This window comes from Azorhizobium sp. AG788, from assembly GCF_004364705.1.
In the GTDB taxonomy this organism is placed as follows: Bacteria; Pseudomonadota; Alphaproteobacteria; order Rhizobiales; family Xanthobacteraceae; genus Azorhizobium; species Azorhizobium caulinodans.
On the sequence record NZ_SOBM01000006.1, the window covers coordinates 396,150 to 450,592 of the forward strand.

Below are 54,443 nucleotides of genomic sequence, written 5' to 3' on the forward strand. Positions count from 1 at the left end.
CTGCACGAGGGCGGAATCGACGTCCGCCGTCTCATAGAGCGACTTCAGCTCGCCCTCGTTGCAGAAGACGAGATCGACGGTGCCGTTGCGCATGAGGTCCAGGAATTCCGCCCGGTAGCGATCGACGCAGAAGGCGTCGGAAAGGGTCAGCGCCACCTGACGGCCGGCCGTGTGGGCGATCTTCGCGGCAGCGAGGAAAGCCTCCTTGGCCGCCGGCGGGTCCCACAGATAGCCTTCGAGATAGGTCACGGCTGCGCTTTCGACGCTGGCAGCATCGATATCGGCAGTGGTGAGGTTCTGCGCCGCACCGAGATAGGTGTTCATGGTGCGCTCGCCGTCCGGCGTCACCAGGATGAGGCAGCGGGCGGTGGCGGGACCGTCGTTCGCGGCGGGCGTGCCGTAAGCGACGCCGGCAGCGCGGATGTCATGGGCGAAGGTCTTGCCGAGGCCGTCCTCCCGCACCTTGCCGATGAAGCCGGCGCGGGCGCCGAGCGAAGCCGCACCCGCCGCCGTGTTGGCCGCCGAGCCGCCGGAAATCTCGATGCCGGGCCCCATGGCGCCATAGAGCTGCTCGGCCCGTGCCTCGTCGATGAGGCTCATGGAGCCCTTGGGCATGCCGTGATCGGCGAGGAAGGCCTCGTCCGCACGGGCGATGACATCGACGATGGCGTTGCCGATGGCGAGAACGTCGAGAGTATGGGACGACACGGCCGGGAAGCTCCAGAAAATGCGTGGCTGCGGGGTTAGCATCATGGCGTTGCCTGCGCAAACGTCATGACCAAGCGGGGAGCGGCGCACCAACGGTCATATGGTAGCGACCAAAGCCGCAGATTGTCGGTTAATCTCGCTCACAAAACGTGACTGCGGGCAGCACGTGTCGATGCTAAACGCATCAGGCTGCAATGAATGGGGAAGGACCGGTCGGACATGGCGCGCAAGTATTTCGGAACGGACGGGGTGCGGGGCCGGGCGAATGCGACCTTGACCGCCGATCTCGCCCTGCGCGTCGGCATGGCGGCCGGCCTCGCCTTCCGGCGGGGCGAACACCGCCACCGGGTGGTGATCGGCAAGGACACCCGCCTCTCGGGCTACATGATCGAGAATGCGCTCGTGGCTGGCTTCACCTCGGTGGGCATGGACGTGCTGCTGCTCGGCCCGATGCCGACGCCGGCCGTGGGCATGCTCACCCGCTCCATGCGCGCCGATCTCGGCGTGATGATCTCCGCCTCGCACAATCCCTTCGACGACAACGGCATCAAGCTGTTTGGCCCCGACGGCTTCAAGCTCTCCGACCAGATCGAGCATGAGATCGAGGAGCTGATCGACGAGGATCTCTCCAAGAAGCTCGCCCAGCCCATGGACATCGGCCGCGCCCGGCGCGTCGAGGGCGTCCATGCCCGCTATATCGAATATGCCAAGCGCACCCTGCCCCGCGACCAGTCCTTCGAGGGCCTGCGGGTGGTGGTGGACTGCGCCAATGGCGCCGCCTACCGCGTCGCGCCCGATGCGCTCTGGGAACTGGGCGCCGAAGTCATCAGCATGGGCGTCGAGCCCGATGGCCTGAACATCAATCGCGACGTGGGCTCCACCTCCCCCGCTGCTCTCTCGGCCAAGGTGCGGGAAGTGCGCGCGGACGTGGGCATCGCGCTCGACGGCGACGCTGACCGCGTCATCATCGTGGACGAGAAGGGACACGTTGTGGACGGCGACCAGATCATGGCCGTGGTCGCCCACTCCTTCAAGGAAGACGGCCGACTGTCGCGCGATGGCATCGTCGCGACCGTCATGTCCAACCTTGGGCTCGAGCGCTATCTGAAGGACGAGGGCCTGACGCTGGCCCGCACCTCGGTGGGCGATCGCTACGTTCTGGAGCGCATGCGCTCGGATGGCTACAACGTGGGCGGCGAGCAGTCCGGCCACATCATCCTCTCCGACTATTCGACCACGGGTGATGGCCTGCTGGCTGCCCTTCAGGTGCTGGCAGTCGTGGCGCGCAGCGAGCGTCCGGTGTCGGAGGTCTGCCACCGCTTCGACCCGTTGCCCCAGGTGCTCAAGAACGTGCGCTATTCCTCCGGCAAGCCGCTGGAGCACGAGAACGTCCAGAGCGCCATTGCCGATGCCGAGCGGCGGCTCGCCAATCACGGCCGCCTGCTGATCCGTCCCTCCGGCACCGAACCCGTCATCCGCGTGATGGGCGAGGGCGATGATTTCGAACTGGTCGAAGGCGTGGTGGACGAAGTGATCGAGGCGCTGCGCAAGGTCGCGGCCTGACGAGCGCGGAGGAGTGCGCGCGATGCGGTTTGGACGGCGGGCGCTCCTTCTGATCTCGATGCTGGCGGCAGCCTGCCCTGCCGCCGCCTCCCCCGATGAGGATGTGCTGGGAAAGGCGCAGGGCTATCCCGTCGCCCCCAGCCTGGGGCAGACGCGGCAGGAGCCCTATATCGTCGGCTCCTTCAGCGGCATGGAGAAGATTGCCGAGACCTGCCGGATGGCCCCGGCGGCAGTTCCCCGCCCCTTGCCGGCCGCCCCGGCCGGCGCGCCGCTGACCTATCGCTACAAGGGCGCCGACTACTCCCTCGACGATTATATGGCGCACCAGCGCATCACCGGCCTCATCGTCCTGCACGACGGGGCGATCGTCGCCGAGCGCTACGGCTATGACCGCACGCCGGACATGCGCTTCCTCTCCAATTCCATGGCCAAGACGGTGACGGCGCTGGCCCTTCTGAAGGCGCAGGAGGAAGGCCGCATCCGCTCACTGGAGGACCGCGCGCAGGACTATGTGCCGGAACTCTCCGGCTCGCTTTATGGCGGGACGCGGCTGGTCGATCTCATGCGCATGGCATCCGGTGCCCGCTTCACCGAGACCTACACGCCGGACGACGACCGCGCCGCCTTCAACCGGATCATGTCCCGGGCGGGAACGGTGGCGGCCCTGAAGAGCGTGACCGAGCGCGCCGTCCCGGCCGAAGAAGCCTTCAATTATGCCGGCGCGCAGACGCAGGCGCTCGGCGTGGTGCTGCGCGCGGCCACCGGAGACACCCTTTGCCATTATGTGGAACGCACCCTCTGGCAGCCCATGGGCGCGGAATCCCCGGCAAGCTGGATCCTCAACCGGTCCGATCACGTGGAGATCGCACAGGGCGGGCTGAATGCGACCCTGCATGATTATGCCCGCCTCGGCCTGCTGCTGGCGGATGACGGCATGGTGGCCGGGCAGCCCGTGCTCTCGCGGGAGCACTTATTGGACATGACGGCGGCCGAGCGCCAGCCGGAGGCCTTCCGGCCGGGCCGGATGAACTGGCACGGCAGCACATATGTCGGCTACGGCCTCCAGGTGTGGCTCTGGCCCGGCAGCCACCGGCGCTTTGCCCTTCTGGGCATTCACGGTCAGTCGATCTTCGTCGATCCCGATCTCAAGCTCGTCATCGTGCAGACCGCCGTCGGCAAGGACGCCGCCGGCGACGCGAGCGGCGCGCATCTCGGTGCCGAGCGGGGCGCGCTCTTCCGCGGCATCGTTGCGCGCTACGGAAGCTGGTGAATGGCGCACAACTTGATGCTAGAGGTATAAAGGTATTTCGAGCAAAAATGCCGGTGTTCAGGCGAGGACCGCTGTACCGCGCGCCTTGCCGCGAGAAGGCAATTCGGTAGGGTTAAGCAGAAGTTAAATTCTTCTGCTTCATTCTTCGAAACGAATCGGCTCCCTGCCGCTCGAATTTGGACCTTCCGATGCGTATCGGCGTTTTGATCGGCGTTTTTACCGTGGCCTGCGGCGTTGCCCATGCGGCAGACGACGCCCTGCCCCGGCTCGGGCGCAGTGGCGATTTCTCACTGGCGCTGCCGACCCTCGATGACGATGGCCCCGCCACCGCCGGCACGACGGCGGGGCAATGGTATTTCCGCACGAACTTCGGCGTGGGCGGGGTGCAGGGGAGCGTCGCAGGCGCCACGCGGGCGACCTCCGGGACCGACACCGCCCGCACGTTCGGCGTGGGCGTCGGCTATCGTTTCCTGCCCTGGCTGCGCGGCGACATCACCGTGGACTACATGCTGGCGCTGACCGCCGACCGGCCGCTGGGCGTGAATTCCCTGCACACCGGCGCGGTGATGGCCAATCTCTATTGGGACATGTTCACCATCGCCAACATCACGCCCTATGTGGGCGGCGGCGTCGGCTTCGGCATGGCGAACGTGCGCTTCAAGCCCTTCTTCGCGCCGGCGGGCTGGGGGCAGACGGACGTCGGCTTCGCCTGGAACGCCACTGCGGGCGTCGCCTGGTCCTTCGCGCAGGACTGGTCACTTGACGTGAGCTACCGCTACGCCGCCATGGGCACGCAGGAGTTCACCACCTACACGGGTGTCCCCTACAGCATAGACGACATGGCGACGCACCAGTTGCGCATCGGCCTGCGGCGCACCTTCAACTGAAGCTCAGATGATCCGGGTGCGGGCCGCCCGTAGCCGCCTGATGTAATCAAGCGCGCTCTGCGGCTCGTAGGGGCGGGCCAGATGGGGGCCCTGGTCACACAGGTTGGCGGCCTCGTCGGCCGACTTCTCGGGCGTGCCGGAGAGGATCACGTCCACCTCCGGATGGGCCTCGCGCATCCAGCGCGCAAAGGCGAAACCACCGAGGGCACCCGGCGCCTGCGCATCCGTGATTACCGCTTCCAGAGTGAGACCCGCCTCATACATAAAGGCGGCCGCCTCATCCGTGCTGGCCGCCTCGATGACGCGATAGCCGCACGTGCGCAGATATTCCGCCAGAACGTGCCGCACGAGCACGTCGGCGTCGATGACCATGATGCTCGGTTGGCTTTCCGGAATCACGGCTTCATTCATCGGCCACCTCGCGATTCACCCGTTCGAGGATGAGCGCCACGACGGCATTGATGTCGTAGGGCTTGGCGATGAAGGCGGGAAGCGTTCCCGCAATGACCGGATCGAGGTCTCCAGAGGCCACAAAGACAGGAAGCCACGGATATTCGACGGCCAGCCTCATTGCCAAGGCGACACCATCCATCGTGCCCGGCATGCGGACATCGGTCAGCACGGCGTCCACGGCAATATCCGCGGACAGGACCGTCATCGCATCGTCTGCGGAGACGGCTTCGATCACGCGCATGCCTGCCTCGCGGAGGGCATCCGCGATCAGCATCCGCAGAAAAGGATCGTCCTCCGCAACGAGCACGGTGCGGGGTCCCCCCGACACCAGAGGACGATGGGCGGCGCTGGCCATCCGACACTCTCACTCAAACCACTCCGGCCTTAACGCGACCGAAACGGCTTGGTTCCCGCTTGAAGTACAAACCGGTCAGATTGATTGCGCTGACCCGGCGGCTCTATCGAAAGGCATAGGCCCCGATCACGGCAGCAAGGCCGATGAGCGGCAGCGGGTTCATGCGCGTGATGATGAGGATCAGGAAGACCCCCGCTGCGATCGCTGCGCTTTCCCACCCGGTAACGGCGCCCTTGCCGATGGCGATGACGCCGGCGAGCAGCAGGCCGATGGAGACCGGTCCGAGGCCCCGCTGGATGGAAGCCCGCCAGGGCCAGCCGGCGAGGCGCACCCACAGGCGGCCCACCAGAAGGGTCAGGATGCCGGTCGGCAGGAAGAAGGCTGCGGTCACGAGGATGGCCCCGAGCGGCCCGGCCACCCATTGGCCCACCGCCGCGATCATCATCATGTTCGGCCCCGGCGCCATCTGGCCGATGCTGTAGAGATGGATGAGCTGCGGGAAGGTCAGCCAGTGGTGGACATCCACCGTCAGGTATTTGAGTTCCGGAAAGGCGGCCATGCCGCCGCCCACGGTGAGCAGGGACAGATAGGAGAAGACCGCGACGAGCGGCAGCAACTGGCCCATCACACGCCTCCGTGGTGATCGAGGTCGTGATGCGGCTTCGGCTTGGGCTTGGTGAAGCGGTCGAACAGATCACCGCCATGCGGCGCGCCGCCGGGCCGGTACCAGATGATCGCCAGAGCCCCGACCACCGCCAGCACCACGAGCACCGACTGGTGCAGCAGCTCGACGCCGATGATGGTGAGAGCGACGAACACCAGATCCGCATAGCGCTTCAGCGTCTTGAGGCCGAGCTGGACGGAGACCGCCAGTACCATGCCCACCGCCGCCGCGGAGACGCCGTGCAGCATGGCGTTCACGACGCCGCCCTTGCTCTCGTTGGTGCTGTAGAGAAGCGCGGCGGCGACCATCATGATGCCGCCGGGCAGGCAGATGCCCACCAGCGCGGCGGCGGCCCCCGCCGTGCCCTTCAGCCGGTCGCCCACCAGGATCGCCATGTTGGAGGCATTGAGGCCCGGCAGGCTCTGGCAGATGGACAGGAGTTCGAGGAAGGTCTCGTCATCCACCCAGCGGTGACGTCCCACCAGTGCAGAGCGCAGATAGGCCACGACACCGCCGCCGAAGCTCGTCGCCCCGATGGAGAGGAAGACGAGAAAGATGGTGAGCACGCTCGGCTGCGGGACGATGGTCTCCTCGCAGGGTGCGCCGTCGGACAGAACGTCACTCATGGGAATGCGGGGGCGCGCCCTTCAGCCGGTACACGGCACCGGTCTTGGTCATGCCGAGGGCCACCCAGTCCTGCGCCGCATGCTGAAGGGCGTTGAAGAAGGCGTTGGAACGCTCGATGGCCTTGGCACTCACGGCGGCGCGGCGCTCCATGCGGGCCTGATAGGAGAACTCGCCTACCAGTTGGTGCTGGTCGCCGCGCGTGCGCCAGACGGCCACGTTGCAGGCGGCGAGGACGCCCTTGCCGAAATCGAGCGTGCCGAGCTGCTGGAGCACCTCTTCCACGGCCGTGTGGTTCACCAGTGAAATGCGCTCCTTGCTGCCGGCGAAGACCGGCGCCAGCGCGGGGAAGACGCGGGTGAGATAGTCGGAGGAGCTCGGATCCTCCATGAGGTTCACCGGCCGGTACTTGAACTCGACATTGTGCGAGAAGAGGGTGCGGATGCCGCCGATGCGGTCCTTCAGCGGCAGCAGCTCTTCCTTGAACTTGATGCGGTATTCGCCGGGGATCTGCGGACGCACGTCGCACAGGGTCGCCGTCTCAAGGTCGGGATGGCGGAACTTGAACACCATCTCGGGGTCGCCGACGGGGAAGCCGTCCTCGTAATTGATCCGGCGTCGCAGGATGAAGGCGTTGTTGTAGAGCTTGAAATCCTTCGTATCGAGGAAGAGCACCTCGCGGATCTGGGGGCGCATGCCCTCCACTTCCGTGCTGTCGAAATCGACTCCCTGCTCCTTGGCGACCTTGCGCACGATCTTGGCGAAGTCGAAGAAATTCTTCACGCTGGTGAAGCGGTTGCCGTTCAGGATGATCTTGGCTTCGATGTAGTGGATCTCATCCAGCGGATGGCCGTCCGCATACAGGCGCGGCGTGGTCTCGGCCTTGGCTTCCGGCCCTGTTTCCCCCATCGCCCCAACTCCTTCACAAGCCTTTGTTGCTAGGTAGATTAGTGCCACTTCACCCGACTGGAAAGCGCCCTCTCCTCCGCTATGGAGCGAACGGTGCGCGCGTGAGAATCCGGCCAGCGGCGAGACGCCCTGCTGTACCCGGCCGGCGATCGTGTCACACTCGGATCAAGGCGGTGTGCCATCACCGTGGAGCGCGCACTGCGCTGCTTGCGTGCAAGCGGGGCAGGTCCTGCGTTCTCTATCATGAGAGTTCGAGGGCGATTCTTGAGCCCGGATGGATGCCATCCGGCCGGCCGTCCTCCAGCGTCCGCAACCGGAGTGTCCCCGATGTCCGACCTCGTCGTTATTGTCTATCCCTCCGAGCAGAAGGCCGAAGAGGTCCGCCAGCACCTGATCGCGCTGCAGAAGGAGTATGTGATCGCCCTCGAGGACGCGGTCATCGCGGTCAAGAGCGAGGATGGCCACATCAAGCTGAACCAGCTCGTGAACACCACCGCCGCCGGCGCGCTGGGCGGCAGCTTCTGGGGCCTGCTCGTGGGCACCATCTTCCTGATGCCGGTGGTCGGCGCGGCGATCGGCGCCGCTTCGGGTGCGCTCGCCGGTGCCCTCTCGGACTTCGGCGTCAACGACGCCTTCATGAAGGATCTCGCCGGCTCCATCGCGCCCGGCAATGCCGCCCTCTTCGTCCTCATCAAGTCCATGACCGCGGACAAGGTGCTGGAGGACATCAAGGGCTTCGGCGGCGTGGTGCTGAAGACCTCACTCGACCACAGCAAGGAGCAGGCCCTGCGCAACGCTCTCGCCGGCTTGCCGGCCAATGCGGGCGAAGCCCCGACGCCGCCCGCCGCATGATACGAAAAGGCCCGCCGTGCGACGCACGGCGGGCCTGACCCTCGAAGGATCCTGAAGTCAGTGGCCGGCGGCCTTCGCCCGGGCCATCTGGAGCACCGTCGCGAGAAGGCCGAGCACCGCACCGAGCACGCAGACCGCGCCCCAGCCGCCGAAGGACCAGGCAAGCGTCGCGCCGGCAGAGCCCGAGGCGCCGCCGATGAAGATGCTGCCCATGTACAGCGTGTTGATGCGGCCGCGGGCTTCGGGACGCAGGGCAAAGACGATGTGCTGGTTCGAGATCATCGCCGCCTGCACGCCGAAGTCGAGCAGGATGACGCCAGCGATCAGTCCGGCCAGCGAACCCCACACGCCGAACACCACGAACGACACCAGCGTCACCACCGCGCCGGCGAGCACCATGCGGGACGGGCCGTGGCGATCCGCGATGCGCCCGGCCAGCGGCGCCGAGAGGATGCCCACCGCGCCGACGATGCCGAACAGGCCCGCCACGTCCGCGCCGAGGCCGAACGGCGGCGCCTGAAGCCGGAAGGCGAGGATGGTCCAGAAGCCGGTAAAGGTGGCGAACAGCAGCCCCTGCGTCACCGCGGCGATGCGCAGCGCCGGGAACTCCCGCCACAGATGCAGGATCGAGCGCATCAGCGCGCCATAGCCGAGGCCGCTGTCCGGCCGGCTCGCGGGCAGCGTCAGGGCCATCAGGCCGCCGGCCACCAGCGCCATGGGCGCTCCGAGGCCGAACATGTCCCGCCAGCCCCAGTTGGTGGCGACGAAACCGGCCAGCGTCCGGCTGAGCAGGATGCCGGTGAGCAGCCCGGCCATCACCGTGCCGACGGTGGCGCCACGGCGGGCGGGGGCCGCGAGATGGGCGGCGAGCGGGATGATCTGCTGCGCCACCGTGGAGGCCAGCCCCACCAGGAAGGACGCCGCCAGAACGAGCCCGGCCGTGGGTGCCAGAGCCACCATAGCCATGGCGAGCGCCAGCACGCCGAACTGGATGACGATGAGGCGCCGCCGCTCCATCAGGTCACCCAGCGGCACAAGCAGGAACAGCCCCACCGCATAGCCGAGCTGGGTGGCCGTGGGCACGGCGGCGGTCAGCGGGCCCGGCAGGGCCGCTTCCATGAGCGCCAGCATGGGCTGGTTGTAATAGATGTTGGCGACGGCGATGCCGGCTGCGGCCGCCATGGCAAAGGTGGTGCCGCGCCCAAGCCCGGCAGAGGCCGCACCATCCATCGTGGTTCCCATTGTCATGTCTTGATCTCCCGATCCGGCCGGGACGCCCGATGGTGCCCGGCGGCGGGTTCCGGCATCGCGCCGGAATCCAGTCGGAGCGGAAGCTACTCCATAACGCGTTTTGATCCAGTGACTGACTGTGTTACGCGATTATATCAAGGTTTGATACAATGGAATTCATCGCCCTTTCCGTGCTCGCCGAGACGGCCGCCGCCGGCAGCCTTGCCGCCGCGGCCCGGCGTCTGCGCATCTCGCCCATGGCGGCATCCCGCCACCTCGCGACGCTGGAGCAGGAACTGGGCGTCCGCCTCGTCCACCGCACCACGCGGGCCCTGACGCTGACGGACGAAGGGCAGGTTTTCCTGCCCCATGCGCAGACGCTGCTGGAGGAAAAGGCGGCGGCAATCGCCAGCATCTGCTCGCCCGAGGACAAAGCGACCGGCCTCCTGCGCCTCTCCTGCTCGGCCGCCTTCGCCCGGCGCATCATCAATCCCGTGGTGGCCCATTTCATGGAGGCCAACCCGCAGGTTCGCGTGGATGTGATGATCTCCGACACCGTCGTCGACGTGGTGGCGGAAGGCATCGATCTGGCCATCCGCATTGCGCAGCTCGGCGACAGCACGCTGATCGCCCGCCGCCTTGCCGACAATCCCTGCCTGCTGATCGCCTCCCCCGCCTATCTCGCCCGGCACGGACGGCCGCAGACGATGGCGGACCTCAAGACCCACGAATGCCTCACCACACCCAACCGCAGCCACTGGACCTTCGCCAGCGAGGGCCGCAGCGTGCGCGTGAAGGCGAGCGGGCGCTACAGTTCGTCCTCGATGGAATCGCTGCACCAGGCCTGCATCGCCGGCCTCGGCATCGCCAACCTCTCCCTCTGGAACGTGCGCGAGGAAATCGCGGACGGGCGTCTGGAGGCGATCCACCTGTCGGACGGAGAGCCGGAAACGCTCGCCATCTGGGCGGTCTACCCCACCCGGCGGCTCGTGCCCGCCAAGGTGCGATTGTTCATCGAGGCACTCTCGGCGCGGCTGCGGGCCTGAGCGTGGGCGGACGATGGTTGTTCGCTTCCGCCGATTGGCTTAGCCTTTGGCAAAACGAACGTGGGAGGGTCGCATGTGCCACATGTTCGCACATCAGCCCCAGGAAAATTACCAGTCGGTGACGCGCTCCATCCGGATCGGCGGGCACATCACCTCGGTCCGGCTCGAAAATACCTTCTGGACCATCCTGGAAGAGATCGCCGCCAGCGAAGGCAGCAGCGTCGCCAAGTTCATCACCACGCTGCATGACGAGGTGCTGGACTGCCGGGGCGAGGTGCAGAATCTCGCCTCCCTGCTGCGCTGCTCCTGCCTCATCTATATCTCGCGCAAGGCCGGCCAGCCGATCGGCGGACACCCGCTGATGGCCGCGGAGTAGAGGCGCAACGCCGGGGAGCCCGACACACCATCGGGACGCGGCGGCGCCGCGCCCCGCTGCGCGCGGCGTGAGCGGGGGCGCTGCGTTCAACCCCGCCGGTCTGGAGACGCGGCAGCCAGACGCCGGCCCTCGGCATCGGCCACCTTCATGGCCGCGACCACCATGGGAGGGGTGACCGCGAACGGCGTGTTGTGAATGGTCTCGCCGGCCGCGCAGGCCCGTTCCGCGACCTGCTCCAGCTGTGTATCGCTGACGCCGGCGAGGCCGATCTGTCCGAATGTCGTGGGCAAGCCCACCGAGCGACAGAAGCTGTATACCTGATCAATGACCGCGCGCGGTCGGCCGGTGAGCCAGAGCTGCGACAGCAGTCCGAACGCGACCTTTTCTCCATGATAATAGTGATGGGTCTCGTCAAGCGTGGTCAGACCATTGTGGATCGCGTGCGCGGCCGCCAGCCCGCCGCTTTCAAAGCCAAGCCCGCTGAGCAGCGTATTGGCCTCGACCACATTGTCCAGCGCCGGCACCACCACGCCCTCCCCGCACGCCGTGCAGGCCATCGCGCCTTGTTCGATCAGGCAGTCGAAGCAAAGGCGCGCCAAGCCATGGGAGGTCATCGGCCCGGGCCGTCCGGTCATGTTCGCGGCGCGGGTGGCGCGGCAGTCTTCCGCCTCGAACCATGTGGCCAGCGCGTCGCCCATGCCGGACACGAGATATCGCACCGGAGCCTTTGCGACGATGCCGCTGTCGACCAACACGAGATCAGGGTTCTTGGGGAGGACGAGATAACGTTTGAACGCGCCTTCTGGGGTATAGACCACCGATAGCGCGCTGCAGGGCGCGTCGGTCGAGGCCAGCGTCGGCACGATGGCCACCGGCAGCCGCAGATGGTGTGCAACCGCCTTTGCCGTATCCAGCGCCTTGCCGCCGCCGATGCCGACGATGACATCGGCCGTGGCATCCTGCGCAAGCTTCGACAGCCGCTCGATTTCCTCATCCGAGCATTCCGCCTGGAACGGCTCGATCTGGAACGGCCCGACCTTGGAGAATATGCGGGTCAGGTCCGCGCCGAACGCGCTGTGCGCAAAGCCATCGATAACGACATAGACGCTGGATCCCAGGCGCTGAACCTCGGTGCCGAGAAGTTCGAGCGCCCCGTCGCCCTGGACATAGCGGCTTGGAAAAATCGCTGTGCTGATCATGACTTGCATCCTGGAACTTGAGGCGCGCGACAGCATTCGAGCCCGACCGCGTGGCCGGGATCGTCCGCAAATGACGACCGGTTCGGGACGGCCGGGCTGGACCGAGCCAGCCCGGCGCTTCGACGCTCAGATGTCGCGCCGACGCATCAGTTCGGCCATGTGGTCGGCCTGCCGGATGGCGAGGGCGACGATGGTGAGCGTGGGATTACAGGCGGCGCTGGTGGTGAACTGGCTGCCATCCGACACGAACAGATTCTTGATGTCGTGCGACTGGCCGAATTTGTTCACCACGCCGTCGCGCGGCTTCTCGCTCATGCGGTTGGTGCCGAGGTTGTGCGTGCTGGGATAGGGCGTTGTGGGATAGGTCTGCACCGCCCCCACCGCCTCATAGAGCGCCGCCCCCTGCTGGTAGCCATGGTTGCGCATGGCGACATCATTGGGGTGGTCGTCATAATGCACGTTGGCCACCGGCAGGCCGAACTTGTCCTTGGCCTCCTTGTCCAGCGTGATGGCGTTCTTCTCCTGCGGCATGTCCTCGCCCACCAGCCACATGCCGGCCATGCGGGGATAATTCTCCATGGCCGAGGTGAAGCTGCGGCCCCACGCGCCGGGGTTCAGGAAGGCGGCCATGAAGGGCAGGCCGAGGGAGAGCGTCTCCATCTCGTAGCCGCCGGCAAAGCCACGGCCGGGATCGTGCCGCGCCTCATCGCGGATGATGCCGGCCATGGTGGTGCCGCGATACATGTGCACCGGCTTCTCGAAGGCGGCATAGACCGAGCCGGTGACGTGGCGCATGTAGTTGCGCCCCACCTGCCCCGAGGAATTGGCAAGGCCGTTCGGGAAGAGGCTGGACGCGCTGTTAAGAAGCAGGCGCGGGCTCTCGATGGAATTGCCAGCCACCGCCACCACGCGCGCCTTCTGCCGCTGGGTGGCGCCGGTCTCGTCGAAATAGACCACCGCCGTCACCTTGCCATTGGCGTCGTGCTCGATCTTCGCCACATGGCAGTTGGGCCGCACTTCCAGATTGCCGGTGGCCTCGCCCTTGGGGATTTCCGTATAGAGCGTGGACCATTTGGCGCCGGACTTGCAGCCCTGGAAGCAGAAGCCGATCTGCTGGCAGGAGCCACGCCCATCGCGGGGCTGGCTGTTGATGGCCATGCGCCCGGTGGAGAAGTCCTTGTAGCCGATCTTGCGGGCGCCGGCCTCCAGCACCTTCTCGTTGTTGTTGCCGGGCAGGCCGGGGATGTTGTTGGTGCGCGTCACCCCCATCTTGTCTTCGGCCTTGGCATAATACGGGTCGAGTTCCGCCTTGGTGATCGGCCAGTCAAGGAGATTGGCACCCTTGATGCCGCCATAGGCGGAGGCGGCCTTGAACTCGTGCTCCTCGAAGCGCAACGAGGCCCCCGCCCAGTGAACGGTGGAGCCGCCCACGGACTTCACGATCCACGCCGGCAGGTTCGGGAAATCCCGCGCCACACGCCACGAGCCGGAGGCAACGCGCATGTCGGTCCAGGCGAGCTGGGCGAAGCTCTCCCATTCGTCGTTCACGAAGTCCTGGATCTCGTTGCGCGCCCCGGCCTCGAGGATCACCACCTTGATGCCCTTCTGGGCGAGTTCATTGCCCAGCGTGCCGCCGCCAGCTCCTGAGCCGACGATCACTACAACGCTGTCATCGTTCCTGTCGAACTGAGCCATGGACGTTCCTCCCGGCTGTTTGGCGTTTCCCTGTCGGTCTTTTCTTTGGTGGCGGCGCCCGTTCGTGGGCGCGCCTTAGCATCAGGCCTTCGGCAGCCAGTCGATGTCGTCGAAGCCGCGATGGATGTAGCCGCCCTTGTCGGCGGAGGCGCCCTCATAGCCGAACTTGGGCCAGATCTCCTTCTGGTTGTAGAGCGACACCACGAGGTCGCCCCGCACCTTCTTGAAGAAGTCCGTGGTCTCGATGCTCTTGAGCAGCGTCACACGGTCGGCTTCCCAGCCCACCTCCACATAGGGCACGCCATGGGCGGCCTTGGCGGCGGCATCGAGTTTCGCGATGCCGTCCTCCAGCATCGCCTTCACGGCAGGATCGGCCGCCGCCTTCTCGTTCCACGGCTTTACGGCGGCGATGTAATAGATGTCCCCCAGGAAATCGTGGGGGTAGATGTCGCGCGCCGCCTTCGCCAGCGTCTTCATGCTGGCCGGCTTCAGCACGCCGCCTTCCGCCCAGGCGTCCGACAGCGTGCCGCCCGCCACCGCGGCGGCGGGCACCGAGATGGCCGCCGCCTTCAGAAGGAAGCGGCGGCTGTAGCGGGTCCGGGGATCGACTTCTCTCATGGCGTTCCTCCCTATCCTGCGGCGGCGCCATCTTGTGCGGCGTCCGCCTTGCACTTGCTTTTGGAACTCAGATGTAGCGCCCGCCCCGCTCGATCACCTCGGTCTTGTAGCCATCGGGATCGGTGATGAAGAAGAAGCGGGCGAGGGTCTTGTCTTCATGCTTGAAATCGCGGATCGGCCCCGGCGCGAGGCCGGCAGCCTCCAGCCGGGCGTGCTCGGCCTCCACGGAAGAGACGGTCACCGCCACATGGCCGTAGCCATCGCCCAGCGCATAAGGCTCGGTGCGGTCGTAATTGACGGTGAGCTCCACCTCGAAGGGGCTCTCTTCGCCGCGCAGATAGAGCAGCGCGAATGTTCCGAAATCGAATCGGTCCGCGACCTTCAGGCCGAACGCGGTCTCGTAGAAGGCGACCGCGCGCGCTTCATCGAGGACGCGCAGCATGACATGAACGGGCTTGGCCATCACTTCAACTCCTTCAGATAGCCGATCAAAGCGGCCCTCAGGTCCGGCTTGGGCTGGCGGTAGGGCATGATCGCGCCGGGAATCACCGCCTGCGGATTGGTGAGCCAGGCATCGAGATGCGCCTCGTCCCAGCTGAAATCCGCCTTGGCGAAGCCCGGCGAATAACGGAACCCCTCCACCGATCCCGCCTTGCGGTCGAACACCCCGGCCAACGTGGGCCCCTGTCGGGGCGGGTCCGCCGCGTTGGTGGTGTGGCAGGTGCCACACTGGCGTTTGAAGAGCTCCGCCCCGGTGAGGGGCGCCTGCGTCGGCAGCACCATCTGCGCCAGCGCCGCAGGGGCGCCGAGACCGGCCATCACCACCGCCACCACGGCTCCGGCATGCCGTCCACGCCAACCGGACCGCCTTTTCCCATCCCGCATCTCACTCCCGACTCCGTTTCTGTTTTTCTGGAGCGATTATAGGGAGAGGCCGGCGGGGGCGTGGTAGTAGCGGGCTGTTAGACACCGCCGGACGGCAGGCCGCGGCTCCTGACCGGAGGCCATCAGACCGCCTTACCATCCGCCGGTTTTTCGGAAGCGCAGTCCCGCCCAAGCTGCTGACGGAACGTGACCTTGCGGAAATTTCATCAAAGGCGGTCTTGTCCGGGAAACGGGCTCCGACCATATTGAAGGCGCGTCGGATAGGTTTGGGCTGTGCCCATGCCGCCGATGGAATGAGGAAAGGAACCGACGATGTCCGACTATGATCGCAACGTCGCCGCGCGTTACGGCTCGGTGACGCGCTCGGAGGCCGCGATCGACCAGGGCCTGCGGGCGTACATGCTGCGCGTGTACAACTATATGGCTCTTGGACTTGCCATCACTGGCGCGGCCGCCTTGGGCATTTTCATGCTCTCCGTGACGACAAATCCGGGCGCAGCTGCAGGCCAGGTGGCCGGCGGCATCATGCTGACGCAGTTCGGCTACGCGCTGTTCGTGAGCCCGCTCAAGTGGGTGGTCATGCTGGCGCCGCTCGCCGCTGTGTTCTTCCTGAGCTTCCGCATCCAGTCCATGAGCATGGGCGCGGCCCAGGCGGTGTTCTGGGGTTATGCGGCGCTGGTGGGCATTTCCCTGTCCAGCATCTTCCTCGTATACACCCACGAGAGCATCGTGCGGGTGTTCTTCATCACGGCCGCGTCCTTCGGCGCGCTGAGCCTGTGGGGCTACACCACGAAGCGTGATCTGACGGGCATGGGCTCGTTCCTGATCATGGGCCTGTTCGGCATCATCATCGCCTCGCTGGTGAACATCTTCCTCGCGAGCTCGATGCTGCAGTTCATCGTGTCCGTGGTCGGCGTGCTGGTGTTCGCGGGCCTTACCGCCTACGACACCCAGCGCATCAAGGAGATGTACTTCGAGGCGGACGACGATGTCGTCGCCGGCAAGAAGGCCATCATGGGCGCCCTGACCCTTTATCTGGACTTCATCAACCTGTTCATGATGCTGCTCCAGCTCTTCGGCAACCGGAACAATAACTGATCCGGCTTCCGAGCCCAGCACAGACGGACGGAAGGCCCCGGCATCGCCGGGGCCTTTTCTTTTGAGACGGCTTCAAATGCCGCCACCGCGGGATTAAAGGGCGTGGACCTGCCCTTCCCTCCTGCCGCGTGCCGCCATGCTTCTCCGTCCTGCCACCCTCGCCGACGTTCCCGCCATCGCCGACATCTATGACGACGCTGTGCGCACCGGCACCGCCTCCTTCGAGCTGGACCCGCCGGGGGTCGGCGAGATGACGCGCCGCTTCGATGCGCTGATGGCCGGCGACTATCCCTATCTGGTGGCGGTGGATACGGACGAGACCCTGCTCGGCTATGCCTATGCCGGCGCGTTCCGGCCGCGCATCGCCTACCGCTTCACGGTCGAGAACTCGATCTATGTGGCGCCCGGCGCCCAGCGGCGCGGCGTCGGCAAGGCGCTCCTCACGACGCTGGTGAGGGAATGCGAGGCCCGCGGCTTCCGGCAGATGGTGGCGGTGATCGGCGACAGCGCCAATGCCGGCTCCATCGGCGTCCACCGCGCCTGCGGCTTCCGCGATGTGGGCATCATCAAGGGGAGCGGCCTCAAGTTCGGGCGCTGGCTCGACACCGTGCTGATGCAGCGCGATCTCGGCCCCGGCGAAAGCACCATTCCGGAAGCTTGAGCTCCACGACATACCGCCCCCCGTTCCTTTGCCGGCGGGCGGATGAGACCATTCTTTTCCCTTTTCCTTCCCCGGCGGCTCAGCTATCCCGAAGGCGGTAGGTGCGGTTGCGTCACGCGCATACCACGGGATGCGGGGGAGGATCAGGCGGCGGCGAACCTGCGGCGGCAAGACCGCAGCGGACGCTGTCGGCGGGCGACGGCCTCTCTCCTGTCCTTGGGGCTGGGATAAGGGAGGTTTTCCGTCATGTCGTTCAAGACCCTGCGTCTCGCGGCCGCGCTGCAGCTCGGCCTTCTCGTGCTCGCCGGCGCCGCCCACGCCCAGGCTTTCGGCACCCGCCCCACGCCCAATGCCTCGATCCCCGGCGCGACCGCGCCGCGCGGAACGCCCGGCGCCACCCTCGACATCGGCGACCAGCCCGGCCTCGTGCCGCCCGAGGATGACGAGGCCCAGCTCGATCCGGCCTACCGCCGCCAGCCGGTCTATTTCCGCACCACGGAAGCCCCCGGCACCATCATCATCTCCACCTCCGACCGCTTCCTCTATCTGGTGGAAGGCAACAACCGGGCGATGCGCTACGGCATCGGCGTCGGCCGCGACGGCTTCCAGTGGCAGGGCCTCGAGAAGATCAGCCGCAAGGCCGAGTGGCCGGACTGGACCCCCCCGGCCGAGATGATCCAGCGCCAGCCCTATCTGCCGCGCTTCATGGCTGGCGGCCCCGGCAATCCCATGGGCGCCCGCGCGCTCTATCTGGGCCAGACCGTCTACCGCATCCACGGCACGAACCAGCCCGAGACCATCGGCTATGCCGTGTCCTCCGGCTGCTTCCGTCTCGTGAACAGCGACATCATCGATCTCTACAGCCGCGTGCCAGTGGGCACGAAGGTGATCATTCGTCAGGCCGTCACGCTTTGAGCGGCCTCCTCTCTCTCCGTTCCGGGAATTGCGTGATGACGCGAGGCCTTTCCATGAAGACCCTTTTCGCGCTCGTAGCCGGCGCCGCCGTGGCGTTCACCGCCCCGGCCGCCATGGCCCAGACCCTCAAGGCGGTGAAGGACCGCGGCACGCTCAACTGCGGCGTGAGCACCGGCATTCCCGGCTTCTCCCAGCAGGTGGACGGCAAGTGGTCGGGCTTCGACGTGGACTTCTGCCGCGCGGTGGCCGCCGCCGTGCTAAACGACCCGGCGAAGGTGAACTTCGTGCCGCTCAATGCCGAGGACCGCTTCACCGCGCTGTCCGGCAGCAAGGTGGACCTGCTCTCGCGCAACACCACCTGGACGCTGGAGCGTGAGGCCAAGCAGAAGTTCCTGTTCGGCGCCGTTACCTATTTCGACGGCCAGGGCTTCCTCGTCCCGGCCGCGCGCAAGATCGAATCGGCCCTCGAGCTCGACGGCTCCAAGGTCTGCGTGCAGGTGGGCACCACGGCCGCCAGCTACGCCGAGGACTATTTCAAGACCAACAACATGAAGCTGGAACTGGTCACCCTGCCGACCGTGCAGGATCTGGTGAAGGCTTATGAGAACGGCACCTGCAACACCATCTCCACGGACGTGTCGGCGCTCTATGCGCTGCGCACCGGCTTTGCCAAGCCCGCCTCCCACATCGTCCTGCCCGACGTCATCACCAAGGAGCCCCTCGGCCCCGTGGTGCGCCAGGGCGACGACGAGTGGTTCAATGTGGTGAAGTGGACGCACTACGTGATGATCAACGGCGAGGAACTGGGCGTCTCTTCCCTCAGCCTCGACGAAGCGCTGAAGTCCCAGAAGCCGGACGTGAAGCGCCTTGTCGGCACGGACGGCGACTTCGGCACCGAGCTCGGCCTCACCAAGGATTTCGCGGTGCGCATCATCCGCGCCGTCGGCAATTACGGCGAGGCCTTCGAGCGCAACATCGGCACGGGCTCCAAGCTCGCCATTCCGCGCGGCGTGAACCAGCTCTGGAGCGCCGGCGGCATCCAGTACGCCCCGCCGGTCCGCTGAGGCACGACACACGCAGGACCAAGGGCCGTTTCCTTCCGGAAGCGGCCCTTTTTGCTGGCGTCACGGCTCAGCTCACGGGTCTGTGACACCGCAATGCAACGCTTTCCCCTAAACGCCCCAGCACTGCGGCCGCTCACGACCGCATGACCCAACGGCAGCTTCTCCGCTGCCCGGATACGGAAACAGCTTCATGCGCGCCCTGCCTCCGCTTCCGCCCGCCGCCTTCCGCTACAAGGTGGGTGCCGTCACCGTGACCGCCATTCCGGACGGCACGCGGTCCTTTCCGCTCGCCGAAGGCTTCGTGCGCAACCAGCCGCTGGAGGCGGTGCAGGCCGCCCTGCGCGCGGCCTTCCTGCCGGAAGACCAGCTGACCATCTATTTCAATCCGCTGCTGCTGGAGATCGCCGGCCGCCGGGTGCTGATCGACACCGGCTTCGGCCCGCAGGCGGAGCCCTCCACGGTGGGGCGCCTGCATCACAATCTGGAAGCCATCGGTGTGGGCGCCGCCACCATCGACACGGTGGTGATCTCCCATTTCCATCTCGACCACATCAACGGCCTTGTCGCGCCCGACGGCTCGCCGGCCTTCCCGAACGCCAAGGTGCTGGTGCCCGCGCGGGAGCGCGACTTCTGGCTCAACCCGGCCAATGCCGCCGGCGCGCCGGACAATCTCAAGCCCGCCTTCGCCAATGCCCAGCGCGTGCTGGACGTCGTCGCGGCCCATGTGAGCGAGTATGCATGGGACCAGGAGATCCTTCCCGGCCTCACCACCATCGGCACGCCCGGACACACGCCGGGGCACACCTCCTTCATGCTGGATTCGGAAGGCGCGCAGCTCTTCATCCAGTCGGACCTGACGAACACGCCCTATCTGTTCGTTCGCAATCCCGGCTGGCATGCGGCCTTCGACATCGATCCGGAGCTGGCCGAGAAGAACCGCCGGCACTGGCTGGGCCGCGCCGCCGCCGAGCGCCTTCTGGTGGCCGGCTTCCACTATCCCTTCCCGAGTGCCGCCCATCTGGAAGCCCACCACGACGGCTTCCGCTTCCACCCGGTGCCGTGGGTCTCCCTCTGACGGCCGGGCGCTGACGGCGCTCCCGCGCCCTCAGAACGTCTCCGAGGCGATCCAGCCGAGAAAGGCCGTGCTGCCGTCTTCCACCGGCAGCACGAAAACCGCCGGCACCTCGTAAGGGTGGTCCGCGCGCACCGCCTCCACCACCTCGGCGGCGCGCTCCTTGGTGGTCTTTAGCAGCAGCACCACCTCCTCCGCCCGCTCCAGCTGGCCCTCCCAGCGGTAAATGGAGACCATGGTGGGGAGGATGTTGCCGCAGGCGGCCAGCCCGGCCTCGACGATACGCCGCGCGGCAGCCTCCGCCAGCGTCAGGCTCGGATAGGTGGCGTAAACGAGACGCATGCTCATACCGGCTCTCCCGTGATTGACCGTGTGTAAGGCGCCGTGCCCCGGTTGCAACAGCCCCCGTGCGAACGGCGCCACCTGGCGATGGCGGCGGCCCGCCGCCTCGACAAGGCGGCTGGTGGCGGATAGACGGAAACTCCGTCTGCCGCTGAGCGGTGTGGGAACCGGGGACGGCGCGCGACCGCGTATCCATATGCGCCGCCTCCCCCGAGTGGCAGCTGAGGCAACTGTCCGGAATGAATGACAGCCCACGGCGCTTCGAGCGCATCGCCTTCATGGCTAGCGGCACGCCCGAGGCCGAGGCCGCGCGCGCGCGGCTCATCCAGCGCTATGGCGACGTGAGCGAAGACGCGGCGGACGTGATCGTCGCCCTCGGCGGCGACGGCCTGATGCTCCAGACCCTGCATCACTTTCGCGACAAGGGCGTGCCCATCTATGGCATGCATCGCGGCTCCGTCGGCTTCCTCATGAACACGTATCGCGAGGACGACCTGCGAGCCCGCCTCGCCAATGCCACCCATGTGGTGATCCATCCGCTGATGATGGAGGCCGTGGATGCGGCCGGCGTGCGCTACAGCGCCCCGGCCATCAACGAGGTGTCGCTGCTGCGCCAGACCTATCAGGCCGCCAAGCTGCGCATCTCCATCGACGGCAAGGTGCGGCTGGAGGAACTCATCTGCGACGGCGTGCTGGTGGCGACGCCCGCCGGCTCCACCGCCTACAACCTCTCCGCACACGGCCCCATCCTGCCGCTGGGGGCGGCGCTGCTGGCGCTCACTCCCATTTCACCCTTCCGGCCCCGCCGCTGGCGCGGGGCGCTGGTGCCCGACCGGGCCACCATCCAGATCGAGATCCTGGAAGCCGACAAGCGCCCGGTGAGCGCGGTGGCTGATCACAAGGAAGTGCGCGACATCATCGAGGTCACCGCGCGCCTCGACAAGACCTCATCCATGGACATGCTGTTCGACCCCGATCATGGGCTGGACGAACGCATCCTGCGCGAACAGTTCATCTATTAGGCGTATGCCGAGTCCCTCCGAATGATCTTCTCGTCGGTCACGTTCCTCTACTATTTCCTCCCCGCCTTCCTGATCTGCTATTTCGCGGTGCCGGGCGTCCGGGCGAAGAACTTCGTCCTTCTGGCCTTCTCGCTGGTGTTCTACGGCTGGGGCGGCTTCGCCAATGTGGCGGTGCTCGCGGTTTCCATCCTCATGAACTATGCGATGGCCATGGCCATCGGCCGGGGCACGCCGCGCCACCGGCTGCGCATGCTCTCGCTCGCGGTGGCACTCAATCTCGCCGGCCTCATCGTCTTCAAATACTCCGGCTTCCTCGCCGAGAACATCAACCTGCTGCTGCCGGAAGCCTTGGCCCTGCCGGTGGTGCACCTGCCGCTGCCGCTCGGCATCTCCTTCTTCACCTTCCACGCCATCTCCTACCTCGTGGACGTCTATCGCGGCCGTGTGCGCGCGAACGGGCGGCTGGAGGAGATCGTCATCTACATCACCATGTTCCCGCAGTTGGTCGCGGGTCCGATCGTCCGCTATTCCACCATCTCCCGCCGTATCCACGACCGGCGCACCACCATCGGCCGCGTCTCCGCCGGCCTGCGCATCTTTGTGATCGGCCTGTCCTGGAAGGTGCTCATCGCCGACGAGGTGGCGCCCCTTGCCTCCGTGGTCTTCGACCAGACGAGCCAGCCCGGCTTCATCGCCGCATGGCTCGGCGTGCTCGCCTATGCGCTCCAGATCTATTTCGACTTCGGCGGCTATTCGAACATGGCCATCGGCCTCGCGCTCGCGATGGGGCTGAAGTTCCCGCGCAACTTCCGCACGCCCTATGGCTCGCAGTCGATCACCGATTTCTGGCGGCGCTGGCACATGAGCCTGTCGAGCTGGTTCCGCGACTATGTGTACATCCCGCTTGGCGGCAACCGGCGCGGCCATCTGCACACGGCGCTGAACCTCTGGACCGTCTTCCTGCTCTGCGGCCTCTGGCACGGCGCCAGTTGGACCTTCGTCATCTGGGGCGCCCACCACGGCGCCTTCCTGGTGCTGGAGCGCACCGCCTTCGGCCGCTGGCTGAAGCGGGCGCCGGTGGTGATCGCCCATGCCTATACGCTGCTGGTGGTGCTCACCGGCTGGGTGTGGTTCCGCGCCAATGATCTTGCCAATGCCGCGGACATGTTCGCGGGCCTCGCCGGGCTCAACGGCTTCGAGGCGCCGACAACCGGGCTGCTGCAGGCGCTCCAGCCGCTCACCATCGCGATGATGATCCTCGGCTGGCCGCTCGCCATGTTCGGCCTGCCGCGGCCGCCCCGTGGCCTTGCCGCCCATCCCGGCCGCCTGAAGGCCTATGCGCTCGGCGACAGCATCGCCGCGCTGGCGCTCTTCATCTTGTGTGTCATCACCGTGGGCGCTGCGGCCTACAGTCCGTTCCTCTATTTCCGGTTCTGACGATGCCGCTGCTGTTCGCCTATCGCCGCTGGTGGTGTTTCGCCTTTATCGGCCTGCTCCTGCTGCCGACCCTCGGCCTCGTCATGCCGGACCTGAAGGCGCCGATCCGCACGGTGCAGACGGTGCCGCCGGCCTGGTGGATCCAGGCGACCGAGCGGCTCGACCCCTACATCAACAACAATTACGGCTTCCGCGGCCTCTTCATGGGGGCCCATGCGGCCTACAGCAAGTTCATGAAGTCCACCCGCGAGCGGCCGGTGCTGATCGGCCAGAAGGGGCAGATCTTCTATACGGGCGAGAAGGCGCTGGACCAGTCGCTCGGCCGCATCTTCCGCACGGATCAGGTGGAGCGTCTGGTCCACGTGACGGACCGCATGCGGGATGTGCTGAAGGCGCGCGGCATCACCTTCGCCATGGTTGTTCCGCCGAACGGCCAGAGCGTGATGCCCGACCTCCTGCCCGCCTGGGCACAGACCGAGCAGAAGCGTCCGACCGAATACGACAGCGTGGCCGCCACCCTGCCGGCGCGCGGCACCGCCTTCGCGGACCTGCGGCCGGAACTGACCGCCGCCCGGCAGGAGGGGCCCGTCTATCGGCGCACGGATACCCACTGGAACGATCGCGGCGCCCTCATCGGCTTCAACGCGGCCATGCGCGCCGCCGGCCGGCCCGACTTCCAGATTCCCGAGAGCGAGGCGCTGGGACCGTTGACCCCCACCCCGACCGGCGATCTCGCCCGCTATCTCGGGGAAACGAGCGAGACCGGCGATCTGGATTATCCGCGCAAGGCACCGATGTTACCGGCGCCAAATCTGAAGCCCCTGCCAGGCCTGATGCCGGCCACCCGCGCCAACGACCCGTTCGAGGGCTATGCCTATGAGACCGGCCACGCCGGCCCGCGCATTCTGGTGATCGGGGACTCCTTCTCGCAATCCTACTGGCCCGGCCTGCTGGCCCGCAATGCCAGCGCCTTCGGCTGGACCCACCACCGCAACTGCCGCTTCGAATGGAGCGTCATCGACCGCTTCAAGCCGGACATCGTCATCTATGCGCCGGTGGAGCGGGCCATCACCTGCCTCGGCAGCCCGGCCGGCCTCGACATGAAGTGAGGCCGGTCGGAGCCGGATCAGAAGCGTGTTACCACCTCGGAGAGGGCGGGACGGGGGCGGTCTTCCAGCGCCTGCTTGGGCGTGCCGATGTAGATGAAGCCGGTGATCCGCTCGTGCTCGGCAAGGCCGAGCGCCGCGCGGGCCTTCGGCTCATAGGTGGGCCATTCGGTGATCCAGGTGGCGCCGTAGCCGAGCGCAAGCGTCGCCAGCAGCAGGTTCTGCGCCGCCGCGGCGGACGAAAGCAGTTGCTCCCATTCGGGGATCTTTACGTGCGGCTGGGCGCTGGAGACCACGGCCACCACCAGAGGCACCCGGGCAAAGCGCCCCTTCTCATCCTCGAGCCGCTTCTCGGTCGCGTCCGGATTGAGTTCGGCGAACACCTTGGCCAGGGCTTCGCCGGCCCGCAGGCGTCCCTCGCCCTCGAACACGATGAAGCGCCAGGGCGCGAGCTTGCCATGGTCCGGCACGCGGGCGGCGATGGAGAGGATGGTATCCAGTTCCTCCGGCTTGGGCGCCGGCTCGGTCAGGTCCACAATGCGGGAGGAGCGGCGGGTGCGCAGGAGATCGAGCGCGTCAGGCATGGCAAAGCCCTGTGTGCAAGCGCCCGACGCGGCATCGGGTCGCCATGGGTCACGCCCCGGAGGAGCGATGCGGGAGGATCCGCCGGACGGCGGGCTGGGCTTGAGCTTTATCACAGCGGCGCCCGGCACCGGAAGCAGCCGGCCTCGCCCCCCACGTGACGGAACATGACTTGAAAGCGCCGGGATTTCGGGGCACCTGAGCGGAATGCTCCGCCCGTCTCCCGCGTCGCTCACCGACCGTTTGCGCCACTTCGCACGCCTCGCCCTCGCGCTGGCGGCTTTGATGGCTGCACCGGTGCTGGCCCGCGCGCAGGACCTGCCACGCCCGCCCGGCAATATCGGCGGCCCCGGCCTGTCCGCTCCCATGCCCATCGGGCCGGCCCCGCAAGGGGGACCGCCGCCCGGCGGCGCCCTGCCCTTCGTGGGCGCCACGGCACCACCCACGGGCAGCTTCTCCGGCCCCGGCCCCGCCCCGGCGCAACAGGGCGGCGGCAACCGCAATGCCGTCGCTGCCCCGTCCCGCGAGCCGCACGCCATCCTGCCGCAGGCCCCGGCCGGCAAGGTGACGTTGGGCGTCTTCGCCCGCTTCGGCGCCGACGGGGCGACGGTTCCGCGCGCCGTCATGTGGCGCGTCTTCGCCGACACGCCGGAAGCCTCCGGCGCCTTCCCGCTGGTGGCGGAGAGCACGGAGGCGACCCCGGTCTTCTTCCTCTCCCCCGGAGGCTACATCGTCCACCTCACGTACGGCTATGCGACGCAGGCCCAGCGGGTGGTCCTCGGCGCAACCTCCCGCCGCGAAGCCTTCATCCTGCCCGCCGGGGGACTTCGGCTCCAGGCCGACGTGGACAACAAGGCCATCACCAATTCCAAGGTGTCCTTCGACATCTATGAGGGCTCGTTCCTCCAGGGCCGCACCTCCAGCCAGCCGCTCTATCGCGGCGCTTTGCCCAACGAGGTGGTGCTGCTGCCCGAGGGCACCTATCACGTGGTCTCCACCTATGGAGATGCCAACGCCGTGGTGCGCGCGGACGTGACCGTGCAGGCGGGCAAGCTCACCGATGCGATGGTTCACCACCGCGCGGCGCAGATCACGCTCAAGCTAGTGAAGGAAGCCGGCGGCGAGGCGCTTGCGGACACGCAATGGTCGGTCATCACGCCCGGCGGCGACACCATCAAGGAATCCATCGGCGCCTTCCCGACCGTGGTGCTCACGGAAGGGGAGTATGTGGCCATCGCCCGCAACGACGGGCGCGTGGTGAGCCGCGACTTCAAGGTGGAACTCGGCAAGGACAAGGACGTGGAAGTCCTCGCCAGCGGTGCCCGCGCCGTCACCACGCGTCCCCTTACCCGCTGACTCTCGAAGCACAAACGCCACCGCACGTGCCTGCGGTGGCGTCGTCGCACGTCCCCATGAAGGGACGGAGCGGAGTGCGGGTACCGGTCAGAAATTCCAGGTGAAGTTCGCCTGGAAGGCGTTCACCGTCACGCTGTCCGCGAACTGGCCCACATAAGAGGCCCCAACCCGCATCTGTGCATTGAGCTTCAGGTCGAGGCCGGCTTCCACCAGCGCGGTGTTCTGCGCCAGCGGAAGGCCCTGGACGGTGAAGTTCGCGCCGGGAACGCTGGCCAGAGCAAGCTGCGCGCTCGGAGTGAGATCGCCAAAGGCATATTGCCAGGCGGCCGAGACATGCGGCGCGAACGCCATGCCGTTCGACAGCGGCAGGCTGGTCGCGGCCCGGAGGCCGAGGGTGCCATAGCCGACGTTTGCGGAGGACGACGCCCCGCTCAAGGCCGAACTGACGGCACCGTTCTCCGAGAAGCTGTCCGTGTTCAGATGCACCCAGGCAAGACCCGCATAGGGCTCGAACGCCACGGCCTGCACCGCAAAGCCGTAGCCCACCTCGGCGAACAGCTGACCGGTCCCACCGTTGTAATTGGCCTTGGCCTGCTCGATGAAGCTGGGGAAGGCGACCGTGCGGGTGGTGTCGATCTGGCTGAAGGCGTAGCTCGCCCCAAGCCGCAGGTTCCAGGGGCCGGCGCTCGTGCCCGCATAAAGCGCAATCGTCGCGCTGTCCGCCTCCGAGGAGCCGGAAACGTTGTTCAGGCTGGCGTTGGACTGCGTATAGCCCAGCGCACCGCCGACCCGCCAGTTGCCGACGGTCGCATCGATGCCGCTGATGACGCCGCCCAGCGTCTCGCTGATGCCTGAGACGTTGCCGTTGCCGCCATAATTCGCCCAGGAGCCGAAGCCCTGTGCCCAGAGCGTGGGACCGGCCGGGGGCGGCACCGCGACCGGCGCACCACCGGCGGCATAGGCGAGCGCCGCCGCGGCGGAGGTCGCGGGGGCGGACGCCTCGGAGCCCGCATAGGACATGGTCGGACCGCCATAGGCCAGCGCGGCCATCGTCCCCGAGCGGTCCGCATAGGCGCCCTGCCGCAGCCGGTCCAGAACCGCCTGCCGGCTGTAGAGACCATCGCCGATGAGCACGGACTGCTCGCTGGCGAGGGCTTCGCCGGACAGAGCGCTGAGGGCCTGAGGCAACTGGCTGCTGTTGAGGGCATACAGTGCCGTGAGCGGATCGGAGACGCCAGATCCGGCATTGAACGCCCTGTCCAGACCGGCGCCGACCGCGCGCTGATTGGTGCTCAAGCCCTGTATCTGCGCCATGCCCGAGGTGAGGTTGAGGCTTACGGCGTTGGGCGCATAGACCAGCGACGCGCCCATGAAGCTGGGCAGGCCGGACGTGACCAAGTTCGTGAACGTGCCCGTATAGCCCTGGGTCGAAGTGAAGAGCGTGTAGTTCCGGGTCAGGGACGTGGTCTGGAAAGGCACCGCCAGCGTGCCGGCCAGCCGGGCCACGCCGACGATGCTCAGCGTATCGGTGCCGTTGGGCGTGACGCGGAGGGAAAGGGTTCCCGCTGCGGTCTGCACGAAGGTCCCGCCAAACAGGCTGGAGATTGACACGCCTGTTCCCGACACGCCGATCCAGCCGCTGTTCTCCAGCCGCTTGTCAAGACCGCCGGTGGCGGCGAGGCGGCCGTCAATGACACCATAGTTCACGATCGCGGTGCCGACGGCATCAGGGCCGGTGCGCAAGGCATCGGCCACCGCGGGCGCCTGGAGAGTGCCGTAGTTCAGCAAGGTGCCGTAGAGGCCATGCAGTTCCGCGGCCGCGCCCACCAGGCCTGAGGCGACGACCGTGCCCATATTCGTGAGGACGCCATAGGTCTCGCCCCGCATGCCGATGCCGCCGGTGCCGGAGACCCGCACCGTGCCGCTATTGACGATGTCGTCGCCCTTGGCACCGGACAAAGCGGCCGCATTGTCGGCGCTGGAGGTCAGGGTGCCGGTGTTGCGGATTGGATTGTAGATGCCGGGCAGCGTGGCGATGTAGCCGTTGGGCGTGGCGGAGCCGGGGGTGAGATAGATGCCGACCACCTTGTCGCCATATGCGGAATTCGAGGACACCAGCAAGGCGCCGGGGATGTTCAGTTCGTACCAGGTGGGAATGCCCAGGGCGTCCACGTGCAGCACGCCCGCGTGCACGACGCCGTCCGGCGTCACCCAGTCCGCCACCATGTTGTATTCGCCGGAGCGGCCGGCGCCGGTGATGCCTTCCAGATGGGTGATGATCGCGCCCGGATGGTCGTAGGTGGTCCAGGTGCCCGTGAGGGTGTTGTAGAGATAGCCGTGCTCGAAGCCGATGCCGCCGCCGGGACCGGCATTGGCGTATCCGCCCGCGATCATGTCGCCATACACGCCATAGGCCGTCGTGCTCACGGCACCGGGCATGTTGTTCTTGACGTAGGCGCCCGTGGAGATGGTGTAGATCACCGCATTGCCGGTCGCGAGGCGGGTGTCGAAATTGCCGACCACCGTGTCGCCGAACGTGCTGTGCGCGATGGTGTAGAGCGTGGGATTTCCGGCGGCGCTCGGATAGGCCAGCGTGGTCAGCTGGCGTCCCGGAGCTGCGGCCGCATCATAGAGATAGCCCAGATCATAGGGTGCCGAGGCGCTGGTGATATAGCTGCCGACCGTCCGCAGGATGCCGGTCTGCGAGCCGAAGCTCGGACCATAGGGCGAGGAGCCCGTGGCGTTCGGATAATTCACCCCGTTGGACGTTGCGACAGGGAAGGCCGACCAGGACCCGGTGGTCATGTCATAGAGGAGGCCGCCGGTGGCGCCCGTGCCGGGCACCACATAATTGCCGACGATGGTATTGCCGCGGATGCCGGTCAGGAACGTGCCGCTCGTTCCGTAATTGAGCGTCTGGTAGATCGTCGGTGCCGACTGCGCCTGCGCGCCGGCCACCGTACACCACAGCGCCACCCCGGCCAGAAGCGCCGGTTTCAAGCTCGATCGCGCCATACGGCGATACGTCAGAAATCTGGACATGCCCCACTCCCGTCCCATGGGAAGGGACGGTAGCGAGTCACGCCGGCTACAACCACGCTGATCGCAAAAGGGGCAGGAAATCGCCAGGGGGTCAGTCAGCCTGGGGCAAGCCAGAAGCGGCGACGCGGATCATGATACCCGCGTCGCTGATTTCGGAAGCGCTCAGGCGGCCTTCACAGCCGCCGCGCGGCGCTTCAGGTCCGGCGGCACCGCTTCGTCCGCCAGCAGCTTCAGCGCTTCCTCCAGGGGAAGCACCTTCTGCTCCTGGCTGCCGAGGCGGCGGATGGAGACGGTGCGCTCGGCGGCCTCCTTCTTGCCCAGCGCGAACTGCACCGGGATCTTGGCCAGCGAGTGCTCGCGGACCTTGTAGGAGATCTTCTCGTTGCGCGTGTCGAGCTCCACCTTCAGGTCCAGCGCCCGTGCAGCGGCGGCCACCTCTGCGGCATAGTCGTCCGCCTCCTGCGTGATGGTGCAGACCGCAAGCTGCACGGGGGCGAGCCACAGCGGGAAGTGACCCGCGAAGTGCTCGATCAGGATGCCCGTGAAGCGCTCCATGGAGCCGCAGATGGCGCGGTGGATCATCACCGGCGTCTTCTTCTGGCCGTCGGCATCCACATAGAAGGCGCCGAAGCGCTCCGGCAGGTTGAAGTCCACCTGCGTGGTGCCGCACTGCCACTCACGGCCGATGGCGTCCGAGAGCGTGTACTCGAACTTCGGACCGTAGAAGGCGCCCTCGCCCGGCAGGATGCCGGTCTTGATGCGCCCGCCGGATTCCGCCTCGATCTGCTTGAGCACGCGGGACATGACGTCCTCGGCATGATCCCACACCGCGTCGGACCCCACGCGCTTCTCGGGGCGCGTGGACAGCTTCACCGTGATCTCCTCGAAGCCGAAGTCGGCATAGGTGGAGAGGATCAGATCGTTGATCTTCAGGCACTCCGCCGCCATCTGCTCCTCGGTGCAGAAGACGTGAGCGTCGTCCTGCGTGAAGCCACGCACGCGCATGAGGCCGTGCAACGCGCCCGAGGGCTCGTAGCGATGCACCGCGCCGAACTCCGCCAGCCGCAGCGGCAGGTCGCGATAGGACTTCAGGCCATGCTTGAAGATCTGCACATGGCCGGGGCAGTTCATGGGCTTCAGGGCAAACACGCGCTCGTCGCCGGTCTCCTCGCCCGCCGACTGCACCTTGAACATGTTCTCCTTGTACCAGCCCCAGTGGCCGGAGGTCTCCCACAGGCTTTTGTCGAGCACCTGCGGGGCGTTGACCTCGCTGTAATCGGCCTTCAGACGCCGGCGCATGTAGGAGACGAGGCCCTGGAACAGGCTCCAGCCCTTGGGATGCCAGAACACCACGCCCGGACCTTCCTCCTGGAAGTGGAAGAGGTCCATCTCCCGGCCGAGGCGGCGATGGTCGCGCTTCTCGGCTTCTTCCAGACGGTGGAGATAGGCGTCGAGCTCGCTCTGGTCCTTCCACGCCGTGCCATAGATGCGGGTGAGCATGGGGTTGTTGCTGTCGCCGCGCCAATAGGCGCCGGCCACCTTCATGAGCTTGAAGGCGGTGCCGATCTTGCCCGTGGAGGGCATGTGCGGCCCACGGCAGAGGTCGAACCACTCACCCTGCTTGTAGATCTTGACGTCCTGGTCCTCGGGGATGGCGTCCACCAGTTCGACCTTGAACGCCTCGCCCTTGTCGCGGAACACGCGCTTGGCCTCATCGCGCGACCACACTTCCTTGGTGAAGGGTTTGTCGCGGGCGATGATCTCCTTCATCTTCGCCTCGATCTTCGGCAGATCGTCGGTGGTGAAAGGCTCGTTGCGGGCGAAGTCGTAATAGAAGCCGTTCTCGATCACCGGGCCGATGGTCACCTGCGTGCCCGGAAACAGCTCCTGCACCGCCTCGGCCAGCACATGGGCGGCGTCGTGGCGGATGAGTTCGAGCGCGCGTGGATCATCGCGCGTCACGATCTCGATGCGGGCGTCCTTGGTGATCGGCTCGGACAGGTCGGTCAGCGCCCCGTCGAGGGTCACGGCAACCGCCTTCTTGAGGAGCGACTTGGAAATGGCTGCGGCCACATCGGCGCCGCGGGTCCCGGGGGCATACTCGCGCTGCGCGCCATCGGGAAAGGTCAAGGTCAGCATGGCTTCTTCTCCTGCCCACTCCTGCGTACCCCGCAGGTAGGCTTCTTGTTGAAGGGGCCCATTTAGGCCGCCACGCGCCCCGCGTAAAGCACCGGGCCGGTGCGAGGCTGACCGGCGCCGCCGCTCGGACGGCGCCGGTCGATGCTCATTTTGCGGCCGCGCGCGGCAGGTCCGAGCAGTTGGACGCGGCGGGCTTGCCGGCGAAGCGGTCGGACAGGAAGGCGAGCGCGTCGGCGGCCCCCGCCTTCATCACCCCATCGTGGTCGGTCTTGGGAAAGGTCTTGTAGGTAAGGGTGTTGCCCTTCACGCACAGATCGCGGGCGACCGCATCCGTATCCTGCGGGCGGACGGTCACGTCGGCCGTGCCCTGCATGAGAAGCGTGGGCGCGGAAATCTTCAGCGTGCCCGGCTCGTTCTGCGCCGCCACCTTCAAGAGGGCCGTCACGTCAGGCTTCGGCAGGAACTGGTCCTTGGCGATGGCGGTGGACCAGTAGCCCTGCGTGAGCGTGCGGGTCATGCAGCCCTTCTGGAGGTCGGCCATATGGGCCAGAGCCTGAGGGGTGAGGATGCGGGCAATGTCGATGGCGGGATCGGTGGTCGAGAAGGAATGGAGGGCATAGAGCACGTAGGGCACCGCCAGTTCCGTCTTGTCCGACAGGCGCACGGCGTCGAAACGGCCCGCCATGTTGGCACCGGGCGCCATGGCCACATTGCCCACGAGCTGGAATTCCGGCGCATAGTCTGGCCCGATGGCGGCGGTGAAGAGGTCCGCCTGCCCGCCCTGGCTATGGCCCATCACCGCATAGCGGGTGCCGATGGCGGGCTCCAGGGCCCGCGCCGCCCGCAAGAGGTCGAGCGCGTTCTTGCCGTTGGGCACGCCCTGGAAGAAGGGGTGGAAGCCGGCGACACCGAGGCCCTGATAGTCGGTGGCCACCACCGCATAGCCCTTGGCCACGAAGGCATCGAGCAACGGCCGGATGGCGGCGATATATTCATGCTCCGGCCCTTTGGCGGTGTCGCGCGAGGGCCCGCAGACGGCCGCAAGCCCCACCGTGCCGTGGGTCCAGGTGATGACCGGCCAGCCGCCCGTCGGCGGTTTGCCCTTGGGAATGGAAATGGTGCCGGACACCGCCACCGGCGCGCCCTTGGGATCTTCGGACTGGTAGAGCACCAGCACATTCCGGGCCGCGCTTGGCAGCGCCATGGTGCCGGAGAGGGCGCGTGCCTGGATGACGCTGCCCTTCTCGCCCTTCGGCAAGGGCGTGGGCGGCACATAGAAGGCATCTCCCGCCGCCCCCCGCGGCGCGGCCTGCGCCCCGCCGGCGAGCGCAAGAGCCAGGCCGATGGCCACAAGGGAAGCCCGGAACCGCTTGATCTTCATGTCATCACCCATCACCGAACCGATACGGTGGTGGTAGCCCATGAGGGCGACAAAGTCATGGCGCGTCGCGGGTCGAAGCCTCATCAGCCGGAGCGTCTGGCCTGCGCCGCCACCGCCCATAGCGCCACGGCCGATACCAGACGCCATCCGCCGGCAGGCATTGCGGCACGGGATCGAAGCCCGCATCGCCCCAGGGATGGCAGCGGCAGATCCGCGAGAGCCCCATCCAGCCGCCGGCCCAGGCCCCGTGACGGGAAATCGCCTCCTCCGCATAGGACGAGCAGGTGGGCAGGTATCGGCACTGCCGACCCATGAAGGCGGAGAGCGTGTAGCGATAGAACAGGATAGGCAGGCGCAGCAGGCGGCGCGGCAGCAGGGCGAGGCCGCTCGGCCGCCGCCGTTCGGGGCCGAAAAGGTGCTCCGTGCCACCGGGTTGTGGCGCGTCTCCGCCTGCCATGTTACCTCTCAAGCCTCTTCATCCGCTTGGTGTGCCATGCGCCCGCAGACCGCCCCCTCCAGCCGCACGGACATCTCCCGTCCGGCCGTTCGCCGCTCGCGCCTGAGCCCGCTTTTCGCCCTCGGCGCGCTGGCGCTGGTTATGGCGGGTCCGGTGCTGGCCGCCGAACCGGATTATATCCGCCCCGATCAGGTTGACCTCATCCGCATCCTGCCGCCTGCCCCCGCGCCGGGCTCGGCCACCACGCAGGACGACTTCCGCATCCTGCTCGATTACCAGAAGGCCCGCACGCCCGCGCAGGTGGCCGCCGCCAATGAAGATGTGAAGCGCCATCCCGCGCGCTTCTCCGAGGCCGTGGGAACGGACTTGTCGAAATCCGCGGCGCCCATCACCGATGAGGTGCTGGATCACGCCTGGAAGCAGGCCTATGCGCTGGTGAGCGCCACCAAGCAATACTGGAACCGGCAGCGGCCCTATCTCGCCAACCCCGAGATCCACCTCGTCCTGCCGGCGGAAGACACCGCGTCCTATCCCAGCGGCCACGCCACCTACGGCATGTTCATGGCCATCCTGCTCGCCAACATGGTGCCGGAGAGGGCCGGCATCATCATGGAGCGGGGCCGGGAGTACGGGATCGAAAGGCTGATTGGCGGCGTGCATTATCCGAGCGACGTGGAAGCCGGCCGCATCACCGGCAGCGTGCTGGCGGCCGAAGTGCTCGGCAACGCCGCCTTCAAGGCCGATCTGGCGCGCGCGGCGGCGGAGGTGCGTACGGCCCTCAAGCTGCCGCCACTCTCCCCCGCCATCATGCCGGCGCAGGCGCCGCTGCCGGCTGGCGGAGCAACCGCCCTGCCCCTCCCGGCGGCCGCCGCCCCATCCAAATAGGTTGAGCCGGCAGCGAAGAGGCTCATTCCGCAGCGGCGGTGGCGCGCGCGGCCTCGATCTGGCCGATGGCATCCACCACGGCATCGAAGGTGAGCAAGGTCGAGGGGTGGCGGGCCTTGTAGTCCCGCACCGGCTCCAGCACCGCGAGGTCCGCCCAGCGGCCGTCGGGCGGCGTGCCGTTTTCCTTCAGCATGGCCCGCATCTGCTCGCGCAGGGCTTTGAGTTCCGCCGCCGTCGCGCCCACCACGTGACTCGCCATGATGGAGGAGGAGGCCTGCCCGAGCGCGCAGGCGCGCACCTCATGGGCGAAATCGGTAACCACATCGCCCTCCATCTTGAGGTCGATGGTCACGGTGGAGCCGCACAGGCGCGAATGGGCGGTGGCTGTCGCATCCGGCTGCTCAAGCCGCCCGAGGCGGGGAATCTCCGCCGCAAAGGCGAGGATGCGGGCGTTATAGACGTCGTTGATCATGCCTGACATTCCCTCGGCCGGACCTTCGGCCGGAGCGGCCCGGTGGCCGCGTCGAATGCGGAACGGGCACGCGCAACATGCAATTGCCGCTCCGCACCGCACCCCATATATAGGGTGCGATTTAAGGGCGGAAACACCACAGGCTCAAGTGACGGTGCCGCGATAGACAGGCCGTCATTCTCCCGGGGCCGCATGGCGGCGGGAGGAACGCAGGGTCTGTCGAGGCCGCAGGCTTCGATGAGCGGCGGCCAGCCTGCCGCTGATCAAAGCCGGTGACACTCCCGCCTCCCGGGGCGGTCGTACGGAGTTGGGTTGATGGACGCGGTGGTGAAACTGTTCAAGGAACAGGCCGAGACCGAGGCGCAGCGGCAGATGCCGGTGCATCGCCCGGTGGATGCGCCGCGCCCCTCGCGAGCCGAGGCGGAAGCCGCCGTCCGCACCCTGCTCGCTTACATCGGCGAGGATCCCCACCGCGAAGGCCTTCAGGAGACGCCCGCCCGCGTCATCCGCTCCTATGACGAGATCTATGGCGGCTACGCCCTCTCGCCCGACGACGTGCTGGACCGCACCTTCGGCGAGATCGGCAGCTTCGATGATTTCGTGCTGCTGAAGGACATCCCCTTCACCTCCCATTGCGAGCACCACATGGTGCCCTTCATGGGCAAGGCACATGTGGCCTATTTCCCGGTGGAGCGTGTGGTGGGCCTCTCCAAGATCGCCCGGCTGGTCGATCTCTATGCCCGGCGCCTCCAGACCCAGGAGCACCTGACCTCGCAGATCACCACCGCCCTCGACGAGGCGCTGAAGCCGCGCGGCGTCGCGGTGATGATCGAGGCCGAGCATATGTGCATGTCCATGCGCGGCATCCTGAAGCCCGGTGTGACAACGCTGACCAGCCAGTTCACCGGCGCCTTCCGCGACGACCCGGCCGAGCAGGTGCGCTTCATCACCATGCTGCGCGGCCTGCGCTGATCCCCCATCCTGACGAGCGTGCCATGACCGAACCGACGCCGGCCTTCGCCACGGCCACAGACGCGCATGAGCTGGAAGAGGGCACGGTGCTGGCGCCGCGCTTCGATGCCAACGGCCTCATCACCTGCGTGGCCGTGGACGCGGCCACGAACGAAATCCTCATGCTCGCGCACATGAATGCGGAAGCCCTCTCGCTCACCATGGCGACGGGGGAGGCGCATTATTACAGCCGCTCGCGCAAGGCGCTGTGGAAGAAGGGCGAGACCTCCGGCCACACCCAGAAGGTCTCGGAAATCCGCATCGACTGCGATCAGGACGCCGTCATCATCAAGGTGACCATGGGCGGCACGGGCGCCGCCTGCCACACCGGCCGGCGCTCCTGCTTCTACCGCACCATCCCCCTCGGCGCTCCCGCCTCGGCGGACACGAAGCTCGCCTTCACCGGCGACGAGCCGCGCTTCGATCCCAAGGCCGTCTACGGCAAGCACGAGCACTGAAGGGCGGCCGCCACTCAAGCGGGCTTGTCTGCACCCGTTAATACACAAAATCTATAGACATTATTTTTATGCTTCCTGTAAGGTCTCGCGGTTCGCAACCGGAGACCTCCCATGAACCGCGCCGTGATGACGCTCGCCGCCGCCGTCCTGACCAGCCTTTTCACGCAGGCGGTCCGTGCCGAGACCATCAAAGTTGGAGCAACCTCCGGTCCCCACGCGCAGATCCTTGAGGTGGTGAAGCAGAATGCGGCCAAGGAAGGCCTGACCCTCGAGATCGTCGAGTTCAGCGACTACATCCAGCCGAACGCCGCGCTGGCGGCCGGCGACCTTCAGGCGAACTCCTACCAGCACCAGCCCTTCCTGAACGCCCAGATCAAGGCGCGGGGCTACGACATCGTGCCGGTGGGCAAGACCGCACTCTTCCCCATCGCCTTCTATTCCAAGCGTTACAAGACGCTGGCCGAGGTGCCGGCGGGCGCGACGGTGGCGCTGCCGAACGATCCGAGCAATGAGGCACGGACCCTGCTGCTGCTGGAGAGCGCCGGCCTCGTGAAGCTGAAGCCGGGAGCCGGCGTCACCGCGACGCCGGTGGACATCATCGACAACCCGAAGAAGTTCAAGTTCATCGAGCTGGAGGCCCCGCAGCTCGCCCGCGCCCTTCAGGACGTGGACCTCGGCGCCATCAACACCAATTACGCCATCGAGGCGAAGCTCAACCCGAAACGCGACGCTTTGCTGCTGGAGGGCCCGCAGTCCCAGTACATCTGCGAGATCGTGGTGCGGCGGCAGGATGCGGACAAGCCATGGGTGAAGACCCTCGTGGCCGCCTACCAGCAGGACAATGTCCGCGCCTTCATCGACAAGACCTTCAACGGCGCCGGCCTCGCCGGCTGGTGAGCCCGTGCCGAGGCGGCGGTCGGGGCTCAACGCCATCGCCCGTCAATCTTCCGCGTCGTCCTCCTCGCCATCATCGGGCAGCAGGTCGCGCAGCACCTGAGCGGCGAGGGCGCGGGTGACGGGACGCTGGGCGGCGAGCGCCGCCCGGTCGATGGCCTGCACGACGGAGCGCGCGCCCTCGAAGGTGCGGTCCATGCGCAGCAGCAGATATTGCACCGTGGCATCGTCCACCGGGATCTGCCGGTCCGAGAACAGCTTCACCAGCACCGCGGCCAGCAGGGCGTCGTCCGCTTCCTCGATGAAGAAGGTGGGCAGCGCCCGAAGCCGTGACGAGAGATCCGCCGTGTGGAGCTTCCAGTGGGCCGGCGCGGTGCGGGCGGTCATCAGCACGTGGGCCTGCTGCTCGCGGGCGAGGTTGAGCAGGTGGAACAGTGCCGCCTCCTCGAAGTGCCCCGGCTCCAGGTCCTCCACCACCAGCGCGCCGCCGGCGAGCGCCTCGGGCACGTTCGCGCGGGTGAGGTCGGCGGCGGAAACCGTCACGGCACCCGCCCGCTCCGCGAAGACCGCGGCGAGATGGCTCTTGCCCGTGCCCGGCGGCCCGACGAGGCAGACCACGCGGGCCGTCCAGTCGGGAAAGGAATCGATCAGCCGCAAGGCCGCGGCATTGCCCGGCGCCTCGAGAAAATCCTCGCGCTGCATGGCCGAGGTGGCCGGCAGATCCAGCGGAAGCTGCCGGGGACGGGTATCGCGGGGGGACATGCTCAGACCTTGTCGGCCACCCGCTCCTCGGCCGCCTCTGGCAGGCCGGTATAGAGCGTGCTGTGAAAATACTGCCGGAAGGCAAAGCGGACCAGCACACCGGTGGCGGCGGTGAGCGGCACGGCCAGGAGAAGGCCGACGAAGCCGAACAGATAGCCGAAGGCGAACAGAGCGAACATCAGCCACACCGGATGCACTCCGATGCTGTCGCCCACGAGCTTGGGCGAGAGGATGTAGCCCTCGATGGTCTGGCCGACGATGAAGATGCCGAAGACGGTGCCGATCATGGCCCAATCAGGAAAGAACTGAACGATGGCGACGCCCATGGCCAGCACGAGGCCGGTGAGCGAGCCCACGTACGGAATAAAGGTGATGAAGCCGGAGACAATCCCGATGATGAGGCCGAAGTTGAGGCCGACCATGCTCAGGGCAATGGCGTAATAGGACCCGAGCAGAAGGCACACGAGCGCTTGCCCGCGCACGAATCCGGCCACCGCCATGTCCATCTCCCGGCCGAGCCGGCGCACCACCGGACGCTGGTGGACGGGGATCCAGGAATCCACGTTTTCCACCATGCTGTTCCAGTCGCACAGCACGTAGAAGGCGACCACCGGGGTCACCACGACCAGCGCGAAGACCGACAGCAGCGCCTGCCCGCCGGACCACAGCGAGGACAGCAGGCCCAGGAGATAGCTCACGCCCTGCGACATCAGGTCGGAGAGGGATTTCTGGATATCGGGCAGGCGGGTGCCGAAGATCTGGTCCACCCACTCCTTGTTCTCCTCCGTCACCAGCCGCTGGAGGCGGGTGACATAGCTCGGCATGTTCTGGATGAACTCATAAAGCTGGCCGGACATGATGGGCAGCACCACGAGCAGCAGCACCACCACGACCAGCAACAGCAGGCCGATCATGAAGAGGGCGGCGGGCATACGCCCGATCCCCAGCCGGCTCAGGCGCTCCACCAGGGGATTGAGGAAATAGGCGATCGCCGTCCCGACGACGAAGGGCAGCAGGATCTCGCGCAGCACCCACATGGCGAGGATGAGGACGACAAGCGTCCCGATCCAGAAGCGGAACTGCAGCTGCAGCTTCATGGCCGGCCTGTCCCCTTCCCCGCATGGCGACGGCGCTTCCCCGGCCCGGTCGCAAGCGGAAGGCGGAAGGCGGCTCACCGCGCCATGTGGCGCATCCATGCGGCGAGATAGGCAGCCGCGGAAAGGGCCGTCAAGCCCCCGACGGCCACGAGCCCGAGCTGGTACGGCCGGGTCCAGGCGAAGTCAAAACTCTCCCGCGACAGCACGAGTGCCGCAAAGGCAATCTGCACCGCCGTATTCACCTTGGAAACGGCCAGCGGCCGGATCACCACGGGCTTGGCGAGCACGGAGGAGAGGACGATGGCACCCACGATCATCAGGTCGCGCGACACCACCGCGATGGCGACCCAGCGCGGGATGTCGCCGGAGATCGCCAGCGTGACATAGATGGAGACCAGCAGCGCCTTGTCGGCCAGGGGATCGAGATAGGCGCCGAGCTCGGTGCGCATGTTGAAGCGGCGGGCGATGAAGCCGTCCACCGCATCCGACAGGCCCGCCAGCAGGAACAGGCCGAGGGCCAGCTGCGGCAGGTCTGCGGAGATGGCCCAGATCACCACGGGCACGATGATGAGCCGGCCGATCGTGATGAGGTTGGGCAGGTTCATGGCGCGCTCCCTGCGCCGGCGGCTGCCGTCAGCGCTTGATGGAGAAGGGGCTGAAGCTCTGCTGGTTGGCCATGGCCTGGATGCGGAGCACCACCACATGGCGCGGCAGGGTGGCGGCGAAAAAGACCTGCTCGGCAATGTCCTCGCCGGTCATGGGGGCGGTGCCTTCATAGACCTTGTCCGCCTTCGCCTCGTCCCCGCGGAAACGCACCACGGAGAATTCCGTTTCGGTGAGGCCGGGTTCGATGTTGGTGACGCGCACGCCGGTGCCCACCACATCGGCCCAGACGTTCAGCGCGAACTGCTTCACGAAGGCCTTGGTGCCGCCATAGACGTTGCCGCCCGGATAGGGATAGTCGCCGGCCACCGAACCGGTGAACACCACATGGCCTTCCTTGCGGGCCACCATGCCCGGCAGGCCGGCGCGCACCGTATAGGCAAGGCCGGTGATGTTGGTGTCGATCATGGTCTGCCAGTCCTCGATCTTCGCCTCCTGGGCGGGCTCGAGGCCGAGGGCGAGGCCGGCATTGGCGCACAGCACGTTGTAGCCCTTGAACGCGTCGGGGAGCGCCGCGAAGGCGGCCTCCGTGGCAGCGTAGTCGCGTACGTCGAGGACCACCGGCAGGACGAGATTCGGGAACTCCTGGGCGAGCGCCTGCAGGCGGTCCTCACGGCGGCCCATGGCCACGACCTTGGACCCCGCGGAGGCAAAGCGCCGCACGGTCGCGGCCCCGATGCCCGAGGTGGCTCCGGTCACGACAACGGTCAGCGTCTTCGGATCAAGGGCGGACATGGATTTTCTCCTGACGGGAAAGGCGGATGGCGTGCGGGGGACATACCGCGCCGTGCAACATCCGTCCATGCCGCCACCGCGCGCTGGCGCGAGAAGCGGGAGCAGGGTAAGCACAATCCGTAGGGTCATCCTCTCGCCACGTTCCTGAGGAAACTCCCGAGCCGGCTCGTGGCTTGGTGGTCCGTGAGTCCGAACGTTGAAAGAGGCTGGTAACGCTTGGGGCGTAACTTTCCGGAAGGGGAGGCACGAGGCGGTCCAGCCGTGAGGCGGCAACGCGCGGAGTTGAGTGTATGAAGGTCATTACCGTTGGGGCCGTGCTGGTGGGCGCAGCCTTTCTGGCTGGCTGCAGCACGGGGCTCGACGGCTTCGGAGCCAAGACGACGGCCATGGACCAGCGCGTGCCGCTGTCGGCGCCGACCGCCTCGGTCGAGAGCGCCCCCGTGCCGCCGCCCGCCATGGCGGACGCTGCACCGGCAACCGGTGCCACCGCCGCCAGCGCCTCCGCAGCCGTCACCCCCAAGACTGTCGCGTCCAACGTTCCTCTGACGCCGCCCCCTGCCCTGCCGACAGGTTCGGCCTACGCCGCCACCGGCGCCAAGGAAGCCCTGTCCGGTGCCTGGACCCTGGCGTGGGACAGCGGCCAGCACACCTGCCCCGTGCAACTGACCACCGATCGCGGCATGAACGGCCTTTCCGCCCGCGCCGACGTCTCCTGCCCGAGCGAGATCTTCATGACCAAGGGCTGGGACATGATGGGATCGGACATCGTGCTGCAGGATCACCTCGGCAAGGTGACCGCGCGCCTCCAGCCGGCCGGGCCGAACGCCTTCATCGGCACGCTGGTGGAGAACAACCAGGCCATCGCCCTCAATCGCTGAGGCGGGGGCGCCGACCGAGGCGCACCGCTACCAGCCAAACAAAACGCCCGGTCCTCTTCAGGACCGGGCGTTTGTGTTTTCGATCCGCTCGTGGCGATGGCGCAACGCGATCAGCGCACCGTGGCGGAGGTGGTCGCGGCCGCCTGATGCTGCGCGCTCGTGGGCGGATAGGCGAAGAAGATCATGCCCATGATCAAGCCGTAAGCGGCAGCGAACATCACCCAGTCGCGCCAGGAGCCGCTGTGGGAACGAGCCTGCATTTCACATCTCCGGCACGGAATATTCTTATCTCAATCTACCGGATTAGTGGTTTAAGTCAATAGTGAGCGGAATTGCAAATATTCACGCAATACATCCGTTCAATTCTCACTTCGGCGCCATGCGCAACGCTCCGTCAAGGCGGATCACCTCCCCGTTCAGCATGGTGTTGCCGATGATGTGGAGCACCAGACGGGCATAATCCTCCGGATCGCCCAGCCCCGGCGGGAAGGGCACGGTGGCGCCGATGCTGTCCTGCACCTCCTGCGGCATGTTGAGCATCATGGGCGTGGCGAAGATGCCGGGCGCGATGGTCACCACGCGAATGCCGACGCCCGCGAATTCGCGGGCCGCCGGCAGGGTCAGGCCCGCGACGCCCGCCTTGGAGGCCGCATAGGCCGGCTGGCCGACCTGCCCGTCATAGGCGGCAATGGAGGCGGTGTTGATGAGCACGCCCCGCTCGCCCCGCGCCAGCGGCTCCAGTCCCACGGCGCCGGCCGCCACGAGGCGCAGCAGGTTGAACGTGCCGATGAGGTTGATCTCCACCACCCGGCGGAAATCCTCCAGCGGTTGCGGCCCCTTGCGGCCGACGATGCGGCCCGCCGGAGCGACGCCCGCGCAGTTCACGAGGATGCGCGCCGGCCCGTGCGCCGCGGCCGCCGCGGCCACCGCCGCCTCTGCGCTCGCCGCATCCACAACGTCGCAGGCGAAGGCCTGCCCGCCGATCTCTGCTGCCACCCGCGCCGCGCCCTCCACCTCCCGGTCGAGCAGCGCCACCTTCGCCCCCGCCGCGGCCAGCGCCCGCGCCGTGACCGCGCCGAGCCCCGACGCCGCGCCGGTGACGACGGCGGCATGTCCCTTCACATCCATGGCCTTCTCCCCGCTGTTCTTATGGTTCGCCCGGCGTGCGCCGGGTCAGTGCCCCTCGAAGCGGGGCAGGCGCTTGGCGACGAAGGCGGCGACGCCCTCGGCGAAATCGTGCGTTCCGGCGCTGGCGACGAAGGCCTCCTTCTCCGCCGCCAGTTGCTCGGTGAGGCTGCGGGTTTCCGCGCCGCGCAGCAGGGCCTTGATGCGTCCATAGGCGGCGGTGGGACCGGCGGCGAGGCAGGCGGCGAGTTTCTCCGTCTCCTCGGCGAGATCCGCGAGCGGCACCACCTTGTTGGCGATGCCCAGCCGCAGAGCCTCCTGCGCATCGACCATGTCCGACAGCAGAGCCAGTTCCATCGCCTTGCGCAGGCCGACGAGGCGCGGCAGGTGCCAGGTCCCGCCGCCGTCCGGGCTGGTGGCGATGCGGCTGTAGGCCATGGAGAATTGCGCATTGTCGGCAGCGATCAGCAGATCCGCCGCCAGCGCCACCGAGAGGCCGCCGCCCGCCGCCGCGCCCTGCACGCTGGCGATGACCGGCGCCTTGAGCTTCGTCAGGATCTCGAGCGCCTCATGGAACGGGCCGATGAGCGCCGCCACGAGATGCGGCGCCTCCGGCCCCGCCTTGTGGAAGCTCGCCACATCGCCGCCGGCGAGAAAGGCCCGTCCCTCCCCCGAGAGCACGACGACGCGGATGCCGGGCTGCTCCGCCACCGTCTCCACCGCGCGCTTGAAGGCGAGAATGGAATGCTCATCGAGCGCATTCAGCACGTGGGGTCTGTTAAAGCGGATGCGGGCAATGCCGCCCGTCACGTCGAGCAGCACCGGATCGGCGTTGGACATCTGTTCCCTCCCGCGGCTCATGCGGCCGCCTTGGGGTGAACGCTGCACCAAAGCGCGGGGGCGCGGCAAGTGCCGGTGCGCCGCAGCCTTGCGCCGTGAACCGCCCTTGCCGAGGGCTGGCCTGCCCGCCACAGTATCGGCTCAGGCCGGCACAGATCGGCCAGGAGGGGCCGCCGGAGCGGCGGCCGGCTGGGAGAAATTCGATGCCCGTTCCCGACACGCTTTCAGGCCGCCTGAAGGCGCCCATCATCGCCGCGCCCATGTTTCTCGTTTCCGGTCCCGATCTCGTGGTGGAGACCTGCCGCGCGGGGCTGCTCGGCACCTTTCCCGCACTCAATGCCCGCAGCACGGACGCCTATGGCGCCTGGGTGGAGGAGATCGAGAACCGCCTCGACGGCATTGAAGACGCCGCGCCCTTCGGCGTGAACCTCATCGTGCACCAGACCAATACGCGGCTTGAAGCGGACCTCAAGATGACGGCCCACAAGCGCGTGCCAGTGGTCATCACCTCGCTCGGCGCCGTGCGCGATGTGGTGGATGCGGTGCATTCCTATGGCGGGCTCGTCTTTCACGACGTGATCAGCCGCCGCCATGCGGAGAAGGCGGCAGAGGCCGGCGTGGACGGCATCATCGCCGTGGCGGCGGGCGCCGGCGGGCACGCTGGCAACCTCAGCCCGTTCGCGCTGATCGCGGAAATCCGCTCCGTCTTTTCCGGTCCCATCATCCTGTCGGGGGCCATGTCCACCGGCAGCCACGCCGCGGCCGCCCGCCTCATGGGCGCCGATTACGCCTATCTCGGCACGCGCTTCATCGCGACGAAGGAGAGTGCGGCGCCGCAGGCCTACAAGGACATGCTGGTCGCCGCCCAGGCGGCGGACATCCTCTATACGCCCGCCATTTCGGGCGTGAACGCCAATTTCCTCAAGCCCAGCATCCGCGCCGCGGGCCTCGATCCGGATGCGCTCGTGAGCCACGGCAAGCTCGATCTCGGCAGCGAGGCCAAGGCCTGGAAGACGGTGTGGTCGGCAGGGCAAGGGGTCGGTTCCGTGCTCGACGTGCCGAGCGCCCACGACCTCTGCACCCGGCTCATCACGGAATACCGCGCGGCGCTGGAGGGCGCCGCGCGGCTGGTGTAAGGGATCAGGCAGGCTCGCGCGCCTGATCAGGGAACCAGCAGGATGGCGCCGGTGGTGGCGCGGGCCTCCGCCGCCTGATGGGCTGCCGCCACATCCGCAAGGGGGAAGCGGGCGCCGATGCTCGCCTTAACCCAGCCCTTGGCGACCGCCTCGAACAGATCGGCCGCGTTCTCCCGCAAGGTGGCGACATCGGCATTGTGGGGGAAGATGGACGGCCGGGTGAGGAACAGGCAGCCCTTCTTGTTGAGCACTTCCGTATTGAACGGCTCCACCGGCCCCGACGCCGCCCCATAGAGCACCATGAGCCCAAAGGGGGCGATGAGGTCCAGCGACTTCAGGAAGGTGTCGCGGCCGACGGAATCATAGACCACCCGCGCCTTCTTGCCGGAGGTCGCGGCGATCACCTCCTCCACCCAGCCATCCTTGGAATAGTCGATGGCCACGTCGCAGCCGGCGGCCTTGGCGATGGCGCACTTCTCCGGCGAGCCGGCAGTGCCGATGACGAAGGCGCCGAGCGCCTTGGCCCAGGAGGAGAGGATCTGACCGACGCCGCCCGCCGCCGCATGCACGACGACGATGTCGCCCGGCGCGACCTTGTGGGTCTTGCGGACCAGATATTGCGCAGTGAGCCCCTTGAAGATGAGCGCCGCCGCTTCCTCATCCGTCACATTGGCGGGAATGGGCACCAGCTTCTCGGCGGGCAGCACCCGGCGGTCCGCATAGGCGCCGATGCCTGCGTTGATATAAGCGACGCGGTCGCCCACCTTGAGGTCGGTGACGCCCAGCCCCGCCGCCTCGACCACACCCGCCGCCTCATGTCCGAGGCCCGTGGGCGAGGGCAGCGGATAGATGCCCTTGCGCTGATAGACATCAATATAATTGAAGCCGATGGCCGTCTGGCGCACCTCCACCTCGCCGGCAGCCGGAGGCGGCAGCTCGACGGTTTCCAGCTGCAACACCTCCGGCCCGCCGAAGGCATGAAGGCGAATGGCTCGCGCGGTCGTCATGGGGGCACTCCCTATGGTACGATGTTTATCGTACCTTGCCTTGAGCGCGACCATCGCGCAAGACGGAAGGGCGAAAGAGGATTGAATTTTGGACGCGGACCTCTGGCATCCCGAGACCGATGAACTGGATCTCAGCCGCGTGCTGGCGGCGCTCGCCGATCCGCACCGGCGGCGCGTGGTGCTGCAGCTCGCCCGCGCAGACGGGCCCTACCTCTGCGCCAGCTTCTGCCTGCCCGTGGCCAAGGCCACCCGCACCCATCATTTCCGCGTGCTGCGGGAAGCCGGCCTCATCCGGCAGGTGGACCTCGGCAACGGGCGCTCGAACACGCTGCGCCGCGCCGATCTCGATGCCCGCTTCCCGGGCCTCATGGAGGCCCTGCTGGCGGCGGAACCGGAAGGCCCCGCCGCAGCTGAGGCTCAGATGCTGGCGTCGCCATCCGGCGGGGCGAGCACGCCGGCGCCGGCGAGATAGCCTTCCAGCGCCTGAATGCAGAGGGGGAGGTCGGCAGTGGTGTCGAGCACCAGTTCCGGCTGCTCCGGCTCCTCATACGGCGCGCTGATGCCGGTGAAGTTGGCCATCTCGCCCTTGCGGGCGCGGGCATAGTGGCCCTTGGGATCGCGTGCCTCGCACACGTCCAGCGGCGCACGCACATGCACCTCGTGGAAGAAGGCGCCGGCAATCTCCCGCGCCCGCGCCCGGTCGGCGCGGGTGGGTGAGACGAGCGCGACGATGGCCACCTGCCCGTTGCGGGCGAGGAAGGTCGCCACCTCCGCGACGCGGCGGATGTTCTCCGAACGGTCCTCGGGCAGGAAGCCCAGGTCGCCGTTGAGACCCGTGCGCAGGGTGTCGCCATCCAGGAACAGCGGCGCGCCGCCGAGGTCGAACAGGCGCTTCTCCAGCGCCCGCGCCACGGTGGACTTGCCGGCCGCCGGCAGGCCCGTCAGCCAGAGCACCGCGCCGCCATGGCGATAGCGCGCGAGGCGGTCGGCGGGGCGCACGGCGCTGTCCACCGCCACCACCTCGCCCTTGGGGGCCGGCGACTTGTCCTCGCTGGCGGCCGACAGGACGATGCCGCCGCCGGCAATCTTGCGGTCCACCTCGATGACGATGCGTCCGAGGATGGGATTGATGGCATAGGCATCCGCCGCCAGCGGGCGGTGGAGCGCAATGTCCACCTCGCCCACATGGTTGCGGCCGAGCGCGGCGACGCCCTCAGTGGTGAGGTTGGCCGGGTCCACGGCGCTCGCAACGCTGCGCACGATGCCGGTGGCGCTGTTGGTGGCGAGGCGCACGGTCACCGCCGTGCCCGCCTTCAGCGGCGCATCGGCCAGCCAGAACACGCGGGCGGTGAGCCGGCGCGCGGCGCGCGGGCGCAGGTTGCCATGGGCCGCCACGTCGCCACGGGCGACGAAGATGTCCTTGTCCAGCGTGACGCCGATGGACTGCCCCGCCGTCGCCGTGGTCGGCGCCGGACCGGGCCAGGCTTCCAGCGAGCGGATGCGGGCGGTGGCACCCGACGGTTCGAAGGTGAGCTCGTCCCCCACCGCCAGATGCCCGCTCTCAATGCGGCCGGCAATGATGCGCCGCTCATCAAACTTGTAGACCGCCTGCACGGGGAAGCGCAGCGGCAGATCGCCTAGGCCGAGCGGCGCGGAGAGCTGGTCGAGCCCCTCAAGGATGGTCGGCCCGGCGTACCATTCGGCGCCCGCCGCGCGCTCCTTCACGAAGCCGCCCTCGCGGGCGGAGAGCGGCACGACAAACGCCGGATGCAGGCCGAAGCCGTCGAGATAGGCGGCGACATCCGCCTCGATCTTGGCGAACACCGCGCGGTCATAGCCCACGCGATCCATCTTGTTCACCGCCACGATCACCTGCTTGAGGCCCAGCAGATGCAGCAGGAAGGCGTGGCGGCGGGTCTGCTCGCGCACGCCCTCGGCGGCGTCGATCAGGAGCACGGCGGCATCGGCTTGCGCCGCGCCGGTGATCATGTTGCGCAAGAATTCAACATGGCCGGGCGCATCGATCAGCAGATAGTCACGCTTTTCCGTCGCAAAGCGGATCTGCGTCGTGTCCACGGTGATGCCCTGGTCGCGCTCGGTCTGAAGCGCGTCGAGCAGGAAGGACCACTCGAAGGGCATGCCCCGGCGGGCGGAGACGGCCTTGATCATCTCCAGCTTGCCGTCCGGCAGGGCGCCGGTCTCGTGCAGGATGCGGCCGACGAGGGTGGACTTGCCATGGTCCACATGGCCGACGATGACGATGCGCAGCAGCTCACGCTCGGCGGGCACGGCCGAGGCGGAAGAGGAAGCGACCGGCTGCGCGGGAGCCTTGGTGGCGGAAAGAGCGTTCATCGGACTGCCTCACAGATATCCGGCGGTGCGCAGGCGCTCGAAGGCGTCTTCGCTCTCATGGTCCATGGCGCGGCCGGACCGTTCCGAGGTCTTGGTCACGGCGAGTTCCGCGAGAATTTCGTCCAGGGTTGAAGCGTCGGAATCCACCGGGAAGGTGATGTCCTTGTCGCCCAGTGAGCGGTAGCGCTTGCCGCCGTTCGAGAAATACAGCGGGATGACGGGAATGTTCTCGCGCTTCGTGTAGGCCCAGATGTCCATCTCCGTCCAATGCAGGATGGGATGGATGCGCAGATGGGCGCCGGGGGTGAGCGCCGTGTTGTACTGGTCCCAGAATTCCGGGGGCTGCTCGCGCACGTTCCACGCGCCATCGGTGCCGCGCGGGGAGAAGAAGCGCTCCTTGGCGCGTGTCGGCTCCTCATCGCGGCGAATGCCGGCGATCACGCCGTCAAAGCCGTGCTTGGCGAGCGCGAGGCGCAGGCCTTCCGTCTTGCGGGCGGCGGAGCGGGCGGCGGGCGGCAGGGTCGGGTCCGTGCTCTCGATGGGCGGGCATTCCTCCAGCAGAAGATCGAGGCCCCATTCCTTCGAATAACGGTCGCGGAAGTCGTACATCTCCGGAAACTTCCGGCCGGTGTCCACATGCATGCAGGGAAAGGGCACGCGGCCGAAGAACGCCTTGCGCGCCAGCCAGATCATGACGTTGGAATCCTTGCCCAGCGACCAGAGCAGGGCCACCTTCCGCAATTGGGCGAAGGCCTCGCGCAGAATGAAGATGCTCTGCGCCTCAAGCGCGTCCAGACGGTTCATGCCCGTCGTTCCTTTCCCAAAGGTCCCGCATCGCCTTGGTCCTTATACCCCCGCCGCCCATCCGCCACGAGCGGCAGGTTGGCACGGGACAGGGGTGCGGACGCCTCATTTGGCGATTGCATATTGGCGATCGCTATTTTAACTTTGGAATTACGTCAACCTCATTAATTAACATCAAAAATTCGGAATTAGGGAAAACCTGATCCGAAACCGGACCGGCCTTCATGACCTCACCGTTGCAGCAGAAGCTCAAGATCACGGGCCCCACCGTCATCACCGCCAATCGGCTCACCGATGGGATCGTGGTGTGGCTCACCGCGCGGGGCGACTGGGCGAGCGACCTCGCCGAGGCCGCCGTGCTGACCACGGCCGACGAGGTGCTGAAGCTGCTCGCCACCGCCAATGCGGACGAGGCCAATGCGGTCGGCGCCTATCCCGCCCGCGTGGAGATCGGCACCGACGGCCGGCCGCATCCGGTCAACCTGCGCGAGCGCATCCGCGTTGGCGGCCCCACCATTGCCCTGCCGGGCGCCGCCTGAGCGAGCGACGGAACCTGACCCCATGTATGTGTATGACGAATTCGACCGGACCTTCCTGCAGGAGCGCGTGGATGAGTTCCGGGACCAGGTGCGCCGCCGCCTCTCGGGCGAACTGAACGAGGAGGAGTTCAAGCCCCTGCGGCTCATGAACGGCGTCTACCTCCAGCTGCACGCCTATATGCTGCGCATCGCCATTCCCTATGGCACGCTCTCGGCCGACCAGATGCGCGCGCTCGCCCATGTGGCCCGGCGCTATGACCGCAACTACGGCCATTTCACCACCCGCCAGAATATCCAGTTCAACTGGATCAAGCTGGAAGAGCTGCCCGACGCCATGGCGGACCTCGCCCGCGCCGGCCTCCACGGCCTCCAGACCTCGGGCAACTGCATCCGCAACACCACCACCGATCCCTGGGCGGCGGCGACGCCGGAGGAGATCGAGGATCCCCGCCTCTATGCGGAGATCATCCGGCAGTGGTCTACCCTCCACCCGGAATTCACCTACCTGCCGCGCAAGTTCAAGATCGCCATCACGGCCGCCAAGCACGACCGCGCCGCCATCCGCGTGCACGACATCGGTCTGCGCCTGCACCAGAGCGACGGCGAGACCGGCTTCGAGGTGATCGTCGGCGGCGGCCTCGGCCGCACGCCCTTCGTTGGCAAGACAATCCGCGAGTTCCTGCCCCGCCACCACCTGCTCTCCTATCTGGAAGCGGTGCTGCGCACCTATAATGCGGGCGGCCGGCGCGACAACATCTACAAGGCGCGCATCAAGATCCAGGTGCATGAGATCGGCACCGAGGAATTCACCCGCCGCGTGGAAGAAGAGTGGGCGCAGATCAAGGACGGCGCCCTCACCCTCGACGATGCCGCCATCGACGCCATCCGCGCCCATTTCAAGGAGCCGGATTTCGAGGCGCTGACGGACGAGCCCGAGGTGCTGGTCGCTGCGAAGGCAGATAGCGCCTTCGCCCGCTGGTTCGGCAATTCGGTGGCGCCGCACAAGGTGCCGGGCCATGCCATCGTCACCATCTCGCTGAAGCCCGTGGGCGGACCTCCGGGCGACGCCACCGCCGAGCAGATGGACGCCATCGCGGACCTCGCGGACCGCTTTGCCTATGGCGAAATCCGCGTCGCCCATGAACAGAACCTCACCCTGCCCCACGTGCGGCAGAAGGATCTGCCGGAGCTGTGGCGCGCGCTCGACAAGCTCGGCCTCGCCACCCCCAACGTGGGCCTGATCTCGGACATCATCGCCTGCCCCGGCCTCGATTACTGCTCGCTGGCCAATGCCCGCTCCATTCCGCTGGCGCAGGACCTGACCAAGCGCTTCGCGGACCACGAGCGGGCGGCGGACATCGGCCGCGTCCACCTCAACATCTCGGGCTGCATCAATGCCTGCGGCCACCATCATGTGGGGCACATCGGCATTCTCGGCGTCGAGAAGAAGGACGAGGAATTCTACCAGATCACGCTGGGCGGCAAGGCCAACCACAAGGCGCGCCTCGGCGAGCTGATCGGCCCGGCCGTTCCGGAATCGGAAGTGGTGGACGTGGTGGAACGCATCCTCGATGCCTATGTAGAGCTGCGCCAGAGCCCGAGCGAGACCTTCATCGCCGCCGTGCAGCGGCTTGGCATCGAACCTTTCAAGGAGCGCGCCTATGCCGCTCGTTAAGAACGGAAAGCTCGTCCGCGACGCTTTCGTGACCGTCGCTGACGACGAAACCCTGCCGGACGCGCCCGCCCTCGTCTCCGCCGAGCGGCTGCTGAAGGAGGCCGACGCGCTGTTTGCCCGCAACCAGCCCGTGGGTGTCATCTGGCCCAACAGCAAGGACGTGCTGGACCTCGCGCCCTTCGTGGACCGCTTGGCCGTGGTTGCCCTCGTGTTCCCGAAGTTCCGCGATGGCCGCGCCTATACGCAGGCCCGCCTGCTGCGCGAACGCCTCGGCTACAAGGGCGAGCTGCGTGCCATCGGCAACGTGCTGCGCGACCAGTTCCTGCTCATGGTCCGCTGTGGCTTCGATGCGCTGGATGTCGCCAAGGAGGCGGATGCACAGGCCGTGGAGAAGGAGCTGAAGACCTATTCCGTCTTCTACCAGCCCACCGGCGACGGACGCCCGACCCCGCTGCGGGCCCGCCTCGCGGCGGCGCGCTCGGTCTGAGGCGCGCCGTGTCCGCGCTTGCGACACAGATCGACCTGGCCGACGAGGCGGCGCGCCTCGCGGCAACGCTCGAGGGGGCGTCGCCGCTCGACGTGCTGGAGCGCGCCATCGGCGGCCACCGGGGGCGCATCGCCGCCGTCTCCTCCTTCGGGACGGAATCTGCGGTGCTGCTGCACATGATCGCGCAGGTGGATCGCTCGGTACCGGTGCTGTTCCTCGACACCGGCCATCTCTTCACCGAAACGCTCGACTATCGCGACACGCTCATTGCCCGGCTCGGCCTCACGGACGTGCGCACCTACCGGCCGGACGAACAGCTTCGGGCGGAGCGGGACGCCGACAACGACCTCTGGGCGAGCGATACGGATGCCTGCTGCGCCCTGCGCAAGGTGGAGCCGCTCGGGCGTGCACTCGCGCCCTTTGAGGCCTGGATCAATGGCCGCAAGCGCTATCAGGCGGTGACGCGAGCGAACATTCCGTTCGTTGAAGCGGACGAGGGACGCATCAAGTTCAATCCGCTCGCGGCGCTCGGGCCGGACGATATCGAGGGTTGGATGACCGCCCACGACCTGCCGCGCCATCCCATGCAGAGGTTCGGCTTCGCCTCCATCGGCTGCATGCCCTGCACGTCGCGGGTCAAGCCGGGGGAAGATCCGCGGGCCGGCCGCTGGCGCGGACAGGCGAAGACGGAATGCGGCATCCACGTGCCAAAAGACAGCGAAGTTTTGTAATTTTTATTTTCATCGATTTTATTCAGTAAATCGATTGACCTTACAGAATGGGCCTGTATCGTTCGACGTGACGAACGAATGCGCCTCAAGGCGCGCCCACAGGAGGTCTTGATGTTCAAACGTCTGGCAGCGGCCCTAATCGCCGCCCCGCTTGCCCTGAGCCTTGCCGGCGCTCCCGCGCGCGCGGCGGACATCAATCTGCTCAATGTGAGCTACGACCCCACCCGCGAGCTGTATACCGACTTCAACAAGGCCTTCACCGCCTTCTGGAAGAAGGACCATCCGAACGACAATGTGACCATCCGCCAGTCGCACGGCGGCTCGGGCGCGCAGGCCCGCACGGTCATCGACGGCAGCCCCGCCGACGTGGTGACGCTGGCGCTCGCCTATGACATCGACGCCATCGCGGCCAAGGGCCTGCTGGACAAGGACTGGCAGAAGCGCCTGCCGGACAATTCCTCGCCTTACACCTCGACCATCGTCTTCCTCGTCCGCAAGGGCAATCCGAAGGGCATCAAGGACTGGGATGATCTGGTGAAGCCGGGCATCAAGGTCATCACCCCCAATCCCAAGACCTCCGGCGGCGCCCGCTGGAACTTCCTCGCGGCCTGGGGCGATGCGCTGAAGAAGAACAATGGCGACGAGCAGAAGGCCCTCGCCTATGTGACGGCCCTGTTCAAGAACGTGCCCGTGCTCGACACCGGCGCGCGCGGCGCCACCATTACCTTCGTGGAGCGCGGCCTCGGCGACGTGCTGATCGCCTGGGAGAACGAGGCCTATCTCTCGGTGAACGAGCTGGGCCCCGACAAGTTCGACATCGTCACCCCGCCCTACACCATTCTGGCCGAGCCGCCGGTGGCGGTGGTGGACAAGAATGTCGACAAGAAGGGCACGCGGGAGATTTCGGAAGCCTATCTCAAGTATCTCTACACGCCGGAAGGCCAGGAGATCGCGGCCCGCAATTATTATCGCCCGCGTCTCGCCTCGGTGGCCGAGAAGTACAAGGACAAGTTCGCCAAGACCCGGACCTTCACCATCGACGAGGTGTTCGGGGGCTGGACCAAGGCGCAGCAGAAGTTCTTCGCCGACGGCGGCGTGTTCGACAAGATCTACGGCAACTGAGCCGGACGTGAGGGGCTGCCGCCAGCGCAGCAGCCCCTCGGAACGCTCCAGCCGGTGCGGGCTGGATCAAGGCGCGGCGGCAAGTTCCGCCGCATCCTCCTGATCCGGTCCGGCACGGCGGGCCTCTCACGACGCGGATGTCACCATGGCGGCAGCCACACGAGCTTCCTTCTTCCGGCCGCGCAGCGTCATCCCCGGCTTCGGGCTGACGTTCGGGCTGACCGTCACGTGGCTGAGCCTCATCGTGCTCATCCCGCTCGCAGCCCTCTTCCTGAAGACCACGGAACTGACCCTCGACCGCTTCATTGCCGTCGTGACGGGCCCGCGCACGCTCCACGCGCTCTGGGTGTCGTTCGGCATCTCGTTCGCGGCGGCGATCGTGAATGCCGTGTTCGGGACCATCGTGGTCTGGGCCTTGGTGCGCTACGATTTCCCCGGCCGCCGGCTGGTGGATGCCATCGTGGACGTGCCCTTCGCGCTGCCGACGGCAGTGGCCGGCATTTCGCTGACCGCGCTTTATGCGGAAAACGGCTGGATCGGCAGCCTGCTGGCGCCGCTCGGCATCAAGGTCGCCTTCACCCCGCTCGGCATTCTGGTGGCCCTCGTCTTTGTGGGCCTGCCCTTCGTGGTGCGCACCATCCAGCCGGTTCTGGCGGATCTCGACAAGCAATATGAAGAGGCCGCCGCCAGCCTTGGCGCCAGTCGCTTCGAGACGATCTGGCGCGTGGTGCTGCCCACCGTCTGGCCAGCCCTGCTCACCGGCTTTTCCCTCGCCTTCGCGCGGGGCATCGGAGAATACGGCTCGGTCATCTTCATCGCCGGCAACATGCCGAACGTTTCGGAGATTGCGCCTCTGCTCATCGTCGTTCGGCTGGAGGAGTTCCGCTATGCGGACGCCACCGCCATCGCCGTCGTGATGCTGGTTGCGTCCTTCATCCTTCTCCTCATCATCAACCGGCTCCAGCAATGGACCGAACGGCGGACCAGCGAGCGATGAGCGTGGCCGATCTCGCCCCTCCCCCTGTCTCGGTTCAGGCGCAGGCGATCCGTCGTGCGCCGCCCGTGCACACCGAGCCGCCGCTGGTGCGCTTCGCCGTCATCACGGTGGCACTCGTCTTCCTCGCGCTGGTGATCGGCCTGCCGCTCGTCTCCGTCTTCATCCAGGCCTTCGCCAAGGGCTGGGACACCTATGTGTCTGCCCTTGCCGACCCCGACGCCATCGCGGCGATCCAGCTCACGCTGCTGGTGGCCGCCATATCGGTGAGCCTCAATCTGGTGTTCGGGCTCGTCGCCTCCTGGGCCATCGCCAAGTTCGATTTCTGGGGCAAGAGCGCGCTCATCACCCTCATCGACCTGCCCTTTTCCGTGTCTCCGGTGGTGGCCGGTCTGGTCTTCGTGCTGCTGTTCGGCAGCCAGGGCCTGCTCGGCCCCTTCCTCCAGGCGCACGACATCAAGATCGTCTTCGCCATTCCGGGCATCGTACTCGCGACCGTCTTCGTCACCTTCCCGTTTGTGGCGCGGGAACTGATCCCGCTGATGCAGGAGCAGGGCACGGCGGAGGAGGAGGCGGCCATCTCGCTCGGCGCCTCAGGCCTCTCCACCTTCTTCCGCGTGACGCTGCCGAATGTGAAATGGGCGCTGCTCTACGGCGTCCTGCTCTGCAACGCCCGCGCCATGGGCGAGTTCGGCGCCGTCTCCGTGGTGTCCGGCCACATTCGCGGCCTCACCAACACCATGCCGCTGCAGATCGAGATCCTCTACA

At 67.1% G+C, this 54,443-nt stretch carries 57 protein-coding genes and 1 pseudogene (2 of these 58 cut by a window edge); 29 read left to right on the plus strand and 29 right to left on the minus strand.

Going from position 1 to position 54,443, the window contains the following annotated elements; all coding sequences use genetic code 11:
- A protein-coding gene (locus DFO45_RS17830) for an adenosine kinase (RefSeq protein WP_133865931.1) crosses the window boundary here: on the minus strand, window positions 1–708 show its 5' portion. 294 nt of this gene lie to the left of the window's left edge; the window shows 708 of its 1,002 coding nt (coding positions 1–708); its start codon is at window positions 706–708; its stop codon lies beyond the left edge, outside the window.
- A 219-nt stretch (window positions 709–927) separates the two neighbouring features.
- Here DFO45_RS17830 and glmM point away from each other — a divergent pair, with 219 nt between their 5' ends.
- The 3 genes from glmM (at window position 928) to DFO45_RS17845 (ending at window position 4,428) form a co-directional block, all read left to right on the plus strand.
- The gene (gene glmM, locus DFO45_RS17835) at window positions 928–2,271 is read left to right on the plus strand and encodes a phosphoglucosamine mutase (protein WP_012169506.1); all 1,344 of its coding nucleotides are present in this window, start codon (window positions 928–930) and stop codon (window positions 2,269–2,271) included.
- A gap of 22 nt (window positions 2,272–2,293) precedes the next feature.
- Window positions 2,294–3,541, plus strand: coding sequence for a serine hydrolase (locus tag DFO45_RS17840; RefSeq protein WP_133865932.1), 1,248 nt, complete (start codon window positions 2,294–2,296; stop codon window positions 3,539–3,541).
- Window positions 3,542–3,729: 188 nt separating this feature from the next.
- A complete protein-coding gene (locus DFO45_RS17845) occupies window positions 3,730–4,428 on the plus strand; it encodes an outer membrane beta-barrel protein (RefSeq protein WP_133865933.1) in 699 nt (232 codons plus the stop codon).
- Window positions 4,429–4,431: 3 nt separating this feature from the next.
- Here DFO45_RS17845 and DFO45_RS17850 read toward each other — a convergent pair whose 3' ends face one another.
- The 5 genes from DFO45_RS17850 to DFO45_RS17870 all read right to left on the minus strand — a co-directional run bounded on the left by DFO45_RS17850 (window position 4,432) and on the right by DFO45_RS17870 (window position 7,433).
- On the minus strand, window positions 4,432–4,839 hold the full coding sequence (locus DFO45_RS17850) for a response regulator (protein ID WP_043878913.1): 408 nt from the start codon (window positions 4,837–4,839) through the stop codon (window positions 4,432–4,434).
- A complete protein-coding gene (locus DFO45_RS17855) occupies window positions 4,832–5,236 on the minus strand; it encodes a response regulator (protein WP_012169502.1) in 405 nt (134 codons plus the stop codon). The genes DFO45_RS17850 and DFO45_RS17855 overlap by 8 nt, the downstream gene beginning before the upstream one ends.
- Before the next feature lie 103 nt (window positions 5,237–5,339).
- Window positions 5,340–5,861: a chromate transporter gene (locus tag DFO45_RS17860; protein WP_043878912.1), complete on the minus strand. Its 522-nt coding sequence runs from the start codon at window positions 5,859–5,861 to the stop codon at window positions 5,340–5,342.
- The gene (locus DFO45_RS17865; RefSeq protein ID WP_133865934.1) at window positions 5,861–6,526 is read right to left on the minus strand and encodes a chromate transporter; all 666 of its coding nucleotides are present in this window, start codon (window positions 6,524–6,526) and stop codon (window positions 5,861–5,863) included. Before DFO45_RS17865 ends, DFO45_RS17860 begins: the two co-directional genes overlap by 1 nt.
- A complete protein-coding gene (locus tag DFO45_RS17870; protein WP_052285859.1) occupies window positions 6,519–7,433 on the minus strand; it encodes a hypothetical protein in 915 nt (304 codons plus the stop codon). The genes DFO45_RS17865 and DFO45_RS17870 overlap by 8 nt, the downstream gene beginning before the upstream one ends.
- A 327-nt stretch (window positions 7,434–7,760) precedes the next feature.
- Here DFO45_RS17870 and DFO45_RS17875 point away from each other — a divergent pair, with 327 nt between their 5' ends.
- Window positions 7,761–8,285 (plus strand): DUF1269 domain-containing protein, encoded by a 525-nt coding sequence (locus DFO45_RS17875; protein ID WP_012169498.1) that lies wholly within the window; start codon window positions 7,761–7,763, stop codon window positions 8,283–8,285.
- A 57-nt stretch (window positions 8,286–8,342) separates the two neighbouring features.
- Here the strand turns inward: DFO45_RS17875 and DFO45_RS17880 are convergent, their stop codons facing one another.
- Window positions 8,343–9,527: an MFS transporter gene (locus tag DFO45_RS17880; RefSeq protein WP_245518174.1), complete on the minus strand. Its 1,185-nt coding sequence runs from the start codon at window positions 9,525–9,527 to the stop codon at window positions 8,343–8,345.
- A gap of 158 nt (window positions 9,528–9,685) precedes the next feature.
- Here DFO45_RS17880 and DFO45_RS17885 point away from each other — a divergent pair, with 158 nt between their 5' ends.
- Both DFO45_RS17885 and DFO45_RS17890 read left to right on the plus strand, forming a co-directional pair.
- The gene (locus DFO45_RS17885) at window positions 9,686–10,561 is read left to right on the plus strand and encodes a LysR family transcriptional regulator (protein ID WP_043878911.1); all 876 of its coding nucleotides are present in this window, start codon (window positions 9,686–9,688) and stop codon (window positions 10,559–10,561) included.
- A 73-nt stretch (window positions 10,562–10,634) separates the two neighbouring features.
- A complete protein-coding gene (locus tag DFO45_RS17890) occupies window positions 10,635–10,937 on the plus strand; it encodes a ribbon-helix-helix domain-containing protein (protein ID WP_133865935.1) in 303 nt (100 codons plus the stop codon).
- Window positions 10,938–11,023: 86 nt separating this feature from the next.
- Here the strand turns inward: DFO45_RS17890 and DFO45_RS17895 are convergent, their stop codons facing one another.
- The 5 genes from DFO45_RS17895 to DFO45_RS17915 form a co-directional block, all read right to left on the minus strand.
- Window positions 11,024–12,136 (minus strand): glycerol dehydrogenase, encoded by a 1,113-nt coding sequence (locus DFO45_RS17895; RefSeq protein ID WP_133865936.1) that lies wholly within the window; start codon window positions 12,134–12,136, stop codon window positions 11,024–11,026.
- Window positions 12,137–12,262: 126 nt separating this feature from the next.
- Window positions 12,263–13,831 (minus strand): GMC family oxidoreductase, encoded by a 1,569-nt coding sequence (locus DFO45_RS17900; RefSeq protein WP_133865937.1) that lies wholly within the window; start codon window positions 13,829–13,831, stop codon window positions 12,263–12,265.
- Between the two features lie 81 nt (window positions 13,832–13,912).
- On the minus strand, window positions 13,913–14,449 hold the full coding sequence (locus DFO45_RS17905) for a gluconate 2-dehydrogenase subunit 3 family protein (protein WP_133865938.1): 537 nt from the start codon (window positions 14,447–14,449) through the stop codon (window positions 13,913–13,915).
- A 67-nt stretch (window positions 14,450–14,516) separates the two neighbouring features.
- Window positions 14,517–14,912: a VOC family protein gene (locus DFO45_RS17910; protein WP_133865939.1), complete on the minus strand. Its 396-nt coding sequence runs from the start codon at window positions 14,910–14,912 to the stop codon at window positions 14,517–14,519.
- Window positions 14,912–15,232, minus strand: a complete 321-nt coding sequence (locus DFO45_RS17915) for a c-type cytochrome (RefSeq protein ID WP_133866013.1) — start codon at window positions 15,230–15,232, stop codon at window positions 14,912–14,914. The genes DFO45_RS17910 and DFO45_RS17915 overlap by 1 nt, the downstream gene beginning before the upstream one ends.
- 414 nt (window positions 15,233–15,646) lie before the next feature.
- Here DFO45_RS17915 and DFO45_RS17920 point away from each other — a divergent pair, with 414 nt between their 5' ends.
- The 5 genes from DFO45_RS17920 to DFO45_RS17940 all read left to right on the plus strand — a co-directional run bounded on the left by DFO45_RS17920 (window position 15,647) and on the right by DFO45_RS17940 (window position 20,147).
- Window positions 15,647–16,432 (plus strand): Bax inhibitor-1/YccA family protein, encoded by a 786-nt coding sequence (locus DFO45_RS17920; RefSeq protein WP_133865940.1) that lies wholly within the window; start codon window positions 15,647–15,649, stop codon window positions 16,430–16,432.
- A gap of 136 nt (window positions 16,433–16,568) precedes the next feature.
- Window positions 16,569–17,093, plus strand: coding sequence for a GNAT family N-acetyltransferase (locus tag DFO45_RS17925; protein WP_133865941.1), 525 nt, complete (start codon window positions 16,569–16,571; stop codon window positions 17,091–17,093).
- Window positions 17,094–17,339: 246 nt separating this feature from the next.
- Complete coding sequence (locus DFO45_RS17930; RefSeq protein WP_012169488.1) at window positions 17,340–18,008, plus strand: L,D-transpeptidase; 669 nt, start codon at window positions 17,340–17,342, stop codon at window positions 18,006–18,008.
- A gap of 113 nt (window positions 18,009–18,121) precedes the next feature.
- The gene (locus DFO45_RS17935; RefSeq protein ID WP_244421840.1) at window positions 18,122–19,072 is read left to right on the plus strand and encodes an amino acid ABC transporter substrate-binding protein; all 951 of its coding nucleotides are present in this window, start codon (window positions 18,122–18,124) and stop codon (window positions 19,070–19,072) included.
- 190 nt (window positions 19,073–19,262) lie between these two features.
- Window positions 19,263–20,147, plus strand: a complete 885-nt coding sequence (locus tag DFO45_RS17940; RefSeq protein WP_133865942.1) for an MBL fold metallo-hydrolase — start codon at window positions 19,263–19,265, stop codon at window positions 20,145–20,147.
- Window positions 20,148–20,177: 30 nt separating this feature from the next.
- Here the strand turns inward: DFO45_RS17940 and cutA are convergent, their stop codons facing one another.
- Entirely contained in the window at window positions 20,178–20,492 is a 315-nt protein-coding gene (gene cutA / locus DFO45_RS17945; protein ID WP_133865943.1) for a divalent-cation tolerance protein CutA, read from the minus strand.
- 233 nt (window positions 20,493–20,725) lie between these two features.
- Between cutA and DFO45_RS17950 the strand changes: the two genes are divergently transcribed.
- From DFO45_RS17950 to DFO45_RS17960, 3 genes are read left to right on the plus strand one after another with little or no spacing between them, the layout of a single operon-like run.
- Window positions 20,726–21,508, plus strand: coding sequence for an NAD kinase (locus DFO45_RS17950; protein ID WP_012169484.1), 783 nt, complete (start codon window positions 20,726–20,728; stop codon window positions 21,506–21,508).
- A 21-nt stretch (window positions 21,509–21,529) separates the two neighbouring features.
- Complete coding sequence (locus DFO45_RS17955) at window positions 21,530–22,945, plus strand: MBOAT family O-acyltransferase (RefSeq protein WP_012169483.1); 1,416 nt, start codon at window positions 21,530–21,532, stop codon at window positions 22,943–22,945.
- Window positions 22,946–22,947: 2 nt separating this feature from the next.
- Entirely contained in the window at window positions 22,948–24,054 is a 1,107-nt protein-coding gene (locus DFO45_RS17960) for a hypothetical protein (RefSeq protein WP_133865944.1), read from the plus strand.
- A 17-nt stretch (window positions 24,055–24,071) separates the two neighbouring features.
- Here DFO45_RS17960 and DFO45_RS17965 read toward each other — a convergent pair whose 3' ends face one another.
- Window positions 24,072–24,635, minus strand: a complete 564-nt coding sequence (locus DFO45_RS17965) for a nitroreductase (RefSeq protein ID WP_133865945.1) — start codon at window positions 24,633–24,635, stop codon at window positions 24,072–24,074.
- 205 nt (window positions 24,636–24,840) lie between these two features.
- On the opposite strand from DFO45_RS17965, the gene DFO45_RS17970 reads away from it, so the two are divergent.
- On the plus strand, window positions 24,841–25,989 hold the full coding sequence (locus tag DFO45_RS17970) for a hypothetical protein (protein WP_133865946.1): 1,149 nt from the start codon (window positions 24,841–24,843) through the stop codon (window positions 25,987–25,989).
- A gap of 87 nt (window positions 25,990–26,076) precedes the next feature.
- Here DFO45_RS17970 and DFO45_RS17975 read toward each other — a convergent pair whose 3' ends face one another.
- From DFO45_RS17975 to yidD, 4 genes are all read right to left on the minus strand, one after another.
- Window positions 26,077–29,031 (minus strand): autotransporter outer membrane beta-barrel domain-containing protein, encoded by a 2,955-nt coding sequence (locus DFO45_RS17975; protein WP_245518162.1) that lies wholly within the window; start codon window positions 29,029–29,031, stop codon window positions 26,077–26,079.
- Between the two features lie 162 nt (window positions 29,032–29,193).
- Window positions 29,194–31,170: a threonine--tRNA ligase gene (thrS, locus tag DFO45_RS17980; RefSeq protein WP_133865947.1), complete on the minus strand. Its 1,977-nt coding sequence runs from the start codon at window positions 31,168–31,170 to the stop codon at window positions 29,194–29,196.
- 145 nt (window positions 31,171–31,315) lie between these two features.
- Window positions 31,316–32,635, minus strand: a complete 1,320-nt coding sequence (locus DFO45_RS17985) for an alpha/beta fold hydrolase (RefSeq protein WP_245518163.1) — start codon at window positions 32,633–32,635, stop codon at window positions 31,316–31,318.
- Complete coding sequence (yidD, locus tag DFO45_RS17990) at window positions 32,607–33,008, minus strand: membrane protein insertion efficiency factor YidD (protein WP_208299824.1); 402 nt, start codon at window positions 33,006–33,008, stop codon at window positions 32,607–32,609. Before yidD ends, DFO45_RS17985 begins: the two co-directional genes overlap by 29 nt.
- Before the next feature lie 36 nt (window positions 33,009–33,044).
- Between yidD and DFO45_RS17995 the strand changes: the two genes are divergently transcribed.
- Complete coding sequence (locus DFO45_RS17995; RefSeq protein ID WP_133865948.1) at window positions 33,045–33,893, plus strand: phosphatase PAP2 family protein; 849 nt, start codon at window positions 33,045–33,047, stop codon at window positions 33,891–33,893.
- Between the two features lie 22 nt (window positions 33,894–33,915).
- Here the strand turns inward: DFO45_RS17995 and DFO45_RS18000 are convergent, their stop codons facing one another.
- The gene (locus DFO45_RS18000) at window positions 33,916–34,365 is read right to left on the minus strand and encodes an iron-sulfur cluster assembly scaffold protein (RefSeq protein WP_133865949.1); all 450 of its coding nucleotides are present in this window, start codon (window positions 34,363–34,365) and stop codon (window positions 33,916–33,918) included.
- A 393-nt stretch (window positions 34,366–34,758) separates the two neighbouring features.
- Here DFO45_RS18000 and folE point away from each other — a divergent pair.
- The 3 genes and pseudogenes from folE to DFO45_RS18015 form a co-directional block, all read left to right on the plus strand.
- Window positions 34,759–35,337 (plus strand): annotated as a pseudogene (gene folE / locus DFO45_RS18005) (GTP cyclohydrolase I FolE); the annotation flags it as partial.
- 23 nt (window positions 35,338–35,360) lie between these two features.
- Window positions 35,361–35,834, plus strand: a complete 474-nt coding sequence (gene hisI / locus DFO45_RS18010) for a phosphoribosyl-AMP cyclohydrolase (RefSeq protein ID WP_133865950.1) — start codon at window positions 35,361–35,363, stop codon at window positions 35,832–35,834.
- A gap of 111 nt (window positions 35,835–35,945) precedes the next feature.
- Window positions 35,946–36,731, plus strand: a complete 786-nt coding sequence (locus DFO45_RS18015; RefSeq protein ID WP_012169471.1) for a MetQ/NlpA family ABC transporter substrate-binding protein — start codon at window positions 35,946–35,948, stop codon at window positions 36,729–36,731.
- A gap of 42 nt (window positions 36,732–36,773) precedes the next feature.
- On the opposite strand, the gene DFO45_RS18020 is transcribed toward DFO45_RS18015, so the two are convergent.
- The 4 genes from DFO45_RS18020 to DFO45_RS18035 all read right to left on the minus strand — a co-directional run bounded on the left by DFO45_RS18020 (window position 36,774) and on the right by DFO45_RS18035 (window position 39,985).
- The gene (locus DFO45_RS18020; RefSeq protein WP_133865951.1) at window positions 36,774–37,490 is read right to left on the minus strand and encodes an AAA family ATPase; all 717 of its coding nucleotides are present in this window, start codon (window positions 37,488–37,490) and stop codon (window positions 36,774–36,776) included.
- Window positions 37,491–37,492: 2 nt separating this feature from the next.
- Complete coding sequence (locus tag DFO45_RS18025; RefSeq protein WP_133865952.1) at window positions 37,493–38,587, minus strand: AI-2E family transporter; 1,095 nt, start codon at window positions 38,585–38,587, stop codon at window positions 37,493–37,495.
- Between the two features lie 74 nt (window positions 38,588–38,661).
- A complete protein-coding gene (locus DFO45_RS18030; protein ID WP_012169468.1) occupies window positions 38,662–39,192 on the minus strand; it encodes a CDP-alcohol phosphatidyltransferase family protein in 531 nt (176 codons plus the stop codon).
- Between the two features lie 28 nt (window positions 39,193–39,220).
- Complete coding sequence (locus DFO45_RS18035; RefSeq protein WP_012169467.1) at window positions 39,221–39,985, minus strand: SDR family NAD(P)-dependent oxidoreductase; 765 nt, start codon at window positions 39,983–39,985, stop codon at window positions 39,221–39,223.
- A 290-nt stretch (window positions 39,986–40,275) separates the two neighbouring features.
- On the opposite strand from DFO45_RS18035, the gene DFO45_RS18040 reads away from it, so the two are divergent.
- Window positions 40,276–40,863, plus strand: a complete 588-nt coding sequence (locus DFO45_RS18040; protein WP_012169466.1) for a protease inhibitor Inh/omp19 family protein — start codon at window positions 40,276–40,278, stop codon at window positions 40,861–40,863.
- 110 nt (window positions 40,864–40,973) lie between these two features.
- Here the strand turns inward: DFO45_RS18040 and DFO45_RS24975 are convergent, their stop codons facing one another.
- From DFO45_RS24975 to DFO45_RS18050, 3 genes are all read right to left on the minus strand, one after another.
- The gene (locus DFO45_RS24975; protein ID WP_166657171.1) at window positions 40,974–41,123 is read right to left on the minus strand and encodes a hypothetical protein; all 150 of its coding nucleotides are present in this window, start codon (window positions 41,121–41,123) and stop codon (window positions 40,974–40,976) included.
- Between the two features lie 106 nt (window positions 41,124–41,229).
- Window positions 41,230–41,991, minus strand: coding sequence for an SDR family NAD(P)-dependent oxidoreductase (locus tag DFO45_RS18045; protein WP_012169464.1), 762 nt, complete (start codon window positions 41,989–41,991; stop codon window positions 41,230–41,232).
- Window positions 41,992–42,036: 45 nt separating this feature from the next.
- The gene (locus DFO45_RS18050; RefSeq protein ID WP_133865953.1) at window positions 42,037–42,828 is read right to left on the minus strand and encodes an enoyl-CoA hydratase-related protein; all 792 of its coding nucleotides are present in this window, start codon (window positions 42,826–42,828) and stop codon (window positions 42,037–42,039) included.
- Between the two features lie 203 nt (window positions 42,829–43,031).
- On the opposite strand from DFO45_RS18050, the gene DFO45_RS18055 reads away from it, so the two are divergent.
- Window positions 43,032–43,964 (plus strand): nitronate monooxygenase family protein, encoded by a 933-nt coding sequence (locus DFO45_RS18055; protein ID WP_133865954.1) that lies wholly within the window; start codon window positions 43,032–43,034, stop codon window positions 43,962–43,964.
- A gap of 26 nt (window positions 43,965–43,990) precedes the next feature.
- Here DFO45_RS18055 and DFO45_RS18060 read toward each other — a convergent pair whose 3' ends face one another.
- On the minus strand, window positions 43,991–44,971 hold the full coding sequence (locus DFO45_RS18060; protein WP_133865955.1) for a quinone oxidoreductase: 981 nt from the start codon (window positions 44,969–44,971) through the stop codon (window positions 43,991–43,993).
- Window positions 44,972–45,059: 88 nt separating this feature from the next.
- Here DFO45_RS18060 and DFO45_RS18065 point away from each other — a divergent pair, with 88 nt between their 5' ends.
- A complete protein-coding gene (locus DFO45_RS18065; protein WP_133865956.1) occupies window positions 45,060–45,443 on the plus strand; it encodes a helix-turn-helix transcriptional regulator in 384 nt (127 codons plus the stop codon).
- Here DFO45_RS18065 and cysC read toward each other — a convergent pair.
- A complete protein-coding gene (cysC, locus tag DFO45_RS18070) occupies window positions 45,389–47,323 on the minus strand; it encodes an adenylyl-sulfate kinase (protein WP_133865957.1) in 1,935 nt (644 codons plus the stop codon). The two genes, DFO45_RS18065 and cysC, sit on opposite strands and share 55 nt — an antisense overlap.
- Window positions 47,324–47,332: 9 nt before the next feature.
- Window positions 47,333–48,127, minus strand: coding sequence for a sulfate adenylyltransferase subunit CysD (gene cysD / locus DFO45_RS18075; protein WP_133865958.1), 795 nt, complete (start codon window positions 48,125–48,127; stop codon window positions 47,333–47,335).
- A 224-nt stretch (window positions 48,128–48,351) separates the two neighbouring features.
- Between cysD and DFO45_RS18080 the strand changes: the two genes are divergently transcribed.
- The 7 genes from DFO45_RS18080 to cysW form a co-directional block, all read left to right on the plus strand.
- Window positions 48,352–48,666: a DUF2849 domain-containing protein gene (locus DFO45_RS18080; RefSeq protein ID WP_012169457.1), complete on the plus strand. Its 315-nt coding sequence runs from the start codon at window positions 48,352–48,354 to the stop codon at window positions 48,664–48,666.
- Window positions 48,667–48,688: 22 nt separating this feature from the next.
- Window positions 48,689–50,341, plus strand: coding sequence for a nitrite/sulfite reductase (locus DFO45_RS18085; protein ID WP_133865959.1), 1,653 nt, complete (start codon window positions 48,689–48,691; stop codon window positions 50,339–50,341).
- Window positions 50,328–50,828, plus strand: coding sequence for a DUF934 domain-containing protein (locus DFO45_RS18090; RefSeq protein ID WP_133865960.1), 501 nt, complete (start codon window positions 50,328–50,330; stop codon window positions 50,826–50,828). The genes DFO45_RS18085 and DFO45_RS18090 overlap by 14 nt, the downstream gene beginning before the upstream one ends.
- Window positions 50,829–50,857: 29 nt before the next feature.
- On the plus strand, window positions 50,858–51,559 hold the full coding sequence (locus DFO45_RS18095; protein WP_245518176.1) for a phosphoadenylyl-sulfate reductase: 702 nt from the start codon (window positions 50,858–50,860) through the stop codon (window positions 51,557–51,559).
- Window positions 51,560–51,670: 111 nt separating this feature from the next.
- Entirely contained in the window at window positions 51,671–52,681 is a 1,011-nt protein-coding gene (locus tag DFO45_RS18100; RefSeq protein WP_133865962.1) for a sulfate ABC transporter substrate-binding protein, read from the plus strand.
- 145 nt (window positions 52,682–52,826) lie between these two features.
- The gene (cysT, locus tag DFO45_RS18105) at window positions 52,827–53,678 is read left to right on the plus strand and encodes a sulfate ABC transporter permease subunit CysT (RefSeq protein WP_133865963.1); all 852 of its coding nucleotides are present in this window, start codon (window positions 52,827–52,829) and stop codon (window positions 53,676–53,678) included.
- Window positions 53,675–54,443, plus strand: partial view of a sulfate ABC transporter permease subunit CysW gene (gene cysW / locus DFO45_RS18110; protein ID WP_133865964.1) — the 5' portion only. Its footprint extends 113 nt past the window's final position; only the first 769 of its 882 coding nucleotides appear in the window; the start codon lies at window positions 53,675–53,677; its stop codon lies beyond the right edge, outside the window. Before cysT ends, cysW begins: the two co-directional genes overlap by 4 nt.

Coding starts and splice junctions, on each gene's coding strand:
- glmM (WP_012169506.1), top strand. CDS start 928: ATGGCGCGCAAGTATTTCGGAACGGACGGGGTGCGGGGCCGGGCGAAT.
- DFO45_RS17840 (WP_133865932.1), top strand. CDS start 2,294: ATGCGGTTTGGACGGCGGGCGCTCCTTCTGATCTCGATGCTGGCGGCA.
- DFO45_RS17845 (WP_133865933.1), top strand. CDS start 3,730: ATGCGTATCGGCGTTTTGATCGGCGTTTTTACCGTGGCCTGCGGCGTT.
- DFO45_RS17850 (WP_043878913.1), bottom strand. CDS start 4,839: ATGAATGAAGCCGTGATTCCGGAAAGCCAACCGAGCATCATGGTCATC.
- DFO45_RS17855 (WP_012169502.1), bottom strand. CDS start 5,236: ATGGCCAGCGCCGCCCATCGTCCTCTGGTGTCGGGGGGACCCCGCACC.
- DFO45_RS17860 (WP_043878912.1), bottom strand. CDS start 5,861: ATGGGCCAGTTGCTGCCGCTCGTCGCGGTCTTCTCCTATCTGTCCCTG.
- DFO45_RS17865 (WP_133865934.1), bottom strand. CDS start 6,526: ATGAGTGACGTTCTGTCCGACGGCGCACCCTGCGAGGAGACCATCGTC.
- DFO45_RS17870 (WP_052285859.1), bottom strand. CDS start 7,433: ATGGGGGAAACAGGGCCGGAAGCCAAGGCCGAGACCACGCCGCGCCTG.
- DFO45_RS17875 (WP_012169498.1), top strand. CDS start 7,761: ATGTCCGACCTCGTCGTTATTGTCTATCCCTCCGAGCAGAAGGCCGAA.
- DFO45_RS17880 (WP_245518174.1), bottom strand. CDS start 9,527: ATGGGAACCACGATGGATGGTGCGGCCTCTGCCGGGCTTGGGCGCGGC.
- DFO45_RS17885 (WP_043878911.1), top strand. CDS start 9,686: ATGGAATTCATCGCCCTTTCCGTGCTCGCCGAGACGGCCGCCGCCGGC.
- DFO45_RS17890 (WP_133865935.1), top strand. CDS start 10,635: ATGTGCCACATGTTCGCACATCAGCCCCAGGAAAATTACCAGTCGGTG.
- DFO45_RS17895 (WP_133865936.1), bottom strand. CDS start 12,136: ATGATCAGCACAGCGATTTTTCCAAGCCGCTATGTCCAGGGCGACGGG.
- DFO45_RS17900 (WP_133865937.1), bottom strand. CDS start 13,831: ATGGCTCAGTTCGACAGGAACGATGACAGCGTTGTAGTGATCGTCGGC.
- DFO45_RS17905 (WP_133865938.1), bottom strand. CDS start 14,449: ATGAGAGAAGTCGATCCCCGGACCCGCTACAGCCGCCGCTTCCTTCTG.
- DFO45_RS17910 (WP_133865939.1), bottom strand. CDS start 14,912: ATGGCCAAGCCCGTTCATGTCATGCTGCGCGTCCTCGATGAAGCGCGC.
- DFO45_RS17915 (WP_133866013.1), bottom strand. CDS start 15,232: ATGGTGCTGCCGACGCAGGCGCCCCTCACCGGGGCGGAGCTCTTCAAA.
- DFO45_RS17920 (WP_133865940.1), top strand. CDS start 15,647: ATGTCCGACTATGATCGCAACGTCGCCGCGCGTTACGGCTCGGTGACG.
- DFO45_RS17925 (WP_133865941.1), top strand. CDS start 16,569: ATGCTTCTCCGTCCTGCCACCCTCGCCGACGTTCCCGCCATCGCCGAC.
- DFO45_RS17930 (WP_012169488.1), top strand. CDS start 17,340: ATGTCGTTCAAGACCCTGCGTCTCGCGGCCGCGCTGCAGCTCGGCCTT.
- DFO45_RS17935 (WP_244421840.1), top strand. CDS start 18,122: ATGGCCCAGACCCTCAAGGCGGTGAAGGACCGCGGCACGCTCAACTGC.
- DFO45_RS17940 (WP_133865942.1), top strand. CDS start 19,263: ATGCGCGCCCTGCCTCCGCTTCCGCCCGCCGCCTTCCGCTACAAGGTG.
- cutA (WP_133865943.1), bottom strand. CDS start 20,492: ATGAGCATGCGTCTCGTTTACGCCACCTATCCGAGCCTGACGCTGGCG.
- DFO45_RS17950 (WP_012169484.1), top strand. CDS start 20,726: ATGAATGACAGCCCACGGCGCTTCGAGCGCATCGCCTTCATGGCTAGC.
- DFO45_RS17955 (WP_012169483.1), top strand. CDS start 21,530: ATGATCTTCTCGTCGGTCACGTTCCTCTACTATTTCCTCCCCGCCTTC.
- DFO45_RS17960 (WP_133865944.1), top strand. CDS start 22,948: ATGCCGCTGCTGTTCGCCTATCGCCGCTGGTGGTGTTTCGCCTTTATC.
- DFO45_RS17965 (WP_133865945.1), bottom strand. CDS start 24,635: ATGCCTGACGCGCTCGATCTCCTGCGCACCCGCCGCTCCTCCCGCATT.
- DFO45_RS17970 (WP_133865946.1), top strand. CDS start 24,841: ATGCTCCGCCCGTCTCCCGCGTCGCTCACCGACCGTTTGCGCCACTTC.
- DFO45_RS17975 (WP_245518162.1), bottom strand. CDS start 29,031: ATGTCCAGATTTCTGACGTATCGCCGTATGGCGCGATCGAGCTTGAAA.
- thrS (WP_133865947.1), bottom strand. CDS start 31,170: ATGCTGACCTTGACCTTTCCCGATGGCGCGCAGCGCGAGTATGCCCCC.
- DFO45_RS17985 (WP_245518163.1), bottom strand. CDS start 32,635: ATGAGGCTTCGACCCGCGACGCGCCATGACTTTGTCGCCCTCATGGGC.
- yidD (WP_208299824.1), bottom strand. CDS start 33,008: ATGGCAGGCGGAGACGCGCCACAACCCGGTGGCACGGAGCACCTTTTC.
- DFO45_RS17995 (WP_133865948.1), top strand. CDS start 33,045: ATGCGCCCGCAGACCGCCCCCTCCAGCCGCACGGACATCTCCCGTCCG.
- DFO45_RS18000 (WP_133865949.1), bottom strand. CDS start 34,365: ATGATCAACGACGTCTATAACGCCCGCATCCTCGCCTTTGCGGCGGAG.
- hisI (WP_133865950.1), top strand. CDS start 35,361: ATGACCGAACCGACGCCGGCCTTCGCCACGGCCACAGACGCGCATGAG.
- DFO45_RS18015 (WP_012169471.1), top strand. CDS start 35,946: ATGAACCGCGCCGTGATGACGCTCGCCGCCGCCGTCCTGACCAGCCTT.
- DFO45_RS18020 (WP_133865951.1), bottom strand. CDS start 37,490: ATGTCCCCCCGCGATACCCGTCCCCGGCAGCTTCCGCTGGATCTGCCG.
- DFO45_RS18025 (WP_133865952.1), bottom strand. CDS start 38,587: ATGAAGCTGCAGCTGCAGTTCCGCTTCTGGATCGGGACGCTTGTCGTC.
- DFO45_RS18030 (WP_012169468.1), bottom strand. CDS start 39,192: ATGAACCTGCCCAACCTCATCACGATCGGCCGGCTCATCATCGTGCCC.
- DFO45_RS18035 (WP_012169467.1), bottom strand. CDS start 39,985: ATGTCCGCCCTTGATCCGAAGACGCTGACCGTTGTCGTGACCGGAGCC.
- DFO45_RS18040 (WP_012169466.1), top strand. CDS start 40,276: ATGAAGGTCATTACCGTTGGGGCCGTGCTGGTGGGCGCAGCCTTTCTG.
- DFO45_RS24975 (WP_166657171.1), bottom strand. CDS start 41,123: ATGCAGGCTCGTTCCCACAGCGGCTCCTGGCGCGACTGGGTGATGTTC.
- DFO45_RS18045 (WP_012169464.1), bottom strand. CDS start 41,991: ATGGATGTGAAGGGACATGCCGCCGTCGTCACCGGCGCGGCGTCGGGG.
- DFO45_RS18050 (WP_133865953.1), bottom strand. CDS start 42,828: ATGTCCAACGCCGATCCGGTGCTGCTCGACGTGACGGGCGGCATTGCC.
- DFO45_RS18055 (WP_133865954.1), top strand. CDS start 43,032: ATGCCCGTTCCCGACACGCTTTCAGGCCGCCTGAAGGCGCCCATCATC.
- DFO45_RS18060 (WP_133865955.1), bottom strand. CDS start 44,971: ATGACGACCGCGCGAGCCATTCGCCTTCATGCCTTCGGCGGGCCGGAG.
- cysC (WP_133865957.1), bottom strand. CDS start 47,323: ATGAACGCTCTTTCCGCCACCAAGGCTCCCGCGCAGCCGGTCGCTTCC.
- cysD (WP_133865958.1), bottom strand. CDS start 48,127: ATGAACCGTCTGGACGCGCTTGAGGCGCAGAGCATCTTCATTCTGCGC.
- DFO45_RS18080 (WP_012169457.1), top strand. CDS start 48,352: ATGACCTCACCGTTGCAGCAGAAGCTCAAGATCACGGGCCCCACCGTC.
- DFO45_RS18085 (WP_133865959.1), top strand. CDS start 48,689: ATGTATGTGTATGACGAATTCGACCGGACCTTCCTGCAGGAGCGCGTG.
- DFO45_RS18090 (WP_133865960.1), top strand. CDS start 50,328: ATGCCGCTCGTTAAGAACGGAAAGCTCGTCCGCGACGCTTTCGTGACC.
- DFO45_RS18100 (WP_133865962.1), top strand. CDS start 51,671: ATGTTCAAACGTCTGGCAGCGGCCCTAATCGCCGCCCCGCTTGCCCTG.
- cysT (WP_133865963.1), top strand. CDS start 52,827: ATGGCGGCAGCCACACGAGCTTCCTTCTTCCGGCCGCGCAGCGTCATC.